Raw genomic sequence first — 57,671 nt, 5'->3', positions numbered from 1 at the left:
AGGCGGCTATGCCTACCTGCCCCCCAAGAGTGATTGGACCCTGCGAAACCACCGGAATGAAGCCCTACGATTCCATTGGATTCGAAAGGCTTATGAAGCCGTGGAAGGGCTTGATGCCCCCGATATTCTGATCCTTAACGAAAACGAGATCGCGCCAACGCCGATGCCTGGCACGGATGGCAAATGGGCCACAACGCGTTTTGTCGATCCGAGTGACTTGCGCCACGACATGCACGTAACCGTGGTGACTTTTGAGCCCGGCGCCGTCATTCCCTTCCTTGAAACCCATGTCATGGAGCATGGTCTTTATGTGCTGGAAGGAAAGGCTGTTTATCGTCTGAACAATGACTGGGTCGAAGTTGAGGCGGGCGATTACATGTGGTTGCGCGCGTTCTGCCCCCAGGCTTGCTATGCAGGCGGTCCGGGCAAATTCCGCTATCTGCTCTATAAGGACGTGAACCGCCATATGGCACTGCGACCGGGACCCGCTGCTTACCCCCAGCATCAGCGCCTCAAGACGGCGGAATAAAGGTCCCGCCGATGGCAAGGGTCAGCTGATGAGCCGCCTCGATGACAGGGCGGCTTAACCGTTCAATCTCGGCCTCGCAGACGCGGCTGGTCGGTCCTGACACTGAAATTCCGGCAACCGCCTCCCGACTGATATCGAAGACGGGCGCAGCAATGCATCGCATGCCCGTGTTCTTTTCTTCGTTGTCTATCGAGAATCCCCGCGCCCTGACATTAGCAAGATCTTCTTTCAGCGCATCCGGATTGGTAATCGAGCGATCAGTGAAGGCCTGCAATTCTACTGCGGCCAACAACCGGTTCAACCGATCTTCATCCATATATGCCAACAAAGCTTTCCCAATGCCCGACGCATGCATTGGTGAAAGTGTGCCTGGTGGGAAAAACGCGCGGATACTGGCATGGGTTTCCACCTGACTCAGAAACAAAACTGAACCTTCTTTCTCGACACCTAGATTGGCGGTCTCGCCCGTGACTTCCATCAGCTTTCGCATGACCGGTCTTGCCCGGTCCACAAGGCTGGTACGTCTTAAGAATCGTGAACCTATGACAAACGCACGGGGACCGATATGCCAGACCTGTTGGTCGTGATCGAATTCGACAAGCCCCCTACCCTCCAGCGTCACGAGGATACGATAAACGGTCGCCGGCGACTGGCCCATTTCATCGGAAAGCGCCGTCAACGCCTTACCTTGCGCCTCGCTCAGATACTCGAAAACCTCCATCGCCCTGTCCAACGATTTGATCGTGTTCTGAGCCGTCTTGTCATCCCATCCCCTTGGTCTTCCCCTGGCTTTGCGACGGGATTCGGGGCCATTGTCTTGAGATTCCATAAAAACCTTCGATCATATATGAAAGATTAATTCACCATATGAAAAATATAAGTAACTGACAACTATAAGTTAATTACCCAGACATCCGTTTTGAAAGATGTTTTCAAAAAAATATCGGAAAGAAAGGCGTGGTCTTACTGTGTGGTCAACGACGGAAGGAGACCATCCATGAGCTTTCAAAATCCCGTTTTCATCCCGGGCCCGACCAATATCCCTGAAAGCCTGCGCAAGGCCTGCGATATGCCCACGATCGACCACCGCTCGCCGCTGTTTGGGCAAATTCTGCATCCTGCGCGCGCGGGAGTAAGAAAAATTTTGAAAAGCGACGACGCCGAGGTCTTCATTTTCCCATCAACAGGGACCGGAGGCTGGGAAACAGCTTTGACCAACACACTTTCAGCCGGTGATAAGGTTCTGGCGGCACGAAACGGCATGTTCAGCCACCGCTGGATCGACATGTGCCAACGCCATGGGCTGAATGTCGAGATTGTCGAGACACCTTGGGGCGAAGGGCTTCCGGCCGATCGCTATGAAGAAATCCTGACCGCCGACACCAACCACGAAATAAAGGTTGTTCTTGCTACACATAACGAAACGGCAACTGGCGTGAAGTCGGATATTGCGGCCGTGCGCAAGGCGCTGAATGCGGCCCGGCATCCGGCCATGCTGTTCGTCGATGGCGTATCATCAATTGCCTCCATGGATTTCCGTTTTGATGAATGGGGCGTCGACGTTGCCGTCACAGGTTCGCAAAAAGGGTTCATGCTGACGGCTGGCCTGGCCATCGTCGGCTTTAGCCAGAAGGCAATGGACATGACCAGGACCGGCACCCTACCTCGCACCTTCTTTGATGTGCATGACATGGCCAAGGGTTACGACAACAACGCCTATCCTTATACGCCTGCAGTCGGTTTGATGAATGGTCTAAACCAAGCCTGTGATATGCTGCTGAGCGAAGGTCTGGAAAACGTCTTTGCCCGGCATCACCGCATTGCCGAAGGTGTTCGTGCCGCCGTAGGTGCCTGGGGGTTGAAGCTTTGCGCAGCCAATCCGTCGGTGTATTCTGACACCGTGAGCGCGATCCGCACTCCAAATGGCTTCAATGCGACGGATATCGTCACCCATGCCGCCGACAAATACGGCGTTGCCTTCGGTGTCGGCCTTGGTGAAGTCGCTGGCAAGGTATTCCGCATCGGACATCTGGGAAGCCTGACGGATGTTATGGCTCTGTCCGGGATCGCCACCGCTGAAATGTGCATGGTCGACCTGGGCCTTAACATCCAACTGGGATCGGGCGTAGCGGCTGCACAGGAATATTATCGCGGTCATCCGGCTGAATTTCAGAAGGACGCTGCGTGATGAAGGATTGTAACATGTACATCCCGACCTATGAGGACATGCTCAAAGCCCACAATCGGATCGAGCCCTTTATCCACCGCACGCCCGTTCGGACCTCGGACCACCTGAACGAGCTGACCGGGGCGCAGCTGTTCTTCAAATGTGAGAACTTTCAGGAACCGGGTGCCTTCAAAGTACGTGGTGCCAGCAATGCGGTGTTCGGGCTTGATGACGAACAGGCCAAAAAAGGCGTTGCGACACATTCCTCAGGCAACCATGCCTCCTGTTTGTCTTACGCTGCGATGAAACGGGGCATCCCGTGTAACGTGGTCATGCCGCGCACGGCACCGCAGGCAAAAAAGGACACAGTGCGGCGCTATGGTGGCAATATCACTGAATGTGAGCCTTCCACCTCGTCTCGCGAAGCGACATTTGCCAAGGTTCAGGCAGCTACGGGAGGTGATTTTGTCCATCCCTATAACGATCCACGTGTGATCGCTGGGCAGGGAACATGTTCGCGCGAGTTCATCGAACAGACCGATGGTCTGGATGCAGTTGTTGCCCCGATCGGAGGCGGTGGCATGGTGTCCGGCACCTGCCTAACCCTGTCCAACCTGGCCCCTGAAACAGCGGTCATCGCCGCAGAACCGGAACAAGCCGACGATGCCTATCGCAGCTTCAAGGCTGGGCACATCATCGCGGATGACGCACCTAAGACGATTGCCGACGGGCTGCTGGTTCCGCTGAAGGACCTAACCTGGCACTTCGTGTCGAACCACGTATCCGAGATCTACACGGCCTCAGAGCAAGAGATCATCGACGCGATGAAGCTGACATGGAAGCACTTGCGGATCGTGATGGAGCCATCATCGGCCGTTCCGCTGGCCACGATCCTGAAGAACCCGGATGCTTTCAAAGGCAAGCGGGTCGGCCTGATCATCACCGGGGGCAATGTCGATCTGGACAGACTACCTTGGCTGAATGCGTGACCGCACCCCAAAGACATCAATCCAGACATAGGAATACGGAAATGAAAGATATGACCAATCTCGACAATTTCGAAGTAGGCTATGACATTCCGGCCAAGCCCGGAATGGATGAAGCAGATATCCAGACCCCCAGTCTTATTCTGGATCTCGACGCGCTTGAGCGCAACATCAAGAAGATGGGCGATTATGCCAAGGCGCATGGCATGCGTCATCGCGTGCATGGGAAAATGCACAAATCAGTAGACGTGGCCAAGCTGCAGGAGAAGATCGGCGGTGCCGTTGGTGTCTGCTGTCAGAAAGTCTCAGAGGCTGAAGTTTTCGTGCGCGGTGGTATCAAGGATATACTGGTGTCGAACCAGGTACGCGACCCCGCCAAAATCGATCGCCTCGCCAGCTTGCCGAAGCTGGGCAGCCGCATCATCGTTTGTGTTGACGATCTGGACAACGTCGCGGATCTTTCGGGCGCTGCCGTCGATCACGAAACTCAACTGGAGGTTTTCATCGAAATTGACTGCGGTGCTGGAAGGTGTGGTGTGACAACGACTCCGGCGGTGATCGAAATCGCCAAGGCCGTAGAAGCCGCCGACAACTTGAAGTTCTCTGGCATCCAAGCCTATCAGGGCGCAATGCAGCACCTCGACAGCTATGAAGCGCGCAAAGAGAAGCTCGACACAGCCATTGCGATGGTAAAAGACGCTGTTGAAGGCCTCAAAGCTGAAGGTATCGAGTGCGATTTGGTTTCTGGCGGCGGCACCGGTTCTTACTATTTCGAGTCCAATTCGGGCGTGTACAACGAGCTGCAATGCGGATCATACGCCTTCATGGATGCTGATTACGGCCGCATCTTGGACAAGGACGGCAACCGGATCGATCGGGGCGAGTGGGAAAATGCCTTTTTCATCCTGACCAGCGTCATGAGCCATGCAAAGACAGACAAGGCAATTGTCGATGCGGGTCTCAAGGCACAGTCGGTTGACAGCGGTCTGCCCGTTGTCTTTGGTCGCGACGATGTCGAATACATCAAGTGTTCAGACGAACATGGCGTCGTCATGGACCCGAACGGGGTGCTCAAGGTCAACGACAAGCTCAAGCTGGTGCCGGGGCACTGTGATCCAACGGCAAACGTGCACGATTGGTATGTTGGCGTTCGCGACGGCAAAGTTGAAACCGTCTGGCCGGTATCCGCCCGCGGTCGCGCATATTGATCCGAAAAAATTTACGGCAGGAATATTTGCTTCGAAGGTAGCCCGATAATCGCCCGTGTGAATTTCCTCCTTTCGGGAAGGCGCACGGGTGCACAAATTCCGAGTGGAGAATGAAATGTTGATCGTACCCGAGCGCGAAATCGCTGACTTGATGACCCGTCAAGTGGCCTTTGACGCCGTCGAGAAGGTCTTTGCCGCTATGGCGTCCGGCGATGCCTACAACTTTCCCGTCGTGCGAGAAGCCATCGGTCATGAAGACGCACTGTATGGATTCAAAGGCGGATTTGATCGTGCGGGCCTGACGCTTGGCTTAAAGGCAGGCGGCTATTGGCCAAACAATCTGGAAAAACGCAGGTTGATCAACCACCAGTCCACCGTATTTCTTTTCGACCCCGACACTGGCAAACCTTCGGCAATGGTTGGTGGCAACCTTCTGACGGCGTTGCGAACGGCGGCTGCCTCTTCCGTGTCGATCAAACACCTGGCGCGCACAGACGCCAAGGTGATTGGCATGATCGGCGCTGGCCATCAGGCGGCGTTTCAGCTTCGTGCCGCATTGGAGCAGCGTGTCTTTGAAAAGGTCATCGGCTGGAATTACCACCCGGAAATGTTGCCGAATATTGAAAAGGTCGCCAATGAAGCAGGCGTTCCGTTTGAAGCCGTCGAGCTTGGCGGAATGACTGAAGCAGACGTGATCATCTCGATCACCTCGGCATTTGCACCCTCGCTGATGGCAGAGCATGTCAGCCCCGGAACTCATGTCGCCTGCATGGGCACGGACACCAAAGGAAAGCAGGAGGCCGAAGCGGCTCTGCTGGCCAAAGCGCGTGTTTTCACGGACGAAGTCGCGCAATCCATCACCATCGGCGAAGCACAACATGCCATAGCTGAAGGGCTGATCACGGAAAGCGACGTGGCGCAGCTTGGCGCGGTCATCAACGGCACGAACTCTGGCCGGACATCGGATGATCAGATCACGCTGTTCGATGGCACGGGGGTGGGCCTTCAGGATCTCGCGGTCGCGGCGTCCGTCGTTGATCTGGCCGTTCAGAAAGGGATCGCGATCGAGGTCGATTTCTGATGTCAAAATGGGGACATCCTGCCTCAGCGGTTTGTCGGCGGACCCGACCCCCGCCAACTGCTATACGGCCTAGCACAAGCTTGTTGCCATCGTCTCGAACAGCATGACAGTTCCAGGACTTGGCAAGATTGAGGCGCAGGTTTCAAAGCCGGTAATGGAAGGTAATTCCACGCTACCGACTGTTTCGATATAGAGGTTGACGCCGCCGATCCGGAAACGCGGGCGCCCCTAGTGTGTCTCCTGGTGTCGGCCTTTTTCACAGTGAATCTGGAAGACATCAAGGCGCCGTATTGCATTGCACATTGCAGGCAAACAGCCAGAGAATTCTCGGAATGCGGCACAGACATCGGCGCCAGATTCCATAATCGCGACCGGTCGGTCGGGAGTCCCCATTCAAGTTAATGGTGTTCCGGGCTTCTTTTTTAACTTTCGCGAGGCACTGGGCGCAAAGACCCAGGAAAACGACGAAGCAACGACGCTGGACAGCGTCTTTAGCTCGCCGCGAGCTAGATTGGGTGCCTGTCATCAGTCGCCTGAGGCCGAGGTTTTCAAATCATCGATGATTATGCCTCGCGTGTTCTAAGAGCTGGAACTCGCCAAAGCGATCACGCGTTCAAACGCAACTGAAATCGCTGCAACGATGGATCATTCGGGGATGCAGACCGCATGGTCTGTGGCGCGGTCGGTCTAATTCACGCCCCCTGAGCCCGGTCATTCAAATAGGGCAAACAAACCAGCTGACACCTGCCGGAGCTTTGTCGCTTGCGGTCCTCAATGACGGGTCGCTGTTTCCTGCGGCCAACCAAGTCAATGTCGGACAAACACCGGAAACTCTGGCTCTTAGTGTCATGATTGCGCGGCACGTCCGGCGTTTTGGGCGGGAACTGTATGTTAGCCTTTGCTCGGGCACACAGTTCGGTAATCGCAACTGCTGACCCGGTCGCACCATGCGTGCTGTACTGGAAATTCTGGACAGCAAACCCTGTAATTTCTGATACGAATGCGAATTGCCTACAGATGCCACCTTTGATCTGGAGCTGCGTAGGCAGCTCTTACCCGGTAATCCCTTGACCGGCCGCGCGAATGTTTTGACTTATTCCGTCACGGATGCGGCTGGGGCAGCCCGCAACTTCTTGAAAAGCGTGCCAGATGGTCTTGAGCCTAGCCCGCTTAGGATGGGTATAGGTAGCCGCGCCCATATCGTGCCCCCGGGAACGCCGCATGGATTGCTCAACATCGCAGCTTTGGCTGGACCCGATATGTCGACCTACGGCCAAAGTAAAAGCTTAACTGATCCCTATTCACTTGGTCCGGGGGTATGGGACATTGAAAAGCGGCGTGCCCGTGGCCCGCCGCTTCATTTGTTTTACCCTGACAATCAGAGCATCACGTTAGACGCATCAGACGTGATCGTCATGCTCAATCGACCCGAGACCATGTCCGGCCATGCCACCTGAAACCTCTTCCGTCGCTTCGTCTGAAAGCTCATCGGGAAGAACAAGGTTCAGAACAATAGCGATGACCGCTGCGGGTAAGATACCTGATGTCGCCAGAACCTTGAATGTACCTGGCAAGTACTGCATGGCGTTGGGCTCCAACTGCAAGCCCAGGCCAAGGCTCAGGGAGATTGCAAAAATCACCATGTTGCGGCGGTTCCAGTTCACGTCCGACAACATCGAAACCCCGGCCGCAACCACCATGCCAAACATCACGATCACGCCGCCGCCGAGAACCTCGATCGGGATTGACGAGATTATCGCGCCGATTTTGGGAATAAGCCCGCACACAATCAAGAATAGCGCGCCGATGGTTACGACCAATCGGCTCATGACACCGGTCATGGCGATCAACCCGACATTCTGACTGAACGACGTGTTAGGCAGCGCGCCAAAAAACCCAGAGATCGCGGTGCCAAAACCATCGGCATAAGTTGCACCCTGAATTTCCTTGTCGGTTGCCTCTCGCCCAGCGCCTCCTTTGGTGATGCCGGACACGTCGCCAACCGTTTCAACAGCCGAGACAAAGGACATGGCGCAGAAACCGATGATGGCAGCGGCCGAGAACTCGATACCGAAATGCAGCGGGTTCGGCAGAGCGAACGATGCGGCGCTGCCGACACTGCCCAGGTTCACTTGACCAAGTACGAAGGCCATCGCGTAACCGACCAGCAGGCCGATCAGAACAGCCGAAACGGACAACATGCCCCGCGCAAAGAACTTCAATCCAAGGGTCACCACAATCACGGTTCCAGCCATGAACCAGTTCAGGCCAGAGCCGTATTCCTCAGTGCCTATGGCGGGCACACCGCCAGCCGCATATTGAACACCGACCTTCACAAGTGCCAAGCCGATCATGGTCACCACAAGCCCTGTAACCAGTGGCGGAAGAGCAAAGCGAATGCGCCCGATGAACAGCCCAAGGAAGGCATGAAATAAACCACCGACAACAACACCGCCCATCAATACGGCAATGGCATCGACGCCTTTCCCAACCACAAGCGGGATCATGATCGGAATGAAGGCAAACGATGTCCCCTGAACGATCGGCAACCGGGCACCAATGGGACCTACACCAATGGATTGAAACAGCGTGGCGACGCCCGCAAAGAACATCGACATCTGGATCATGTAAATCATCTGAGGGAAATCGGGGCTGTTCGACCCAAAGCCGAACCCGGCCGCGCCGCAAACGATGATGGCTGGCGTGACATTGGACACGAACATCGCCAGCACATGCTGAATTCCCAGTGGAATCGCCTTAACAAGCGGCGGCGAATAATTTGGATCGCGGAGTTGCTCCGGCGTTCCTATGGATGCGTCTGACATTATGTCTTTCCTCCCTGGAAATACGGCATCCGGCCCCTCCTCCGGTGACGTTTCTCATTCAGTGATCGTGAAGGGTTCATCGAACCAATGCTCTTCGAGGTTAGGTCCGGTTCCAATCCTATCCACCACAGCAAAAAGCCCCGGATCGTGAAGTGGGGTCAGTACCCCGTGCCACGTGTTGCGGTGGTAATTCACGCCCTGCCCGGGCGCTGTTTTGAATGCGATGGGTTGTCCCGGTATGCCGTCTTTGTCAGGGGCCACAACCACAACAAAAGGCTTGTCTGACAAAGGTAGAAACGCCTGGCTACCGTCCGGGTGGCGCTCGACCATTTCCAGCTTGATCGGCAGGCTGAATGCCTCGGACTGAAACACGCTGATTCCAGCGCGCCCTTCGTGAAAATCCAGCGCGGCGCGGTCGTGATACCGCGCGCACTTGCCCTGATTGATGTATTTATCCACTTCGCCAGCCACTTCGATGACGTCACCAAACGGCGCAAAGGCTTCCGAAGTCAGAGGACTGAGTTTCAAAGCGGCCTTCATTCCGAGAACTTCTCGATCAGGCGCAATTCGGCGATCCGCTCGACCTGACGGCAGGCTTCGGCAAATTCAGTGTCACGGTCGCTGTCAATACGGCGGCGAAAGGCGTCAAGGATGCTTGCCTTTGTGTTGTCCTTGACCGCAATTATGAAGGGGAAGCCAAACTTGGTTGTGTAGGCTTCATTCAACGCAGTGAATGTTGCGCGTTCTTGATCTGTCAACATATCTAGACCGGCTCCGGCCTGTTCAGCGGTGCTTTCCTCGGTCAGTCGCCCGGCGACTGCAAGCTTGCCCGCCAGATCCGGGTGAGCGGTCAGAACACCAAGGCGTTGTTCCGAAGGGGCCGTGCGGAATACACGTGCCAGCACATTGTGGACACCGGCAGCATTATCGTGGGTTGGTCCCAGCTCCAGCTCATACGCACCTTTGGCAATCCACGGGCTGTGTTCGAACACACCACCGAACTCCGATACAAAGGTTGACTGGTCCATTTCGGACGGTGTCAGGCCCTGCATCGGCGGGTGTTCCGCTGCCCAGTGGTCGGCTATCTGTTCGCGCGTCGCGAACCAGACCCTGTCGTGATTCTTGAAGTAGTCCAGCGCACGTTTCAACGCCATGGCGCGACCCGGGCGGCCAATCAAACGGCAATGAAGCCCAATCGAGAGCATTTTCGGCGCGCCAGCCTCACCCTCTGCATAGAGCATGTCAAAGCTGTCTTTCAGATAGCTTTCGAACTGTTCGCCGTTAGTGTACCCGGCCTGGATTGCAAAACGCATGTCGTTGCAATCCATTGTATAGGGCATAATGAGCTGATCCTTGCCGCCTGCTTTTGTCCAATACGGCAAGTCGTCGGCGTAACTGTCGGCAACATAGGCAAAGTCGCCTTCCTCGGCCGCCAAATCGACTGTGTTCATCGAGCAGCGGCCTGTGTACCAGCCACGCGGTGGTTGGCCAGTGACTTCGGTGTGCAATCGGATCGCTTCGCGGATCTGGACGCGCTCTTCTTCGGCGTCCATGTCTTTGTGTTCAACCCACTTCAAGCCATGGCTGGCAATCTCCCAACCGGCATGCTTCATCGCTGCAACCTGAGCCGGTGCCCGGGCCAAGGCGGTGGCAACGCCATAAACGGTGACGGGTAGGTCTTGCAGAAGATGATGCACGCGCCAGAACCCAGCGCGGCTGCCATACTCGTAGATAGACTCCATATTCCAGTGTCTTTGTCCCGGCCACGGGGCGGCGCCGGTGATCTCGGACAGAAACGCCTCGGATGCCGCATCACCGTGCAGAACGTTGTTTTCGCCGCCTTCTTCATAATTCAGCACGATCTGAATCGCGATTTTGGCATCATTTGGCCAGTTTGCTTTAGGCACTTGCCCGCCATAACCGGTCATATTTCGTGGATAAGGCTTCACATCAATTTCCTTCTTCTTGAGTTGATCAATACCCCAGATAATCAGAGATGTTTTTCAAAAAATACGAAAAGCAGCTTCGGACAGACTGTCTTTGCCCCTTGCGAAGAAAACAGATTAGTAACTGTATAACTTGAGGAGTAGCGCAAATGACCGGTTATCTTACAACACATGTTCTGGATACGGCGCGGGGATGCCCTGCCGAAGGCTTGAAAATCGAGCTTTTTCGCATCGAAGGCATAAACCGCACGTTGCTGAAAACTCTGAGCACCAACGACGATGGCAGGACAGACGAGCAGATTCTGCCCGAAGCAGAGTTTTCAACTGGCGAATACGAACTGGTTTTCCATGCCGGAGAATACCTCGACGCCTCTGGCACCCCACCTGAGGACCCGCGTTTCCTGAACGTGATCCCGATACGCTTTGGGATGTCCGAACACTCGCATTACCACGTGCCGCTGCTTCTTTCACCCTTCGGTTACTCGACCTATCGCGGCAGCTAAGCGATCTAACCAGAGGTATTTGTCGCGGCAATCGATGATCCGATGCGTTCTATTATGAACTCCATGAAAAGCCGCGTTTTGGGATCCTGCATACGGCGGTGCGTAAACAGGCACGCCATCTGAATTGGTTCCGGAGGCGTTTTCTCTGCCACCGGTACCAGATTTCCGGCCTTAAGATGCTGAGCAATCTCAAATATCGGTTTCAGCGCGATGCCGTGACCGGCAAGCGCCCAATCCGTCAATACGTCGCCGTCGTCGGACTCGTAGCGTCCAGAGATGCGAAACCGTTTCGGTCCCGTATCGGTTCTCAAGAGCCATTGAAATTCGGTCGCCCCCGGAAACCGTAAATTGAGACATTCGTGTTCATCAGCGATAATATCGTCGCCGCTTTCAGGCATCCCACGCTTTTTGATGTATTTCGGAGATGCACAGAGAACTCTTTCAACGTCTGCAATTTTGCGAATACGCAAGTTGCTATCCTCTGGCTGACCCAGAAAAAAAGCCAGATCCAGACCTTCTGTGGTCAGATCCACCTTTCTGTCCGTCAGCCTTAGCCTGACATTGACCTCAGGGTATTCGGCAAGAAACTTTGGCACCTGCGGCGCTATCAATCGTCGACCGACACCCAATGGCGCCGCGACATACAGCGACCCTTTCAGGTTCTCTGTAATGTTGACGATCTGTGCTTCGGCACTTTCGACTGCTTCAAGAATCTCTGCCGCCCCCCGATAGAATGATTTTCCCTGCTCGGTAGGCGTCAAGCTGCGTGTCGTGCGCTGAAACAATCGCACGCCAAGATGTTCTTCCAATTGCGATATGCGCGCCGACGTTACAGCCGGAGAAACCCGCAGATCACGGCCTGCGGCAGACATGCTGCCCAACTCGTAGACCCGGACAAAGGTTCTGATGTTATCAAGGTAAGACATTTTTTTGCATTTTTTGATACTGCTTGGTCTTTACCAGCAATACCAGAATAAAACAGTCTCGCATAGAGTACCCGGAACTAAAGAATCTTAGGAGCATAGCCATGTACGATCTGGCCGTAATGTGGGAGTGGATCGCCTTTTCCGTCCGCTGGCTGCATGTGATCACCGCGATGGCGTGGATTGGGGCGTCTTTCTACTTTATCGCGCTTGACCTCATGCTAAAGCCGAACCCCGCCTTGCCGGATGGGGCCTATGGCGAAGAATGGGAAGTACATGGAGGCGGGTTTTATCACACCGTGAAATACCTTGTGGCGCCTGCACGCATGCCAGAGCATTTGACCTGGCACAAATGGCAGAGCTATACGACCTGGCTGTCGGGCGCGGCGTTGCTCATGATCATCTACTGGGTCGGCGGTGAGCTGTTCCTTCTGGATCCAACAAAAGTAGATCTAGCGCTTTGGCAGGGGATTCTGATCTCTGGCGGATCGCTGACCATTGGCTGGCTGCTCTACGATCAGATGTGCAAATCAAAGCTCAGCGATCACCCGACTGTTCTGATGCTGCTGCTGTTTGTGATCCTTGTGATCATGTCCTGGGGTTACAACCAGATCTTCACCGGTCGTGCCGCGCTTTTGCATCTTGGTGCCTTTACCGCCACGATCATGACTGCCAACGTGTTCTTTCAGATCATGCCGAACCAGCGGATCGTAGTCCAGGACCTCAAGGCCGGTCGCACGCCTGATGCCAAATACGGCAAGATCGCCAAAGTGCGGTCCACCCACAACAACTATCTGACCTTGCCGGTCGTGTTCCTGATGCTGTCGAACCACTATCCGTTGGCCTTCGGCACCGAGTATTCGTGGATCATCGCCAGCCTGATTTTCCTGACAGGCGTGACCATCCGTCATTACTTCAACACGATGCACTCCACCGGAAAAGGCCCGCACTGGACTTGGGCAGTTACGGTTCTGCTTATGATCGTGATCGCGTGGCTCTCATCGGTTAGAAGCGGTGAGACATGGGAAGAGGCCGAAGCAAGAGAGCTGACGCCGTACGAGCAGAAATATGCCTCGGCCGCCGGTTTCGAGGAAGCTTACGACACCGTCCTGGGCAACTGTTCAATGTGCCATGCCCGTGAGCCCGTTTACGGCACTATGAAATGGGCTCCAAAGAAGGTCTATCTCGAAACCCCCGGGGATGTTGCCCGTCAGGCTGACCAGATCTATCTGCAAGCCGGGGTCAGTCATGCAATGCCGCCGCCATCGGCTGTCCAGATGGATGACGAAGCACGTCAGACAATCATTGCCTGGGTGCGTGAGGTCAGAGATCAATAGAGCGCTGACAACCACGTTCATATTTTTGGGCAGGTCGTACCCGATCGTACACCCGGTTTTGTCTGTCTTTATTCACTAAGCAAAGAACCGTTTGCTGTGCCGCGCGATATGTTCGACGAACAGGCGCACCTTGGGGTCCTGAAGCTTTTTGTGTGGATACAGGCACCCAAATATCGTCGGCAATGGTGGCGTATTGGGCAGCACCTCGACCAATCGGCCGGCCTCTAGATGTTCACGCACATCAAAGCGCGGTTTGTTGACAATCCCCTTGCCTGCCAAGGCCCAGTCGGTCAGCACGTCTCCGTCATCCGCATCGTACTTGCCACGAACTTCAAGTTTTCGCGGGCCCATGTCGGTGTGCAGCGTCCAGAAATACTCGGGTGATCTGGGATAACGCAACAAAAGGCAATTATGCGGGGTGTGCAGCAAATCATCCGGCGAAATAGGCGCACCAAAATTCGATAGATATTCCGGCGAGGCACACAGTACACGATCACAATCCGCGAATTTCCGCAGTTTCATCGTGGAATCGCCGGGCTCTCCTATGAAGAACGCGATGTCCAGACCGTCGGCTAAAATGTCGACCTTGCGGTCGGACAGGCGCATGCGAATCTCTGTTTCCGGGTAGCGATCCGAAAATTCCGGGACCAACGGCGCAACGATTCTGCGCCCAACACCCAGCGGGGCGGTGATGCGGATTGCGCCTCGGGGGGCGTCCGAAAAGCTGGCAACACGCGCCTCGGCATGATCAAGCGCCAATAGAACGGCCTTGGCTTCATCGTAAAAGACGGTTCCAACTTCGGTCGGTGTCATCGACCGGGTTGTTCGGTTGAACAGTCGCACGCCCAAATGGTTCTCCAGCTCTTTCAACCGTTTGCTGGCCACAGCTGGCGTTAACCGCAGATCGCGCCCGCCGGACGTGATGCTCCCCAGCTCCATCACTCTGACAAAGACCCGCAGGCTTTCAATGTATGACATTCGATCCTCCCGATACGGAAAGACTGCGCTAAGGGTTTTTCTTTTTCAACGTTCTGTTGAAAGTATTTGCCATTTCCGACAATTCTAAGACTCAATCGTTAACTCTATGCTCCCCTAATCACCCGCCGGAAGGCAGGGGTATTGGGAGACTATCATGACGCATCGCACCAACATCCGATTTGTCCTCAATGGCAAGGATGTGTCCGTTCCAAACGTGGCGGCAGATCAGACACTTCTGGACTTTCTGCGTTTGGAGCGCCGATTGACGGGCACGAAGGAGGGCTGCGCCGAAGGTGATTGCGGGGCATGCACCGTACTTGTCGGGCGGCTTGGTTCTACCGGTTTGGCATATGCTCCGGTGAATGCGTGTATCCGGTTTCTGGCCTCTGTCGACGGGTGCCATGTCGTCACGGTTGAACACCTGTCCGGTCCTGGCGGGCGTCTGCACCCGGTTCAGCAGGCCATGATCGATCATCACGGCAGTCAGTGCGGGTTCTGCACGCCGGGCTTTGTGATGGCGCTTTACGCGCTTTGGATGCAAACACCCGAACCATCTGAGACGCATGTCGAAACTGCATTACAGGGCAACCTGTGCCGTTGCACCGGGTATGAACCGATCGTCCGTGCGGCGGTTGCCGTCAGCCGCTACGGCACACCCGCGTCGGATCATCTGAACACCGAACGCGAAACCATGACCACACGTCTTGCCACCCTAAGAGACGGGCAGCGGGTGGTGTCCGGACCCGAAAACAACCTGAGCATTATCCCCTCGAGCGTTGATGACCTTGCCGAGTGTCTGCAGACCTATCCCAAGGCCACAATTGTAGCGGGAGCCACGGATGTGGGCCTTTGGGTCACGAAATTCCTGCGCAGTATTGGGCCAGCAATCTTTACAGGTCATCTCGAAGACCTGAAAACTGTCGAACGGCAGGGTTCTCTCCTCGTGATCGGTGCCGGCGCCAGCTACACCGATTGTCAGAAACTTCTGTCTGAACACCTGCCACATCTTTCTCCTTACTGGGATCGCATCGCAGGGTGGCAGGTGCGCAACATGGGAACCGTCGGTGGCAACATCGCAAATGGCTCGCCCATCGGGGACACGCCGCCGGTACTTATCGCGCTCGGCGCGGAAATCATGCTGCGGCGAGGTCCCAACCACCGAACATTGCCGCTCGAGGAATTCTTCATCGATTATGGCCAGCAGGACCGCCAACCGGACGAGTTTGTCACAAGCATCAACGTGCCTCTGTCCGGGCAAAACGATCTCGATGCGGCATATAAGATATCCAAGCGCCGAGACGAAGACATTTCTTCCTTGGCCGCTGGCATTCATATGTCAGTAACAGACGGCACCATCAGCAATGCGCGCATCGCATTCGGCGGCATGGCCGCCACACCCAAGCGTGCCGTCGCCGCCGAAGCGGCTCTGAACGGTCAACCTTGGGCGCGTGAAAGCTTTGAAGCCGCAGCTCAGGCGTTGGCTAGGGATTTCGCTCCTCTGACGGATTGGCGTGCATCGTCTGACTACCGGATGTTGACGGCACAAAATCTGTTGCGTCGGTTCTTCCTCGAAAATGACGCCCAAACCGATACCCCTGTTCAACTAACCTGTGCTTAACAAGGAGACGACGCAATGAAAGACAACGTTTCCATCATTGGTTCGGCCCACACCAACGTCAACCATGACAGCGCGATCAAGCATGTTACCGGACGGGCCGATTACACCGATGACATCGCTCTGCCCGAAGGCGCGTTGCATGCTTATCTCGGTGTCTCCGACGTTGCTCATGCCAAGCTTTTAGGCATTGATTTCACCAAGGCTCTCTCCACACCCGGAGTTGTCGGTGTGCTGACCGCTAACGACGTTACGGGGGCCAATGACATCAGCCCGACCCACCTGAACGACGAACCGGTTTTCCCGACCGATGCCATTCAATTTCACGGCCAGCCGCTGTTTGCCGTTGTTGCTGAAACCCGCGACATTGCTCGCCGCGCCGCAGAGCTGGCAAAGATCGACTACAGAACCCTGCCCCATGCTCTGGATCCGATTGCCGCGCAAGAAGCCGGATACCCGCATGTCACAGCGCCCCTCAAGCTGGAGCGCGGTGACGTCGACCCGGCCCAGGCTGCTGCACCCAACCGGATCAAGGGCCGGATGAGCGTTGGTGGCCAGGATCACATGTACCTCGAAGGTCATATCGCCTGTGCCATTCCGGGCGAAGACGATGATGTTGTCTTGCATTGTTCCACGCAGCACCCGTCCGAGGCGCAGCATATGGTGGCGCATGTCCTTGGCGTGCCATCCAACGCAGTTGTGGTAAATGTGCGCCGCATGGGGGGCGGGTTTGGCGGCAAGGAAAGCCAGATGAACCTATTCTGCGCAGTCGCAGCCATGGCCGCCAAAAAGTGGAACCGCGCCGTGAAAATCCGCCCCGACCGGGATCAGGATATGACGGCGACTGGCAAACGCCATGATTTCGTGATCGATTATGACGTCGCCTTTGACGACGATGGCCGCATTCAGGCAGTCGAAGGCAGCTTCGCCGCGCGCTGCGGATTCTCGGCGGATTTGTCGGGCCCTGTGACCGACCGGGCGCTGTTTCACGCAGATAACGCCTATTTCTATCCGAATGTCCGCCTGAACAGCCATCCGATGAAGACCAATACCGTGTCCAATACCGCATTTCGCGGGTTTGGAGGGCCGCAAGGGGTGATTGCGGCGGAACGGATGATCGAAGAAATCGCCTATGCCACAGGGCAAGACCCGCTGGATGTGCGCAAGGCCAATTTCTACGGCACGGAAGACCGCAACGTGACCCCGTATCATCAAAAGGTCGAAGACTGCATTCTGGATCGGTTGATCGGCGAGCTGGAAGAAACATCCGAGTATCGTCAGCGCCGTCAGGACATCATAACGTTTAACAAAACGTCGCCTATCCTGAAAAAAGGCATCGCCCTGACGCCCGTCAAGTTCGGTATCTCCTTCACGGCGACCTGGTACAATCAAGCCGGCGCGCTGGTCCATGTTTACAATGACGGTTCGATCCATCTGAACCACGGCGGCACCGAAATGGGGCAAGGCCTCAACACCAAGGTCGCGCAGGTTGTGGCCGAGGCGTTCCAAGTCGATTTCAGCCGGATCAAGATCACCAAAACAACCACCGAGAAGGTTCCCAACACATCGGCCACTGCGGCCTCCAGCGGCACCGATCTGAATGGCATGGCGGCGTTGAACGCGGTTGAACAGATCAAAGAACGCCTGGTGAAATTCGCCGTCGAAACTTGGGACGTCGCCCCTGAGGACGTGACCTTTCACGCCAATCAGGTGCATATCGGCGAGGACGTTCTGCCCTTTGATGCGTTTATCAAACAGGCTTACCTGGCGCGCGTGCAATTGTCGGCGGCCGGATTCTACAAAACCCCGAAGATCCACTGGGACCGGGCCAAGGGTCAGGGGCACCCGTTCTACTATTTCGCTTATGGTGCGTCGTGTTCGGAGGTGACAATCGACACTCTGACCGGCGAATACAGGGTGGAACGTACGGATGTGTTGCACGATGTCGGACGCTCGCTCAACCCTGTGCTCGACAAGGGTCAGGTCGAAGGTGCGTTTATTCAGGGCATGGGGTGGCTGACCACCGAAGAGCTTTGGTGGGACGATGCCGGTCGCCTGCGCACTCACGCTCCGTCGACATACAAGATCCCGCTCGCATCGGACCGTCCGCGCATCTTCAATGTTAACCTCGCTGATTGGTCGGAAAACCGTGAACTGACCATCAAACGCTCCAAAGCTGTTGGCGAGCCGCCGTTCATGTTGGGCATTTCGGTGTTCGAGGCCCTGTCGATGGCCGTAGCCTCTGTCGCCGACTACCGGAAATGCCCGCGCCTTGACGCTCCGGCCACGCCCGAGCGCGTTCTTATGGCCGTTGCGCGGCTGCAAGCGGGTCCTTGAGTTATGGCTGTCCCGGGATCTCTGAGCGAATTTCTGTCCACGCAGCACCGTTTAGTTCGCGTCGCACTGACACGAGTGCGCGGGTCTTCCCCGCGCAACGAGGGGACAGAGATGTTCGTGGCGACCGGGGCGCTGTGGGGAACCATCGGCGGCGGGCAGTTGGAGTTCATGGCCATAAATGCGGCGCGGGACATGCTGCGCGATGGTATGCTGCATCAGGATCTGGATGTGCCCCTTGGTCCGGAAATCGGTCAATGTTGCGGCGGTCGGGTCGAGCTGAAACTAAACCGTATGCGGGCCTCAGACAAACGGGCGGCAAAAGAACGCGCAGCCCTACGCGAAGAAGAGCTGCCACATGTGTACGTGATGGGCGCGGGCCACGTGGGACGTGCGCTTGCCAACCAGCTTCAGCACCTTCCGGTGCGCTGCATCCTTGTCGACACTCGGGCCGATGAAATCGATCTTTGCACAGCAATTGTCGAAACCCGGGTGAGCGCAATCCCCGAAGCCGAAATCTGGAATGCGCCTGCAGGCAGCGCCTTTATCGTTCTGACTCATGATCACGGGCTGGATTTCCTGCTGACATCTGCCGCACTGGAACGCCAGGACGCCGCATATGTGGGAATGATCGGATCTGCCACCAAGCGGGTGAAGCTCAGAAACTGGGCACACAAACACTGTGACGGACAGTCTATCGAACACTTGAAATGCCCCATCGGGGCTAGCGGTAGCCGCGACAAGCGGCCCAGCGTCATCGCCGCCTTCGTGGTGGCCGAGGTGATGGCTGAATTGACCTCTGAAACTGCCGCGACCGCCCTGACCGGGGCAATCCACGCGCCCTTGGTGGGCCGCCATCACGACCGGAAAGGGAGATCGGCCTGACATCTGTCAGGCCATTCCGGTCACATCAGAGGAGGAGACCGTCATGGACGGGAGGACTTACGATTACAAGCTGTTTACCCGCAGCGATTTCAGCGCTTTCTGGGCGCTGTTTACCGACAACCTAGTAAATTTGCTGATCCTGTCAGGTGTTTGCCAGTTCGTGTTCCAGATGCCCGCCGAAATCGTCTTTGGGCGCATCGTCCCCGGTGCCGCCATTGCGATTTTGGCCGGTGTCGCGGTTTACACACTTCTCGCCAAATGGGCAGCCAACAAAAGTGAAAAAGATGTAACCGCCTTGCCTTACGGCATCTCGACGCCGGTTATGTTCGTTTATCTGTTCGGTGTGATCGGACCCATATACTGGGCCACCAATGATCCCATGCTGGCTTGGCAAGTGGGCATCGGCGCCGGGTTCATGGGTGGTATCGTAGCGGCTTTGGGCGCCATCGTTGGACCCTACCTCAAGCGGATCACGCCCCGCGCCGGGATGCTGGGCACGCTTTGCGGTATCGCCTTGGTTTTCATCGGCTCCGTGCCGCTGGCCGAAATATTCGAGAGCCCCATCATCGGCTTTACATCGCTGCTGTTTATCCTTTGGGGTCTGATTGGTCGGTTCCGCCTACCGGGCAATGTGCCTGCTGGTCTTGTCGCGATCGCTGCCGGTACGGTGATTGCCCTTATCCTTGGTGAGTCCAGGATCGACGTAAGCGGCATCGGCTTTTATCCACCAATCCCCTATTTCGGTGACCTTATCGCCGGCGTGCAGTACCTGTTCGCCAACCCCGAGCTGTTCCTAGTCCTGATCCCTGTGCAGATCTACAACTTCATCGAAACGATGAACAACGTGGAATCCGCTGAAGCGGCCGGGGATCATTATCCGGTTGGACTGTGTCAGGTGACGGACGGCGCGGGCACCATGCTGGGTGCGCTTTTTGGCTCGCCCTTCCCGACAACCGTTTACATCGGTCACCCGGCCTATAAGAGGCTTGATGCACATGCCGGGTACATCGTCGGCGTGGCTGTCGTGATCGCTGCGGCAGCCTTTCTCGGCCTGCTGTCTTTCCTTGCCGGTCTGATCCCGATTGCCGCTGCAGCACCCGTTTTGGTCTTTGTCTCGGTGAGCCTGATCACCAACACGGCCTGGGCCGTGAAGCCGATGCACATGGCGGCGGTGTCCTTTGCGATCCTGCCTCATATCTCGGCCTTCCTGATGGTCAAGTGGGGGTCACTAATAAACGCGTTGCGCAGCACCGGTGTCGAAGGATTGCCCTCACTCGGTGATGAGGGTCTGACCGCAGCGCTTCTCATGGAAGGTGCCCATTACGAGGGACACCTTGCCCTGAGCCAGGGTGCGATCATCACGGGCCTGATCTGGGGTGCCATCGTGGCTGATGTAATTGATGGCCGCTTCCGGATGGCAGGGGCGTTTGCTTTCGCAGGCGGGCTGATGTCGGCGGTTGGGATCATCCATTCCTACACGCTGCAGATGCCTCAGTTCGACGGGATCACAATCGGCTACCTGATCATCGGCGCATTCCTCTATGTCTACCCGATGTTCGCACCGAAAGAGGATCTCGAGCATCGCGTTATCGTCCCTGATGAACCTGATCTGATCGACGACGATTCACCTGCGCAACAGGCCTGATCCATAATGGGGCAGTCGCATGGCTGCCCCCTGCTCTTCCCTTTCTATTTAGACGAGACCATTCATGACACAAAGATTGCTCCGCGGTCGTCTTCTGACCTTTCATCGTGAACCGCAGAGCGGAGAAGATTCCGGCGCATATACGTATCTCGAGGATGGCGCGTTGCTGATCCAAAACGGGATCATTCAGGATACGGGACCCTTCGCTGAGGTCAGAGCAAAAACCAGGGACGTGCCGGTTACAGACCATCACCCCCACCTGATGATGGCTGGGTTCATCGACACGCACATTCACTTCCCGCAGGTGCAGGTGATCGCCTCGTGGGGGGCGCAGCTATTGGACTGGCTCAACAACTATACTTTCCCGGAAGAAACTCGCTTTGCCTCGGACGCGCACAGTGCGCTCATGGCGCGGGCGTTCTTCGATCAGCTCGTCACCCACGGCACCACTACTGCGGTCGCATATTGTTCGGTCCACAAGATATCCGCAGATGCTTTCTTTACCGAGGCGACCAGACGAAACATGCGCATGCTAGGCGGTAAAGTTCTGATGGACCGCAACGCGCCCGAAGGTCTGCAGGACACGCCGCAAACCGGATACGATGACACCAAAACCTTGATCACCGACTGGCACGGCAAGGGCCGCAACGGCTATGTCATCACACCTCGGTTTGCAATCACGTCCACTCCTGAACAAATGGCAATGGCACAAACCCTCGCGCAGGAACATCCGGATTGCCACATCCAGACTCATCTGTCGGAAAACAAGGATGAGATTGCCTTTACCAAGCAGCTTTATCCGCAAGCGCGCGACTATCTTGACGTCTACCAGTCTTATGGCCTGCTCGGTCAAAAGACACTGTTGGGACACTCCATCCACCTTGAAGCGCGCGAAGTCGACGCGCTCGCAGAAACCGGTGCGCATCCTGTTTTTTGCCCGACCTCGAACTTGTTCCTTGGTAGCGGCCTTTTTGACCATGAGGGTCTGAGCGGGCGTGGCATCTCAAACGGGATCGCGACGGATGTTGGCGCAGGCACCAGCTATTCAATGCTGCAAACTCTTAATGAAGGTTACAAGATCCTGCAATTACAAGGGTTGGCCCTGCATCCCTTGCAAGCGTTCCATTGGGCAACGCGCGGCAACGCCTGTGTTCTGGGTCTGGAAGACAAAATCGGCAATCTGGACCCCGGAACCGAAGCGGATATCGTTGTTTTGAACGCACGCAGCACACCGGCTATGGCCCTACGTATGGATCGCGTAAGCAGTCTTGCAGAAGAGTTGTTCGTCCTGCAGGTGATGGGCGACGATCGCGCAATCGAGAGCGTCTATATTTCAGGTGTATCCAGCGTCGGATGCCGGGTGGATACATCAGACCAAGGCATAGCAAATAATCCGATTGCTTCGGCACCGTGACACATGGCACTCATCAGATCTGCTGCATTCTCTTTCCGATCGACGTGGTTCTGATGCAGCGTTTTGATCACTGATGGTCTTTGGATCAGCACGTGAAGACCTGTCTGATCGATCAAATCGAAAGTCAGTGCATATTCTCCTTCAAAGGCACCCAATATCCGAAGGTTGTGATCCTATAAGTAGTCTTCTTTTGCGTCCGCTCCTGTGTTTCCTGCCATGATCTGGAAGAAATCATGTCCGAACGCGGCGCTTCGATTGATCATACCATGCTGAACCGGTGGGTCGGGCGAATTCTCAATGCCGGTGCAAAAGCATCTCGTCGCCACCAAAGACCATGCGATCACTCCTGATGAACAGACGAAACCATCGTTACGGTTGGCCAGGCCCTCATCGGTTTTGTAGACGACTGCAATACACCCGGCGCAGTAACATCCAGGCTTCGATTGAGTGCTCAGAAAGAAGCAAGAAAGTTTCGTTAACAGCGTTTGTACCACATCCCCGCGGAGGCACGATCAAGCGACCTCTTTTTCGATATTCGCGGGATCGCTAATGCGGTTGACATCTGTGGCGGGAAAAAACTCGGACCAGACATGCCAGAACAGCCCGGGGCGCAAGGTCTCTACCCGCTCCAGTTTACCCTGATCACTGTTTCCCCAGAAATCACAGTGCGTCACCGGTTTGCCACTGTCGTTATAAAACACGCCAAGGCTCTCGAACTTCTGGTCGTAATTCACCACCAGGTTTCGCCCACCCACTGTGGCATTGACCAGATTGTCATGGTCGAACAGGAATTCTTCTGTCCAACAAGTCGCATCTCTTTCAACCGTTACGCCCCAGACATAGGTCTTGGTTGGCAACCGGTTGTCGAGTGGGCGACTCATGTTATCCATGACCGGTGCAGCTTCGTGGTGCTGGCGCTCGATCCCCCATCCGAAGACTATCCCCATCACCATGTCAAAAAGGCGCAGGATCGGGTTCTTCGGAGGCATGTTTAGGTATACTTCACCGTCCGGATAGGCTTTCTGGAACGCACGGAAGCTCATGCGAAAGGTCGGCCAAGGCTTCATCGAAAGCGCGGGTTTCAGCGGGCAGACCGGGCCTTTCGCCCCCTGTTCCATATCGCTGTCCTTGACGCCATAAATATGCTGAATCGCCTCACCGGTATTGTCGTCCCGCAAGATCAGATTGTTCCCATGCTGCGCCATCACCGTTAGGTTCAGTTTTTCCCCTTCAATGGTTGGCGAGTAGCCGACACCGAGGTTTGCCATCGCGCAGTAGGTCAATATCACATCCTCTCCATCCAGACCTACTTCATCCCCCGCCAAATGCGGTCGCATCATTTGCCCGTCGGAATGGGCACGCGCATGCCCGTTCTTTTCAATGACCATGACGCTGGCCGAGGGGTTGATGTAGTCCCGTGCAACCTTGATGGAATAATACTTGGCCTTGTCCTTTTGGTTTCGCAGCCCGACATGCACCCAGATGTAGGTAAACATAAAAAAGAAAAGGGTAAGGACCAAGGCGCCCCAGAAGACCCAGCCGATGCCGCCCCCCATGGCATACCCCAAGATCATGACGCATGTCGCTGCAGCGCCCACCAGGATAAGTTTGTTCTCGTTACGCAAGACGCGGATGGTGTTTTCTCGCTTCACTTTGAGCACCATTTGGGAGATGTCACCCAGATCGCGAAAGTACACAAATCCAATGCCCAGCGACAGGGCGAGCCCAATGTAGAAGAGAAGATTGGCGAGCATTTTATCCTCCTCAGGATCTTGGCGAAATCCCGACCTCCCGCACTCGGGAACATGGTTTTGAAACCGCAACCGAATACCGCTCGGCTTCGGGACAGCCGGTCAACTGAGCGGGGCAAGCCGACCCGCCTGTCATGTCACTGCTGGACCGAGCCCAACTTGGTCAGGAATTGCTGAACGGCGTGGGCACTCTCCGGGCGCAGGTTTTCAATTCCCTCATACGGCATTCCTTTATCGATGGGCATATCGGGATATTTCTCCTTGCGGGCCATGTGACGGCCCAGGACACGCACAAATTCATTGCCACCCCAGGCACCGACCTCGGTAGAGACCGGATATTTCTCATGCGTGTCGCGATAGAGGTCGATGAAGTTTGCCAGAATGCCGTTCTTCACATCTCCGGGCAGGTTCATCTTCAACTTATCTTTCACGATCGCGCCGGGGCGGTCGATGTTATAAATGATGACGCTGTCACGACGACCCTTGGTCTCATCGTCAAAAAGGATCGATGCAGATTGATCCACCCCGTCGATCAAGCGATCTCTGGGAATAAATTGATCTGCACCGGCGAACCGGGCCAGCGTGGTATAGAGGTCTGTCACGTGGATGATATTGTTGATGATTGAATCCGCACCGACCATCCCCGGCCATCTGATAAACGCATCGACACGCACACCGCCTTCAAGCGTATCGCCTTTGCCGCCGCTGAAAATCATCGGGGTAAAGCCTGACTGGGGTGAGTACTTTGTAAAATGGCCGTTGTCACCCATCAGGACAACTATCGTGTTGTCTGCAACACCGACGTCTTCCATGACCTCAAATAGATCTCCGAAATACTCATCCAGAAGGATCATCTTGTCTACGTAAAGACCACCGTTCGGGCTGTCAGGGCCATCCCTTCCTGCGCGAGTATTGTCCAACGGGATCATCGGCCAGTATTGCAGAAAGAAGGGATCGTCCGCTGCCGCGAGGCGGCGCAGTTCCTCTACAGCTTTCTCCTGAAATGCTGCATTCATCTCATCGTATTTGGCAGCGGTCCAACGCTCTCCGGGCTCCATACGGATTTCACGGATCGGGCCACCTGCTTCACCCTCAATGACCGTTGCCATTGCAGAAGCGTCTGGCCGGAACCAATCGTCCAATGTGTAAATGGGATCAAAATCCGCGATGCCGACCGAAACCTGCTCGCGGATCGCGTCGTCATTATAGATCGTCAGTTGCCCCTGCTGATGCACTGCGTGCTGGGCGTAGTCAAAACCAGTGTTCATAGCCCAAGCCGAAGCGATGTCACCCATGTGCCACTTGCCGACATGTGACGTGTTGTACCCGGCCTGTTTCAGAATTTCTGCGAAGGTGACCTCGGTTGCAGGCAGCCCTTCTCCGACGATATCAACCTGCGTATTCCCCATGCCCGAACGCACGGCATATCTGCCGGTGGTGAACGCCGTCCGTGTCGGTGTGCAGGAAGGTTCAGTATACATGCGAACCATGCGCATGGCTTCGTCGGAGAACTGGTTAATGTTCGGTGTTTCGTAACCGCGTACTGCGTTGAGTTCGGGGATACCCATCTCTCCGAACCCGAGGTCATCAATCAGCAGGTAGACGATATTCGGCGGTTTACCGTTGTTGCTTTCTCGGAACTCTGCAAGGCGCGCATCAACTGCAGCATCGTCTTGAGACCATTGTTCACCAAGTTGAGCCAGAAGTATGTAATACTCGGCATCATGTGCAATGGGGTCTTCTTGTGCAATCGCATATGGCGCAGGACAGCAGGCGAACAGTGCTGCCACTGCAGATTTCAATCTTCTCACTTGCCTCTCCTTTTAAAAACTCCACCTCCGGCGTGGGCGCTTAGTCACATTCATTAACATCTATATTTGTTTTAGATGCAAGACTATTGGCTGAACAGCCAAACCTCTTCCTTTTGCTGAATCCCAGGCTCAGGACGCATTGAAGTTCACTGCGCTTCGTGAATCATAGCTCGGAAAACGGTGCGGTGACACTAGCGACATTTGTGGGATCAGCGATGAGTAGAGGGCCGGACCAGCCGCTTTTTTCCGAAGTCCAACGATAAGCCTCGGGGTATGGCACGCGTCTCAAGGTCGTCCGTTTCGATGTCGCTAGAAAACTCGTCACAATCGCCAATACGCTGTAGAAATCACGACAAAACCGGAACGCTCAGATTGCATGGTAAATACATGTGCAAGATCAACTTCAACCCAGAGGCATCGGCAGAGCGTTGCTGCGTTTGATTTCGCGGAGAACGACATTCGTTTGTGCGCTTTCCACTGCCGGTAGGCGAAACAGAAAATCTTCGAGGAAACCGTTATAGGCCCCGATATCCTTGCAGATCACCCGCATGTGGTAATCTGCCTGGCCGGTGGTGGCATAGCATTCCATTACTTCCGGGCGCTTCTCGATTGCAGCTATGAACCTTTCTAAGTGTTCTGGGTTGTGCCGGGTCAAATGCACATGCACCAAAGCCTGAAATGAGAGCCCGGCCTGTTCCGGCGACAATTCAGCCCTGTATTGCGAAATCAATCCGACCTCTTCGAACGCGCGAACTCGGCGCCAGCAGGCAGAAGATGACATGCCCACCCGTTCTGCTAGGTCAGCGTTTGAAATGCGGCAATCCTTCTGAAGGAGCGCGAGTAGGTGACAGTCACGTGAGTCGAGGCGCATTTGGGAATTATACCCGACTATTCAGAGAAAATTGAAAACTTTATTCGAAAAATATCAGAATTCCCGAACAAGTAGAACAAACCCCTCAGAGCTTCGCGGTACACTACCCAGGAAACGCGAGGCTTCCATGACCCACCAATCCCTGAAATTCGAAACATACGCCCTGTCGGACCGGTACAGGCTCTCGGAGGGACGGGTGTTCCTGACCGGAACACAAGCTTTGGTGCGCATCATGTTGGATCAGGCACGCAGGGACACAGCAGCGGGGAACAAAACGGCAGGGTTCATATCCGGATACCGGGGGTCACCCCTCGGTGGGTTGGATCTGGAACTGTGGCGAGCGAAAGATGAAACCGAAAAAGCCCGAATTACATTCATGCCAGCCGTAAACGAAGACCTCGGCGCCACTGCGGTTCTTGGGGCCCAGCAGGCTTCGCTGGATCCTGACTGCGAAGTCGAGGGCGTGTTTTCCATGTGGTACGGGAAAGGCCCCGGAGTTGACCGTTCCGGGGATGCGCTGCGCCATGGCAATGCCTATGGATCGTCGCCGAAGGGCGGGGTTCTGGTTGTTGCGGGTGACGATCATGGCTGTGTGTCTTCTTCAATGCCACATCAGTCTGATGTCGCCTTCATGACCTGGTTCATGCCAACGCTGAACCCGGCCAACGTGGCCGAGTTCCTGGAGTTCGGTGAATACGGTATTGCGTTGAGCCGCTTTTCGGGCACTTGGGTCGGGTTCAAGGCGATTTCCGAAACCGTTGAAAGTGGACAATCTGTAGAACTGAAACCGGACCGCGCGTTTACCTTGCCTGAAACAGACCTGCCGCCAGGTGGCCTGCACGTCCGAAGCGCCGATTTGCCGAGCCCGGCCATCGAGACCCGGATCGAACACAAGTTGCAGGCGGTCGAGGCTTTCGTCGAGGCAAACCCGATCGACCGGCGCATCTATGATATCGAAGATGCTCCTTTCGGGATAGTCACAACAGGCAAGGGTCATCTTGACCTGATGGAGGTGCTGCGCCTTCTGGGACTGGACGAAGCCGATTGCCGCCGTTTGGGCATCGACATCTACAAGGTCGGGATGGTTTGGCCCCTAGCACGGCGCGATGCGCTGTCTTTTGTCCGGGGCAAAAAAGAGGTGCTGGTCGTCGAGGAAAAACGCGGGATTATCGAGAGCCAGTTCAAGGAGTATTTCTATGACTGGCCAGGTGACAAGCCTGAAAAGATGGTTGGAAAGCACCGCGCCGCAGGCGATCCATTGATCCCCTGGACCGGAGAGCTGAGCCCGTCGGAACTGATCCCGTTCGTTGCAGAGCGCCTCGACCGGTTTTTTCCGAAAGAAGGACTGCTGGAAAAAGCGAAGGCTCTGACGGACAGTTCGCCATCAACTCTGAGCATTCCGGGTGCGGTCAGAACACCCTATTTTTGTTCGGGTTGCCCACATAACACGTCCACCAAAGTCCCCGACGGCAGCACCGCTGCGTCAGGCATCGGCTGTCACGTTATGGCAAGTTGGATGAACCGCAACACGGTCGGTTATGCGCAGATGGGTGGTGAAGGCGTGCCACACGTCGTTGCCTCGAAATTCAACGGCAACAAACATATCTTCCAGAACCTTGGCGAAGGCACGTGGTATCACTCCGGCTCGCTTGCCATTCGCCAGGCTGTGGCAGCAGGCACAAACATCACATACAAGATCCTCTATAATGACGCTGTAGCAATGACAGGAGGTCAACCGGTAGATGGCCCTATCAGCGTTTCCGGGATCGCACAGACCTGCCGCGCGGAAGGGGTGGATCGGATTGCTCTGGTCTCGGATGAAATCACAAAATTCAAACGCGATGATTTTCCTGCACAGACAAGCTTCCATCCCCGCGAAGAGATGGACGCCGTGCAACGCGAATTGCGCGACATCGAAGGCGTAACTGTTCTGATCTATGAACAGACCTGCGCCACTGAAAAACGCCGTCGCCGCAAGCGTGGAAAAGTGGAAGATCCCAAGCGGTTTGCGTATATTAACCCGGCGGTGTGCGAAGGCTGTGGCGATTGTTCGGTCGAAAGCAACTGCCTCAGCATCGAACCGCTGGAAACCCCGCTCGGTCGCAAGCGAAAGATCAACCTGAATTCCTGCAACAAAGACTTTTCCTGCCTGAACGGGTTTTGTCCCAGTTTCATAACAGTCGAAGGGGCGGTGCGACGAAAGAAATCCGGGCAAGAGCAGGATGTCCCTTCACTTCTCGCCAATGTACCCGACCCACAGCTTCCGAACCTGGACGCACCCTATGATCTTCTTGTTTGTGGGGTCGGCGGTACTGGTGTCGTAACCGTCGGCGCGGTCCTGACGATGGCGGCGCATCTGGAAGGCAAAGGAGCCAGCGTGCTGGATTTCACCGGGTTTGCCCAGAAATTTGGCACGGTTATCGGCTATGTTCGCATTGCCCGCGCGCCCGATGAAATCAATCAAGTCCGCATAGAGGCCAAGAGCGCCGACGCCGTAATTGGGTGTGACGCGGTCGTGTCTTCCGCACCTAAAGCTTCCGTTCATTACCGCAAAGGTACCAAAATCGTTCTGAACCGTGCGGAAATGCCTACAGGTGACCTTGTTCTGCATCGCGATGCCCAACTCCGGGTCGAAGAACGAGAAGCGCTCATACGCCGGACTGTTGGCGATGAAAACGTTCTCGGTTTGGATGCGAACAAACTGGCAGAGGATTTGATGGGAGACTCGGTTTATGCCAACACCTTGCTTTTGGGTGCCGCGTGGCAGCAAGGGATTATCCCGATCAGTGAGGCTTCAATCAAACAGGCGATCTTGCTGAACGGGACCGCTGTCGAGGCCAATGCGATGGCTTTTGATCTTGGCCGGGTGATCGCTGCAACCCCACGGTCTCTGGTTCAAAAGCAAGAGCGATCAATTCTAGAAACCGCGCAGCAGGTAATCGACTTTCGGTCAGGCGAATTGGCGACCTATCACGATGATGCTTATGCACAGCAGTACCGTGACCGCCTCGCCCGTTTGGCCGTTGCGCTGCCGGATCACATACGAGAGGAAGCTCTTTCGATCGCCGCAAAATCCTTGTTCCGCCTCATGGCAATCAAGGACGAATTCGAGGTCGCCCGATTGCTGACTTCACGACAATTCGAGAAACAACTGCTGTCCGAGTTCGAAAGTGGTTTTCGGATCAAATACCATCTTGCTCCACCGGTTCTGAATGGCCGGAAAGATGCACGAGGTCGGCCAACAAAACGAAGCTACGGTGAGTGGATGACCCCCGTTCTGAGAACCCTTTCACGTTTACGCAGGTTTCGCGGCGGATGGCTTGACCCGTTCCGGTTTTCAAAGGACCGCAAGCTTGAAAACGAAACTTTAGCTTGGTTTCATAATATCCTGGATCATCTCGAAGTGGCGGCGCCCACCATCAAGGCTGATACTTGCCTGAAAATCCTGTCAGCCCCGCTGGAAATCCGCGGATTCGGCCCGGTGCGTGAAGCGGCAATAGAAACCGTGCGTGCGGATGTAGGTAGGTTGCTTGAAGTGATCGAAGAAAAGTGACGTGCCGCGCTTCACGTCTCGCAAATCCTGAATCTGTTTTCGAGCACCAATCTGGAAACAGGTCTTGAACTTCCAACTGAGCAGATCGAAAACATGCATACACCGGCACGAATGGCCTCCAATCGATGGAGGCCGCTGATCGGCACAAACCTCTTGTTGTCAGTGCGTATTTGGATCGGGGTCATCTGGCTGCTCTTCACTAAATCTTCGAAAAGCTCCAGAACTGTTTCTGTTTAAGTATTTTTGCCAATTTTACAGGTACATAGATCAGATTGAGCGGTTTTGCCGTTTCTCCAGAATAAGTTACCTGTGCAATAATGTCTGTATTTGGTCCTGTTCGGACTTCCGTTCGAAAGCGGGCGCAGGAATGTACATCAAAGTACCGAACGAACAGCGCCGCGCAGTTCCTGATGCATGATCCAAATCGCGGGTTTATCGTCACTTTGGATATGAGAAAAGGCCAGAACCTGAGCAGCACCATCACTGTTTTCCGATCCGGTTTCGGGCAGCTCGAGTTCCAGGTATTCCGCGATCAACAACCCGACTTTTCTGAAGACCTTGATGGATGTCTCGCGCGACTTGTAACCGGCTGCCTGAGACAGTTGATCAATGGTCAGACCTTCCGTTCCAGAGATTGAAAGTGCTCTGAGCATAGTAGCTTGCGCCGGTGAGAACCTGACTTGGCGAAGGGCTTCTGTGTATTCTCTTTCGCTGGGAACAAGGGTGCCGGAATTTCCTTCCAAACGGCGTTGGCCGCCGCGTTTCCTGTCACGTTCTTCGAGAATTTCTTTTAACGCTTCGATAGCCATTGCCGGTGTTTCGCCAACTGCATCGGCAATCATGGCCTGTGTTTTGGCAGGTGGCTTGGGAAAGGCCCGTGCAACGCTGTTTCCGCTCAGAATGCCAGCTTTAATCAGGTACTTTCCGAACTCTTCTTCAATAACTCCGGACACGTCGGCATTCCGCGTTTTTCGAACGCTGCGGTCCTGAAACGCTCTTTGTTCCAAACCATGATCTGACGTCTTTGAGGCTTGAAGGCTTACCCGAGAGGATTTCTTGCGCATCAGAGAAACACCACCACAATTATCGCTGACACAAACACCGCTGACGCGATAAATATCTTGATCCCGTAGGATCGGCGACGCGCCTTTTCGGCCTTGAGTTTTTTGCCTAGATTTTCGTCAATGGAATTGAGGTTCACGGTTTGATCTTTCTGGCTATGTCAGGGCTATGGCGAAGTCTGCTGGCGTGTTATCGCGACACGAATTCTTCACATGTATCGTTCTGACGTTTGAAGGGTTGATTGCATTCCCATCCATCACCTCTTCGGTTCAAATGAGTTTCTGATGGGACGATGATCGCTATGCACTTATTTCGACTTGGGCGAAAACCACGCTCGCAATTCCATCCAGAATGAGTGTCAGACGTAAGATATGCGTACTCGGGAATGGCTACAGACTCGCAACGGCTCGCTACTGACCTGAATCCTCTGAGGCAGACCCAGCCATCTGTGCTGCTCTTGTCAGTCAGGCGGCCGTTTCGGGGGACTTCAATTGCAACACAACCCTGGCCCTCTTTACGAAATCCCCAGTTGCAATGTGTTTCCTGCACGCCAAATCGGGTTTCGACGAACCCGTTTTCAGGTGCAATCGCTTCTTCGCATTCCCCTTCGACGCGCCAGAACAATCGATTACAGTGCCAGCGATCCCCAGTTGAAGCGACGTAGGCGTTTTCGGGGATTTTTATTTTCTCACATAGATCCGCGACACGCTGGAAACCATGGTTGCATTCCCATCCTTGACCATAGGAACTGCCGGTAGAATATGCGTTTTCGGGTATGTTTTCTTTCTGGCACGATCCGCCCGTGTCTTCGTAACCTTCATCGCAAACCAATCCGACAGAATTCTCGGATACCTGGGATTTTACAGGCGCTTCATGAGCTGAAAGTTGTGATCCCGAAAGCAACACAAAGCTTGTCAGGATCAAGCCCGAAGCACCGCGCAAACGTTTGAATTTAGGCAGGGTAAAGCAGCGTCTGAGCCCGAACCTATCGGGCATCAGGCACGCATGTCACGAGCCACGTATTTTTCATGCATCGCCTTCTTTCATGTGTTGCGCATTGTCTAGAAAAAATCAGGTGACATTTGCGAACGTTTGCGAGTAACGAGTTCGTCCTGAACACCCCAGCGAAATCCGTTCCTGTGCGGGGGCACATGCTACAATTATACTGAAGACCATTGGATCATCGAAGTCGGCAGCACCGCGACGACGAGTAAATTTTACCAATGCACTCTTGTGGTTCTTACCCAGCATAGAGTCAAGGAAGTTTCCTTCATCGCAAAGCCAGCACCACTTGGATAGATTGCTTTTTGATAAATGCATGAGGCCAAGCGGCAATTTGGTCAGGCTTGTCGCGTTTTGTTCTGTGTGGGAAGAATCTTCGCCAATCTGCGAAGATTTTGCGCGGTGGTGGCGAGAGGGGACTCATCTTTTACCCCGCATGACCCACCTAACCGCAGGTGGCCCAGCCCAAGAATGCGTTGGAGATGCTGATTGCACATTGCAGTCTCTCTCGCCCGCTGCGGTCAAGGTCGACTGTGTGACCCGCAGACGTACATTTGATCACCAGGTTGCCAGAATCGCGATCTTGGGTGATCCTGCGAAAAATAGAAGGATCGCAATATGTTTAGGTATCTCATATTTGCGCTCGGTATTGGCGCATCTACTATCCTGTCTGCACAAGAGGCATCCGACGACGACGCGACCGCCGAAGATACCTCGGCAATTTCGTCCGACCTTCTAACCGATGCTGAGCTTCAGACATTGGTCGCTCCGGTGGCTCTTTACCCCGACACATTGCTGATTCAGATTTTCGTCGCGGCTACACAGCCACTGGAGGTTGTAAAGGCCGAGCGGTATTTGCTGGATAACGCCGACCGTGATCCCGCCGAACTTGAACCGGAAATCGAGGCCATGGGCTGGGATCCTTCTGTCAGCGTATTGGCGACAGCGTTTCCCGAAGTCGTCGGCCAGATGGCCACCCATATCGATTGGACCGAAACAATGGGCACAGCAATGTTGGCCCAGTCCGATGATGTGATGGATGCGGTTCAAGTCATGCGGGACCAGGCGATTGACAGCGGCGCTCTTGTTTCAGGACCCGAGCAAACTGTCGAAGTGTCTGACGACGACACAGTTGTAATTGCACCAACAGAACCTGAAACAGTATACGTCCCGCAGTACAACCCAGAGACGGTCTATACTGGCCCGTCGACCGGAGATGTCGTGGGGGCGGCATTGCTGACCTTTGGTGCCGTCGCGCTGATCGACGAGATTTTTGACGACGACGACGATTGGTATGACTACTGGGGGTGCCGAAACTGTAGTGGCTGGGGCGGCGGTCCGATTTACAGAAACCCGGATATCGACATAGACGTCGATGGCAATGTCAACATCGGCAATGACATAGATTTGGGTGATCGCACGGATATTGGATGGAAACCCGATCCTGACCGTCAACAGGAGGCACGAGACAAAATCGCCACTCACAAAAGACCTGAAGATGGTCGTGGCGACTTGCCGGTTAACCGCCCCGAGGGTCGCACGGATGAACTACGCGCAAAGTTGAGCCGTGAATCCGGAGCTGAAGATATTAGCCGTGACCGCGCGGCAGCTGCGGTCGCAGCTGGCGCAGGTGCCGGAGCTGTTGCTGGCGGTGCTCTTGCGAACCGAGACGGTGGGAGCAAATCCTTGCCACAGGTGAACCGGGGAAACGTCGACCGGGACAAGGCTGTCGCAAAACAACAGGCCATTGACCGCACCAAACGCCCGGATACGGCGAAAAAGCCCGTCGCGCAAAGACCGCAGGCAAAGAAAGCTGTAACAACCCAGCGCAAGCCCACGGCGTCCAAAGGTCAGGCGATGAAGAAAAAAGCGTCCGGCAACAGAACTCAAAGCGCGTCCAAACGTGGGCACGCCGCCAAAGGCAAGCGGAGACGGTAAAATGCTTAGATCTGTACTATCAGTTTTGGTGCTAGCTGCGATCACCGGCCCCGCGTTGTCGGACGGAGCCCGATTTGATACTCCGCAGACCGCACTGGACGCTTTTGTCGACGCGTTGAAAGCCAATGATCAGAGCAAGCTTATCACGATTTTCGGACCCGAAGCCAAAGATCTGGTTGGAACGGGCGATCCAGCGGAAGATCAGGAAAGAAGGCAGGAAGTGCTTGGCATGTATGCTGAGGGGTACCGCTTTCAACCAGAGGACAACGGGGTTGTACTTCTGTTAGGTGTAGACAGTTGGCCCTTCCCAATCCCAATTCTACAAGCGGAAGACGGTTGGCGCTTTGACCTGGAAGCCGGGGTCGAGGAACTCTCGGCCCGAGAAATCGGCATGAATGAATTGGAAGTGATCGAATTGCTTGAGGCCTATGTCGACCTTCAAGCAGCCTTCCGCCTTGTGGATCACAACGGTGATGGCGTCATGGAATTCGCGCAGACGATCATTTCCGATCCGGGAAAGCGAAACGGACTTTTCTGGCCGGAAGACGACAGCTTTGTCGGTGCAGCACTTGCCCGAGCTGCCGCCTCTGGGTGGAGCGACGGAGAGAGCGATCATGAAGCTGAACCTTTTCTGGGTTACTACTACACTATCCTGCACGCGCAGGGTCCGAACGCTCCCGGAGGTGCTTACTCTTACTTTGCCGGTGATCGCTTTGTCTCGGGACACGCCTTGCTTGCAGTACCTTCCTTTTACGGAGAAACAGGTATCCATTCCTTTATGGTTGGCGAAAGCGGCATAGTCTACGAGGCGGATTTTGGGCCTGAGACATTGGATATTGCTGCTGAAATTTCTACCTTCGACCCTGGCACAGATTGGTCGCCAGTCGAGTAGTTGTTGATCGCCTGAGCACATCGAGCCGAGGCGACGCGATTGGCAAGCTACAGTCGTTCAAGGGCAAACGTTCAGGTGAGGCTCGAATCCTTCTTCTTTGCTATCAGCGCCATATGGCCGGGCTGACAGAAGAGCCGAACTCAATCAGTTTTGTGTTCTGGGAGTTTATCAAGGTGGTTCGATGGCTGGTTACAAACCGGGCGTTATTGTTCTTAGATGGAAGCACCAAAGAAGGTGGTTTGAAGTTCGGAGAACCGCTGTAGAGCCCGCATGCCGCTATAATCACCGACCTGTCCCGAAGTGATGAAGATTTGGAGCGGGCGCCCCCTGGCTTTCACAGTTGACGTGCAGCATGGTGCTTATGTCACTCTTGGCGCGGCCGATCAGGCATCCATGCTTGCTTTTTTTCGCCCAGACTGGGTGCCCAGCGATGCGCCTTCAGAAAGGTGGCGTCGATCATGGCAGTCCTTTCAACGCCGTACTCGGCGGCCAATCCGCCGGTACTGTTGGTGATGCCGATTATTGTTTCTCCTATGAAAACAGGGGCCAGCCAATACCGATTATTACCGAAGGTACCGCCTTGATCCTCTTCGGGAACAACTCCGTCTTAAGAGACGAGGATGAGCAACCGAGCCTTGAAGCAGGTTGGTTCGTCAAAACGCCGGCCCATTTGACCGGAACTGCCAGCATAAAATCAAAAGCTCTGACTTAACCGGCGAGGAAGAGTTTGACCGTACTGGCAGATTACAGATAAATCCTCATATGGCTCATCACCCTATCTTATGGACGTTCCGCCGCTGCCCGTATGCAATGAGGGCCCGCCTCGCTTTGGCAAGTTCAGGTGTCAAAGTTGAGTTGCGTGAAATTCGTCTAAGGGACAAACCGCAAGCGTTCCTGCAAACATCTGTATCCGGCACGGTGCCAACGCTTCTCCTTCCGGAACAGGTTATTGACGAAAGCCTGGATATCATGATCTGGGCGCTCGAACAAAATGATCCGCAACGGCTTTTAGACATGCCACAGGAAGGATGGGACCTGATCGAGGAAAACGATGGTCCATTCAAGGCTGCTTTGGATCACACCAAGTATGCTACGCGCTATCCGGACGTTGACCATGCGTTAGAGCGCAGGAAAGCTGCGAGTTATCTGATCAGCCTAGATGAACGGTTGAACGGGCGGTCCTGGCTGTTTGGAGATTGCTCAACGCTTGCAGATTTGGCTCTTCTGCCCTTTGTCCGCCAATTCGCCCATATAGACAGGGCGTGGTTTGATGCACAGGAATGGCCGAATTTGATTGCATGGCTGGATCGTTTCCTGGCAAGCGAAGTCTTTATACACGTAATGATCAAGTATTCGCCTTGGACAGACGGCAACGCTCCGCTTTGGTTCAGAGGCTAGATTCAATAGGGCGGGTCCGGTCCATTCCTACCATATAACAATGGAACGACAGCCGCAGAGCGGTGTCAGCAAAGCGGTCATTCGTCACGCAAACGATTGAAGCACCTGAGAATAGAAACGACGACAAAACCGACCCCATTTAATCCAAACCAATGTTCGCTAGAGGCGATGCATCACTGCCTTGAACACAATAGTTTTTTTTGGGGCGTTTTTAGGTATACATTTGTTGGGCTAACGCATCTGGCTTGGATGCGGCTCTCAATTCAGCGTAATGCCTACTCAGGGAGGCGGTTGATTGGAAAGACGTCTCACCGCGATACTTGCCTCAGATGTAGTCGGCTACAGCCGCCTTATAAGAGAGAACGAGGCGGGTACTCTCGCTATAGTCAAAAGCCATCGCGAACGGCTTTTCGAACCTATCGTGGCCGCACATAATGGGCGCATCGTAAAATTGATGGGTGACGGATTGCTCATCGATTTTGCAAGTGCCGTTGAGGCTGTGCAATGTGCCGTGAACATGCAGCACTATGTCGGGATCGACAATAAGGACATACCGCAGAACTCGCAGGTGAGATACCGGATCGGTCTCAACGTCGGCGACTTCGTAATGGATCAGGACGACATTCACGGGGATGGCGTCAATGTTGCCGCGCGTATCGAAAGCTTGTCTGACCCGGATGGCATCTACATGTCGGCAAAAGTAATCGAACAAGTGAAAACCAAGCTCGATCTCAACATTGAAGACCTTGGGAAACACCAAGTCAAAATTATATCCGACCCCATACATGTGTTCAGCCTTGTCATGGATGAAAAAGCCAGGGCCGTTGTTTCACCAATCGCGCCTTTGGAAAAAGCCATCAAAAAAATCTCAGTTCATCGCAGCCGGTGCCGCTGTCGCCCTGATATTGGGGGTCGCCGCGTGGTGGTGGCAACCGTGACCCACGGCACAATCACCCGAAGCAGACAAGCCATCTGTGCTTGCGTCAGGCAAGCCCTCCATCGCGGTAATGGCGTTTGACAATCTCAACGACAACCCGAGCCAGAACGACCTGAGCGACGGTCTGAGTGAGAATATCCTGACTGCGTTTTCCCGATTTTCCGATTTTTTTGTCGTCGCACGCAATTTGACGTTCTTGTACAAAGACAAACCCGCGGATGCACAACAGGTGGCACGGGAATTGGGGGTGCGCTACATTGTAGAAGGTAGCGTTCAGGTCGCGGGTGAGCGCTTGCGTGTTACGTCCCAACTCATTGATGCGACTACGGGTCAGAACATCTGGGCGGACAGTTACAATAGGGATTTACAGGATATTTTTTCAGTACAGACGAGATCACCCGGACGATCGCATCGCTTCTTTCGACCAATATTGATCTGGCTGAATACAGCAGTCTGAAACATCACCCAACAGAAAGTCTTGGGGCCTACGAATTGCGCAAACGCGCGCAAGAACAGTGGTTTACCTTTAAAAGAGAGGGCAATGCCAAGGCGGAAAAACTTAGCGCCAAGGCCATCGAAATCGATCCCGATTTCGCGGGCGCATATGTTGAAGCCGCATGGGCTCATATCAACGGGTATCGTTGGGGGTGGACGGATACCCTGACGTGAGATGAATCGCTGGAACGCGCTTTTGCCATGGCGAGAAAAGCCATTGAGTTGGAACCTTTCAATTTCAAGGGCCATTGGGTCTTGGCCAATGCCACGACGCAAAGCGGCAACCTCGGACGGGCTGCGGCAGTTTATGACAAAGCGATCTCCCTCAACTCGAATTCGGCGTCCGTATTGGCAGATTCCATCGACCCGCTGGTCTACAGCGGCAACACCCCCGAAGCCGTCGAGCGAATGAAACGGGCGATCCGGCTGAATCCACACCACCAGGACTGGTACTTCTGGAATTTGGGGTGGGCTCAATATTTTGCCGAAGACTATGACGGAGCAAAAGCAACGATCGAAAAGATGAGCAAAATTCCTGACGGGCTGAAGCGCACCTACGCGCCGGTTCTTTTGCGGAACGGTTTTGACAATGACGCACACTCAATCATGGATGAGTTTCTGAAGAGCAATCCCGATTTCTCGATCCAGGAAGCCAAGCGGGCCCCATTCGAGAATAGCGATTACCTGTCACGGTGGCTGGATGATTTACGTACACTGGGCGTGCCGTACACTTAAGCGCGGGTCCCGATAACCAGTAGAAGACGAGAGCCACGAGTACGATGGTGGAAAACAGTGCCAGTGAGCACCCGTCGCTACAGGAAGCGACTGCGAGATCAAGAAAATCACTGGTTCGACCCATCGGGCGACCACTTGTCCCTTTTCATTCTCTGATCGGAAATCGTGCGAAATACATCTTGTCAAGTTGCGCAAACTATTGGATGGAACACTGCAAGGCGATCTTCGGAGAACCTCGCGACAGGTCGACACCGTCATACCCCACCAAGTTCAACGCTTGTCTGTTGTCAATCTCTGTTGACCGTATAATATGCACGAAACAAAATCTGAGCAGGCCATGGCAACCAACCAAAAGACCCAGCGGGCCCATGGCCTTGATGCTTTGCGAGGAATCGCAGCGTCCGGCGTTGTTTGCATGCATGCCATTTATATTCACCCATTGGGTGTCGAGTTTTTTGGATGGCACGTGGGTTACCTTGCAATGGGCGTACCACTGTTTTTCATCATCAGCGCTTTTTCCATGTCGCTTGCCTATCCCAATGGAGTAAAAGCAAATCGCGGCTGGGTGTACGCCCTTCGACGGTTCTTGCGGATAGCTCCGCTTTTTTATCTCATGTTGTTTCTCTGGTACCGGAAAGGGTCGCCGGTAGAATTTGATACACTCTTAAGAAACTTCACGTTCACTTTCGGATTTGTACCTGAAGACCAATACAGCCTTGTTCCTGCCGGGTGGTCACTTGGTGTCGAAGCCATATTTTACCTGATATTCCCATTCTTCTGGGTCTGGCGCAACATCTGGGGCGCTCTCGTCTTATTCCTGGCGTCCTGTATCGGATGGGCCATCGTAAACTTGTCGGGTTCCAGCGAGGTGCCTCACGGTTTTTATTGGCATAGCTTCTTCACCAACGCCCCATATTTCGCTTTCGGCTTGTTGGGATGGAGCATTTATCAAGAAGTCAAACCCTCATGGGAACGTCCGGTCGGGCTTGCCACTCTCGCCGCTGGTCTGAGTATTCTGACACTAATGTTTCTTTACGGGCCATACCCGGACGCTTCTACCAATCCTATTTCTTTGATCTTTATCCTGGGATGGGGCCTTGGATTTGGATGTCTTGCACTGTCTCAGGCCCTCTATCCGGTGACTTTTTTCGTAAATCGATTCACTGAATTCCTCGGCAAAATCAGCTACAGCCTCTATCTGATGCATCCTTTTCTTATCTACAAATCGGAACTGACCCGGCAGGCGGCAGCTCTTACGAGTAATCCAAATCTGGTTGTGCCAATTGTCAGTGCGATAACACTTATCGCGGCGATTCCCATCGCCACAATCCTGTACTATCTCATCGAGCGGCCCTTCATACGCCTTGCCCGGTTTCTGACTAAACCCAAATCTACACAAGACCCTCGGCCATCCTCGGCCGCACAAGTCTAGGCAGGCGGTTTCAAACCCAGCCCATTCAAGACTGCGCCCGCTGCCTGCGCCCAGCGCTTCTGTAGCGCATTATTGCTGTTGTGGCGCAGGCCCAATGATCTCAAAAACTCGAACCGCCTTGGGTCATCACCACCGAAAGACACTGCAACACGGGGCCACCAGTAATCCACCGCGCGCTGCATTTGCTCCGTCTGTCCGTTTTCAGCGAGCTTAACAGCGCCTTCCAGCGCCAGATCACCATGATGCGCCTCTGTTGGCGCGATCTGCCGGAACGCTTCGGCAAGCGGCTGGTACGAAACCGTCGAAAATTCGGCCAGTTGTTCCGCTACGGCGCGGCTCATCAGCAAGTTCATGATGACAGCGTCAGTCCAGTCTGAGATTGGATAGTTGAACACGGCAAGGCGCATGTCATGCGCACTGCGGGTCGCGCCCATGTCGTCGTTGCGATCCAACCGAGAAGTCCATGGGTGATGCGTCGCATATCGCTCGGTGTCTGCGCCGAATTCGCCCATGATCTTCAGGACCCGATCCGCATGATCGGTTTTCTCCAACACAATTTTGGCGGCCGCAATACGTTCCTTGATGCCTGGGCCCTGGTTGATGATGTCGGCGAAACCGGCGGCACCGGCCAGCTCGCTGTCCACAAACGTGGCCATCAACTTCATTAACTCAGCCCGATAGCGCGGTGGAACATTGGTCGGATTGGTCAGCACACCGCCTGCGGCCAGATAGCTGTCGAGTGTCATGGCGTCGGTCATCGATCCTCTCCCTTTATTGGTCGTAATCCACGACCACGCGGTCGGTCACCGGGTAAGCCTGACAGCTTAGCACATAGCCTTTTTCGACCTCGTAATCCTCGAGTGCGTGATTGGCGAGCATCTCGACCTCCCCTTCCAGAACTCGGCAGCGGCAAGTGGAACAAACCCCTGCCTTGCACGCATATGGCGCATCCATGGCGTTCCCCAGCGCGGCTTCAAGAATAGACTGATCCTTGGGCAAGGTCACAGTTTGGGTGGACCCGTCCAACGTGATCGATGCGCTGGTTTGATTGGCCTGGGTGCCGGCCTCTGCCGTTCCTGTCTTGCGTTTGGCCCGGCCCGGCTGGGCGCTGGCGAAGAGTTCGAACTTGATCTGGCTGTCGTCAAGACCGTGTTCGCGCAGCGCAGCAGCAATACCCAGCATCATCGGCTCGGGTCCGCAGATAAAGGCTGTATTGACGTTTTTGATATCGATCCAGTGCTTGAACAGATCGCCGCATTTTTCCTGCGTCACCAGTCCGGTGAACAGATCGATTTCCTGTGCATCGGCCTCTAGAATATGGATCACGTTCAGGCGGCCCATATAGAGGTTTTTCAGGTCCTCCAGTTCTTCACGGAACATGATCGTGTTTATTCCTTTGTTGGCGTAGATCAGCGTGAAGCGGGATTTGGGCTCACGCGCCAGTGTTGTTTTCAGGATCGACAGAACCGGCGTGATGCCTGACCCGCCAGCGAAGCCAAGATATTGCTTTTCTGCATCTACATCGATCGGCGTGTGAAAGCTGCCCATCGGTGGCATCGCTTGCACAACGTCACCAACGTTGAGTTCCGCATTGGCCCAGCTTGAAAACGCACCCCCCTCGACGCGCTTGATGCCGACCTGCAGAACACCGTCATCCTTGCCCGCGCAAATGGAGTAGGACCGGCGCAGTTCTTCTCCGTCAAAATCGCGCCGGAAGGTCAGGTACTGACCGGCGGTGAAGTCGAATTGATCCGCCGCGCCGTTTTCGGGTTTTAGGGTCACCACGACCGCATCGCGGATGGTCTTATGGATATCGGTGACTTTCAGGTCATGAAAACGTGCCATCCGGTGCTCCTCCTCAGATGCACTTGAAGTAATCAAATGGTTCCAGACAGTCGGCGCAGCGCCAATGGGCCTTGCACGGGGTCGAGCCAAATTGGCTGACCTTTTCAACCGCCTTGCTGCCGCATCGCGGACAGCGCTCAGGGCCGCCCGCCGCCTGCGGCGGCGCAATGCCAAACTCTTCAAGCTTGGCGCGGCCTTTTTCGCTGAGCCAATCAGTGGTCCAGGCGGGTGAGATGCTGGTTTCGATCCGCACATCCCCGATTCCGTGATCGTGCAGAGCGGTTTCGATATCCATGCTGATGACGGACGTCGCCGGACAGCCGGAATAGGTTGGCGTGACCGTAACGACCAGAGCCCCAGCGTCCCAACGCACATTTCGCACAATCCCGAGATCAACGACCGAGATCACAGGAATCTCGGGATCGGGAACGGCATCCAGCCATTCCCAGATCGTATCGGTCGAAAAGTGTTGCATCACCAGTTACCAGCTTGCCCCGGGATAAGCGCGCTGCAGCCATTGCATCTGCGTCAGCAAATGACCCAGATGTTCTGTATGCATACGCCCATCGCGCCCGCCCTTATGTGCAAAGCGGCTTTCCGGAATAGTCAAAGTCGCCAGGGTCAGAATTCGCTCGACCAGAGCATAATATTCATCACGCAGATCGGTTGGATTGGGTGCGATCCCAGCCGCAACTATCGTGGTATCGACTTCGTCACTGATGAACATCTCGCCTACATACGGCCACAGGTAATCCAGCGCTTCCTGCATCCGGGCATGGCTTTCCTCGGTCCCGTCGCCAAGTCCCACAACCGTGTCGCCTGAGCGTTCGAGATGGTAGGTAACCTCTTTGCTTGCTTTCGCGGCAATCGCAGCAACACGATCGTCCGAGGATGTCATCAGACGCCCAAGCATGATCGAATGCCAGGCATCGAACAGGAATTGGCGCATCAGTGTACGACCGAAATCACCGTTTGGAACTTCGACCAGAAGCACGTTGCGGAAATCCCAGGCATCGCGCAAAAATGCCAGATCATCGGCGCTTTTACCGCCCTTGACCTCACCCGCAAGGCCCAGCCACATCTGAGTCTGACCGATCAGGTCCAGCGCAGTATTGGCCAGTGCGATATCTTCCTCCAGCACAGGCGCATGCCCACACCATTCGCTGACGCGATGACCCAGGATCAGGGTGTTGTCCCCCATCCGCAGCAGAAACTGCTGGAAGGCTTCGTCATGGTTCATCACATCGCCCCCACTTCATCGGGGATGTCGAAGAAGGTCGGGTGACGGTACACTTTGCTTTCGCTGGGCTCGTACAGCGGGCCTTTGTCGCTAGGCGACGAGGCCGAGATGTTGTTGGCCTCAACCACCCAGATCGAAACGCCTTCGTTGCGGCGTGTGTAAACGTCACGCGCGTTCTTGATTGCCATTTCCGCGTCAGGAGCATGCAGTGAACCGACATGTCGGTGGCTCATCCCATGTTGGCCACGGATGAAGATTTCCCACAAGGGCCATTCGGTATTCATCGGGTATCCTCCTCAGGGTAAGCTTATTCAGCAGCCAGATTGCCGGCCTGTTTCTTGCGGGCATGGGCCAACAGCCCATCACGGACCCATTTACCGTCGTCCCAGGCCTTGTTACGCGCGGCCAGACGATCAACGTTGCAGGGACCGTTGCCCTTAATCACGTCAAAGAATTCGGACCAATCGGGATCGGTGTAGTCATAGTGGCCCCGCTCTTCGTTCCATCTCAGATCGGGATCGGGGATGGTCAGACCCAGATATTCGGCCTGCGGAACGGTTTGATCGACGAATTTCTGGCGCAGCTCATCATTGGTGTTGATCTTGATCTTCCACGCCATGGATTGCGCCGAATGCACGCTGTCTTTGTCCGAGGGCCCAAACATCATCAGCGACGGGTACCACAGACGGTTCATCGCATCCTGTGCCATCTTGCGCTGCTCGGGCGTACCTTCGGCCATTTTGCGAATAGCGTCGTAGCCTTGACGCTGATGAAAGCTCTCTTCCTTGCATATGCGGATCATCGCGCGGGAGTAAGGTCCGAAGGACGTCCTTTGCAGCGGCACCTGATTCATAATGGCGGCACCGTCGACCAGCCACCCGACGGCACCGATATCGGCCCAGTTCAGTGTTGGGTAGTTGAAGATCGAAGAGTATTTCATACGACCGTCCAGCAACATCTCGGTGATCTCGTCACGACTGACACCCAGCGTTTCAGCTGCACAGTACAGGTAAAGCCCATGTCCGGCCTCATCCTGCACCTTGGCCAGAAGGATCGCTTTACGTTCTAGTGTTGGCGCCCGCGTGATCCAGTTCCCTTCGGGCAACTGACCTACGATCTCGGAATGCGCATGTTGTCCGATCTGGCGGATCAGTGTCTTGCGATAGGCCTGAGGCATCCAGTCCTTGGGTTCAATCTTGATATCGGCGTCGATCCGCGCCTGGAATTCGGCCAACTTGTCCGGATCATCGTTTGATGCCTCGGATTCTACCATCTGAGCATACATGTCCCGTCTCCTCCGTTACACGCGTTCAAGAATAAGTGCAGCGCCCTGCCCGACGCCCACACACATGGTGCAAAGCGCATAGCGTCCGCCGGTGCGGCGCAGCTGATACGCGGCAGTCATAACCAACCGTGCCCCCGACATACCCAAGGGATGACCCAGAGCGATCGCGCCACCGTTCGGGTTTACATGGGCCGCATCATCCGGCAGACCCAACGCGCGAAGTGTTGCCAACCCTTGCGAGGCAAAGGCTTCGTTCAACTCTATCACATCCATCTGATCGACGCTGAGCCCGGCGCGCGCCAAAACCTTACGGCTCGCCGGAACCGGACCAATACCCATAATGCGCGGCTCGACACCGGCCACGGACATGCCAACCACACGGGCCATCGGGGTCAAATCGTTCTTTGCCGCCGCTGCTTCATTCGCCATGAGGATCGCGGCTGCGCCGTCATTCACGCCGGAGGCGTTACCTGCCGTCACCGTTCTCTCAGGTCCGTTCACACCTTTTAGACCCGAGAGTTTTTCTGCTGTTGTTCCCGGGCGCGGATGCTCATCCGTTTCAACGACAATCGGATCGCCTTTTCGCTGCGGAACCGAAACCGGGGTGATTTCGTCCTTGAACACACCTGCCGCATGCGCGTTAACCCAGCGGGCCTGACTGCGCGCGGCAAAGGAATCCTGATCTTCTCGGCTGACCCCATAGTCATCGGCGACATTGTCGGCGGTTTGCGGCATGGAATCCACGCCATAATCCTGCTTCATCTTCGGGTTCACAAAACGCCAACCGATCGTGGTGTCATATACTGCATTGCCGCGGGTAAACGCAGAAGTTGCTTTGGGCATCACGAACGGCGCGCGGGACATGCTCTCTACGCCTCCCGCGATGGCCAGATCGTAGTCGCCCGCCTTGATGCCACGCGCCGCCATTCCGACCGCATCCATGCCGCTGGCACATAGACGGTTCACCGTCGTTCCCGGCACTTCAATTGGCAAACCGGCCAACAGGGCCGCCATGCGCGCAACATTCCGGTTACTCTCGCCCGCCTGATTGGCATCACCATAGATCACATCGTCGATACTGGTCCAGTCGACATGCGGGTTACGCGCCTTCAAGGCCGCCAGCGGAAGTGCGGCCAGATCATCTGTGCGGATCGAAGACAGCGCACCGCCATACCGCCCAATCGGAGTGCGCGTCGCGTCACAAATGAATGCGTCCATCTTTGAGTTCTCCTGTTCCATTGGAACAATATCAACCGTCTGGTCGGTTAATAAATGTTCACCCGATTCGATGCAAGACTTATGTTACTTGAATGTCGATCTTCGAGTCCTCTATGTAACATTAATAGTAACTTTTAGAATACCAGGCTTTCATGCCCGCAAAGACTGAGCGACCCACTCTGAATTCGCACATGAAATCTGGGGAGTTCGGCCTAACGATATCTGGAAAAGGACTAATCGATCAGCTCGGCTTCCAAAGTGGTAAGAGTGGGACGAGGCAATCTTTCCAACAAACGTGAGACAGCTTCTCTGCACTCGACGCCTTTCCAGTCATCCGGCAAAAATGCCGGAGGCAGATTCGGATGGCGCAGAACGATACGCCGCCAAGCGTGCACGACCAGAACGCGCAAAACTGCAGATCGCATCGGATCACCCGCCCCTTCGGGAGGCAAAAGCCGTTCAACATCCTGAATTGCGCCCCAGAATTGATCGTAGACAGTTTTCAGCGGCTTCGGCCCGCACAGGTCCCGAAGCCAGCCTGGAACGGAAATGGTGTTGCTCTCAACACCCAAAAGATCCTCTAGATCCTCAGGCATAGGCCCGGGCGCCATGGCAGTCGCCGGGTTCAGCAAGATGTAATCCCCCGTCAGCATCACGTCCGACAATTCCTTTCGGGACCTTTCCGCGTTGCTGGCGATAAGAACATGCCAGATATCCGGCATTTTCGTTTCACTGGAATAAATGCGTGGCGTTGCCGCGGTGCTTTGGCTGCGACCAAAATTTGTCAACCGATGCACACTGGTCCGCCCGACCCGCGTGCTTTCAATCCAGCCTTCTTTGCGCAATCGATGCAGCGCAACGCGCGTGGCCTCGGCTCTGATCCCCGCCAGACTCGTAAGCGTAGTGATCAATGATCCGCTGATATGATCCGATCCGTCCTGCGCCAGATCACCGAAAATTGTGACCAGGACAGACCACACGCGTTGCGTGCCCGTTGTCGTCAGTTGGCTGACACAGGTTTCGAACCAATCTGGAACCGTATCCTTCATACGCCAAGTATAATCGGGCCGGTGGGAATTACCATCCGACCCCTTGCGCCTAGTAGGCGACCATTGTCAGAAGCTCATATTCAGCAACGATCTCATCATCCTGCTGGGTCAGAGTGACATGCCAGCGGACCTCGCCATATTCATCGTTGCGCCCGGTCTTGTTTTTGACCGTCAAACGCACCTTGATGCTGTCACCCGCCTCAACGGGCTTCATAAAACGCAATTCGTCAAGGCCGGTATTGGCCAGCACCGGCCCCTCGTTCGGCTCAACAAACAACCCGGCAGCGAACGACAGCAACAGATAGCCATGCGCAACACGACCTGGGAAGAACGGATTCCGTTCCGCCGCCGCCTGATCCATATGAGCGTAGAACGTATCGCCGGTGAACTTGGCGAAATGTTCAATATCTTCAAGGGTGATTATACGTGGTTCAGTGTGGATGGTCTCACCAATCGCAAGCTCGTGGAACCTGCGGGTAAAGGGATGCGCGGGACCTTCGATTTCAGCTGCGCCGGGCACCCATTTGTTGCAAATCGCGGCCAGCAGATCAGGTGAACCCTGAATGGCGGTCCGTTGCATATAGTGTTTCACACCACGCACGCCGCCCATCTCTTCGCCGCCACCCGCGCGTCCGGGGCCGCCGTGAACCATATGCGGTAAGGGGGAACCGTGTCCGGTGGATTCCTTCATCGAGTCGCGGTTGTTGAAATACAGACGCCCATGATAGGCCCCGGCCCCCATGGCAACCTGCCGCGCCACGTCCACGTCATGGGTAATGACCGACGCCACCAAAGACCCCTGCCCCCGGTTCGCCAGTTCGATGGCATGGTCGAGATCGCGATACCCCATCACTGTGCTGACCGGGCCAAAGGCTTCTGTGTCGTGCACGCGCTGCGCAACGTCCGGATTGGCACAGTGATACAACATCGGCGGCAGGAAAGCGCCTTTCTCGGCATCCGCTCCATCAACGACAAAGTCATCGGGGTTCCCAAAAACGCGCTCTGCCTCTTGTCCGATGATTGCGGCCTTTTCCAGAACATCGCGTTTCTGACCGTTTGAGACCAGCGCGCCCATGCGCGTGGTTTCCAGCCTTGGGTCGCCGATGACGGTTTTGGCCAGCCGCGCGGACAACGCCTCGATCACCGCCTGTACCTGAGGTTCTGGCGCGATGATCCGGCGGATTGCGGTACATTTCTGTCCCGCCTTCGCGGTCATCTCGCGCTGAACTTCCTTAACAAAGAGGTCAAATTCCTGCGTACCGGGCTCCGCATCGGGGCCAAGGATCGAACAGTTCAGACTGTCCTGTTCAGCCACGAAACGCACCGAGTTCTCGAGGATCACAGGGTTAGAGCGTAATTTCAACGCGGTGTCAGCAGATCCGGTGAAACTGACTACGTCCTGCATGGTCAGGCGGTCCAGCATATCGCCCAAGCCACCCGACACCAACTGCAATGCCCCCGTCGGCAAGATGCCGGACTCAAGCATCAATTGAACGCACAGTTCGGTCACATAGCAGGAATTCGTCGCCGGTTTTACGATTGCTGGAACACCCGCCAAAAGTGTCGGAGCCAGCTTCTCCAACATCCCCCACACAGGAAAGTTGAACGCGTTGATATGAACCGCCACCCCGTGCAAAGGGGTGCAGATGTGTTGCCCCAAGAAGGTGCCGTTACGGGACAGCTGCTCTACCTCACCATCCAGGTAGACATGCTCATCCGGCATCTCACGCCGGCCTTTCGAGGCGAAAACGAACATCGTTCCGATGCCGCCGTCGATGTCGATCATGTGGTCGGACTGAGTGGCACCTGTGTTGAAAGACAGGTCGTACAGTGCCTGCTTATGCTGACCCAAATGAGTGGACAACGCCTTAAGCATCTTAGCCCTCTCGTGAAACGTCATTTTGCGCAGGGCCGGACCGCCAACATTGCGCGCATGGTCCAACATCGCCTGCACATCCAGGGCGCTATTACCCGCTGCGGCGATCACTTCGCCTGTCACGGCGCTTGCAATGTTGCGTGCACCCGAGCCGGGCGAAACCCATTCACCGGCCGCGAAGCTGGAAATCTGTTGGATTGTCATGAGCGTCTCCTCATCTGTCTAGCGATATTCGCGCAGCCCTTACCGGCCTGACGAAAGCTTATTTTAAACCGTACGGTCGGTCAATAATTTACCAAGCTGAAATATACGAACCATACATTTCAAACCTGCGCAGGTAATCGCGCGAACCCCCGAAATCGGATACGCCCGCCACGCTCTGCACCTTCAGTGATGTGGTAGTCAGGAAATCGGGCCAAGAACCGCCCAACAGCCACCCGACCTTCCATACGTGCCAAGGTCAGACCAACACAGGTATGGGGTCCTCCGGCAAACGCGTGATGCTTGTTGGGACGGCGGTTCAGCACCACATCATCGGGACTTTCAAACTGTCGTGGATCACGATTGGCCGCGCCGATACACAGGTGAATATCTGTACCTGCCGGAATGGTCTGGCCGTGAAACGTCACCTCTTCGGTTGTCAGACGATTGCCAAACTGGTTGGGGCTTTCCAGCCGCAGAAACTCGTCCACTGCTATGTTGATCAGTTCCGGATCGGCCAGCAGCTCAGCCCGTTTGTCGCGGTGCCGGTCCAAGAGCTCCAACGTGTTCCCGATCAGGTTCGTTGTGGTTTCGTGCCCCGCGTTCAGAATGAAAATGCAGTTTTGGTACAGTTCGACCTCGGTCAGCCCGCCATCGGTGTCATCCTGCATCAGCCGGGTCAGTACATCCGTCGCTGGGTCTCCGGGGTTGGCGCGGCGATCTTCAATGATGTGCCGAAGGAAGTCCTTGAATTCAGATACCGAGCGGTTGCCCCACTCTTCCTGCTCCGGCGTCAACTGAGGCTCCAAAGCACCCAAAATTGCCAGAGACCAATCTCGCAATGGACCACGTTCTGATCGGGGAATACCAAGCAGATTACCGATAATCTCGATCGGAATTGCCCCGGCAAAATCCTCGATCAATTCTACGGAGCCTTTGGCCTGCATTTCATCCAGCAACCCATCGACAAGCTGAATCAGGCCTGGCTCCATCTGCGCCAACGCGCGCGGGTTCATCGCCCCTACCATCACGTTACGAACACGGGTGTGCAGGGGCGGGTCGTTGAACACAAGGCTGGTGGTGTGGTGTTCGAACAAGGGGCTGTCGACCCCGTACTTGGGGCCGAAGACTGCCTTTTTGTCTGATATGAACCGCGTTGTATCCCGGTAAACCAGATCCAAGTCATCAAACCGCGACAGAACCACCGATCCGTCAGGCTGCCAGCAGACGGGCGTGTCTTCGCGCAACGCGGCGTAGATTGGATAAGGATCCGTGTGGAACCATTCTGGCAGCGCTGTCAGAGAAAACATCAGTGACCCATCGCTCCCATTTGTTCGGGAAGAACCAGAACCAGCCACGGCACCAGTACGATCAGGGCTAGACGGAAGATATCTGCCACCCAGAACGGTGTGACCCCCTTGAAGATCGTTCCGGTCGATACGTCCCCGACTACGCCTTTCAGAATGAACACGTTCAGGCCAACGGGCGGGGTGATCAAACTGATCTCGGTTACGACAACGACAACAATGCCGAACCAGATCGGATCATATCCCAGTGATGTGACCAACGGGAAAAAGATCGGCACCGTCAGCAACAGCATCGACAGCGATTCAAACACGCAGCCCAGAATAATGTAGATCCCGAGGATCATTAGGATCACCACAAAAGGTTCTACGTCATATGCAGTGACCAAAGCGATCAGTGCTTCGGGCAGACCGGCAAGGTTGATGAAATTCGAAAAGATCTGCGCACCGATCAGCACAGAAAACAGCGCCGCCGCGGTGAAACTGGTTTCTTTCAGCACCTCAAAAGTTGAGCTCAACGTAAGGCCTCCGCGCGACAACGCAATCAGAAAGGCACCCATTGCGCCCATACCTGCAGCCTCGGTCGGGCTGAAGGTCAGGTTCAGAGGGTAGAAATCAAACACACCATACAAGCCGCCGATCACCAGAAAGAACAGCAGCAATACCGCCCAGACCGAGCGCATCGCCGACAAACGCTCAACCCAGCCATGGCGTTCACCTGCAGGGCCGGATTCAGGTCTCCGCCAGACCGTCCAGCGCACGGCAAAAAGATAGAACAAGATGCCCAGCACACCGGGGATGATGCCGGCGACGAAGAGTTTACCAATCGAAGTTTCGGTCAGCAGCCCATAGATAACCAAAATGACTGACGGCGGGATCAGAATACCCAGCGTGCCACCGGCGGCAATCGACGCAGTTGACAGTTCATCCGCGTACCCATAGCGACGCATTTCTGGCATCGCGACTTTGGACATGGTCGCGGCCGTTGCCAGAGAGGAACCACAAATCGCGGAAAACCCGCCACAGGCCGCAACGGTCGCCATTGCGATACCGCCTCGGAAATGACCCAGAAAGGCGTTTGAAACCGCGTACAGTTCGCGCGCGAGCCCGCCTTTGTTCACGAACAAGCCCATGAGGATAAACAGTGGCACGACCGACAGGCCATAATCCTGAGCCGTGTCGGTGATCTGACGGCCCACCATCGACATCGCGGCTTTCAACCCTCGCTCGGACAGGATGCTGCCTCCTCGCTCATATGCGAACCCAAGCGTCCCAACCAGCCCCATGGCAAACACGATAGGCAAGCGCACCAACACAAGAACAAGGACAAGGGCAAAACCGATCAGTGCGGCAGTCATTAGGCGTGCTCCGACAAGGTTTGAGGGGCAAAAATGTACAAAAGACCGGTGATGACCATCGCAACAGCCGTGATTGCGGTGAAGGCGGCGATGAACCAGCCAACGTAGAAAACCGGGATAGCCAGATATTCGGTGACATCCCCGTAGTCGCGCGCCCGTTCCGCCAAAATCCAGACCCGCTGAATAGGCCAGATGAGCATGATGCCGGACACCAGATAAACAATCGCATCGCGTGCCCTGCTCAACCGCAGGCGTGAAAAAATTCCATCTGTCAGGTCAACTGCGATTTGCCCTTTCCCTGCCGAGATCATCGGCAGGACCGAGAATACAAGGATCGCCATCAGAATCCGTGTCAACTCGGTTGCGGCCTCAATCGGAGCATTGAAGACAGAGCGCAGGATGACGTCGAAAAAGGTCATCACCATCAAGATGAACAGCGCCACACAGGCCAGCACCGTAGGAATGATACTGGCGCGACGCGCGAAGGTCACGAAAGATTGCATGAGTAGTCCCCAGCGGGTGAAGATGGCTGGCGGTTCAATCCCGCCAGCCGGGCTGCGTTACTGGGCAGCCATTTCATTTACGATCATGTCATAAGCGGCTTGTGCATCGACGCCAGTACCATTGACTTCGTCGATGACCTTGGCGCGCACATCAACAGCAATGGCATTGAACTTTTCGAGATCTTCAGCGGATGCTGCATTGATCGCATTACCGTCGGTCCCTTCGGTCGCTTCACGGCCGATTGCGTCAATCTCATCCCAGATTTTACCAATCTCGCGGCTCAGCGGCTCGCCAAAGACGTTCTCTTCCAACGCGGCCTGCAGATCGGCGGGCAGATCGGCAAAGGTGTCTTCGTTCATGATGAACGCAAACGACCCACGATACAGGCCACCGGGTACTTCATAGACATTTTGCGCCACTTCAGTCAGCTTGAAACCCTTACGGGATTCAAATGGCATGACAACGCCATCAGCGGCTTTCGAGGCCAGAGTTTCGTATACTTTTGGTGCAGGAACCTGGATGCCCGTCGCGCCCAGGGCCGTACCGACATCACCGCCAACACCACCCGGAATACGGACCTTGAGGCCTGAAACTTCATCAAGCGTGGTCACGGGGCTGCTGGAGTGAAGCTGAGCCGGGCCATGTGTGTGCAGGGCAATCACTTTGACACCGCGATGTTCGTCCGCCGACTTGAGATGCTGGTCGTATGTGCGCCAATACGCGACAGAGGCGTCTTCAGCCGAGCCTTCATATCCCGGCAGCTCAATCATCTTGGTCGTGACGAAGCGGCCCGGCTGATAGCCGTGGAAGATGATCGAGGCATCCGCCGCACCATCCATGATCAGGTCCATCTGTGCCGGCGGCGGTGCAATTCCCAGCTTCAATTCAGCGGTGACTTTACCATCGGTTGCTTCTTCGACCATTTCCACGAATTTCGGCCACATCTTGGCATTGATGCCATGGGTCGGCGGGGCCCAGCTGGAAATGGTCAGGGTATAATCCGCCGCCAATGCCACTGTGCCCGAAACGGCCAGAGCTGCTGAGGCCAATAGAGTGCTCAACTTGGTGAATTTCATGGTTCTGTCTCCTCCCTGTGAAACATGACTCGAGAATGCGTTAATGGTCACTTTTGTAACTATCAACATGTTAATTGTTTTTAAGACGGTCCGCGACACACCACGAACCGGGGCTTTCCTCCGCTACGGTTAGCATATTTGCGCAGGTCTCGCTGATTCCGATTTCCTTGCAATAATTCATCGGCCCTCCTCGCCAGCGCGGGAAGCCGTAACCATGGATCTGAACCATATCGACTGCTTCGGCGTTTTCAGCGATCCCCTCTTCGATGATCAATGCCCCCTCGTTGGCCAGAACAGCCAGAATACGAGAAGAAATTTCCTCTTTCGAAAAATCCCTGCGGGTGATGTCCTGCGCGCCAGAATAGGTCTCGATCAACGCCTCGACTTCTGAATCCCGGATCGGTTCGCGATTTCCTTCTTCGTAGCGATACCACCCCTTGCCGGTACGCTGGCCGAAACGCTCCATCTCACATAGCTGATCAGCGATGGTCACATAGCGTTCGTTTGGATCACGGGTCGCGGCATTGCGTTTGCGGTTGGCCCAGGCAATTTGAAGACCGGTCAGATCCTGTAGTTCATACGGCCCCATTGGCATTCCAAACGCCCGCATCGCCTGATCCACCTGATAGGGCAGCGCCCCATCTGCCAGTAAATAGTCGGCCTCGCGCCGATAGGCGGCCAACATGCGGTTACCAATGAACCCATCACAAATGCCCGACAGAACCGAAACCTTGCGGAGCTTATTACCAAGTGAGAACCCGGTTGCGACAACATCGGGGGACGTCTGCGGCGTATGCACGATTTCCAGCAATTTCATGACATGGGCCGGGCTAAAGAAATGCAAACCGATGCACCGAGACTGGTTTTCAATGCCATCGAAAATCTCGATGGGATTCAGATATGACGTGTTGGTCGCCAGAATTGCATCACGCTCGATATGCCTGGCCAGCTCTGCAAATACCTGCTGCTTGACGGACAAGTCTTCGAAGACCGCTTCGATTGCCAAGTCCGCGTCGGCGGCTTCTGCATAGCTGTCCACGGCACGGAACGCGGCAAGACGATCCCGAAGCTGCGCTTCGGACATCTTGCCTCGTTTGACTGCGCCTTGCAGCAGACCCTCAACCCGATATTGCGCCGCCTTCGCTGCGTCAGGGTCGCGTTCTATCAATGTGACCGATAGCCCGCCAATCAAGGCGGCTGTGGCAATTCCGGCCCCCATCAGCCCCCCCCCGACAACTGCGATCCGGTTGATATCACCTGGGGCCACGCTTTTGATTAAGTTGGGCTTTGAGACGTTGCGTTCGGCAAAAAAAGCATGGCGCAGGGCACGGCTTTCGGCGCTTTGGCGTAACGCGAGATGGCGGGCACGTTCTTTCGGTTGCGCCGTAGAGAACGGTTCAACAGACCAACTAAGCGCAGTCAGGTTTTCCAGCGGTGATTGCTGACCCTTTGCGCGTTTCTCCAAGACCTGACGGCTTGTCGCCAACAGGTCAGGTGCAAATGCCGCCACGGAACGCTGGCTGACAGATTGCGGGCGGTTGGGCAATTTGGCAACAAAATCCAGAACCGCAGCTTTCGGATCTTCAGCGACAAGATCAACGCCGCCGAGCTCGGCCAGCGCCTCGGCTTTCATGATTTTTCCGGAACAGGTCATGTCGATTGCAGCCTGCATTCCCACGAGGCGCGGCAAACGTTGTGTGCCTCCTGCCCCGGGGATCAAACCTACATTGACTTCTGGCAGACCAAAACCCGTACCGGGTGCCGCGATCCGCCAGGCACATGCCATGGCGATCTCGAACCCGCCACCCAGTACATTGCCGTGCATACAAGCAATAAAGGGCACCTCACTGTCTTCGATTTTCTGAACAACGTCAGGCAGATGTGGCTCGACCGGAGGCGCATCGAACTCGGACATGTCGCCGCCTGCGATAAAAGTTCTGCCCGCGCAACTCAGCACGGCAACACGGGCGTCTTTGACAGTATCAACAGCGTCGGACAGTCCCTGCCGAACCCCGGTCGAGGTCGCGTTCACTGGCGGATTTTCAACCGTGACCCAGGCCACGTCACCCATATATTCAACGCTCACCAGCGACGACTGCGACATCGGCAATCCCTTTGATCGGCTCAGATTCGGTTCGGGTTTATATATTGACCAACCGTTCGGTTAATGCAATGATTAAGTTGAAACGAGATCAGATGAGACAGTCATGAGCGATACGATTCTTGCGCAAAACCACGGGAACTGGGTCGAAATCACCCTGAACCGCCCCGACAAGCTGAATTCGTTCAACGAAGAAATGCATCTGGCGTTACAGGGCGCGTTAAAGAACGCAAGCGACAACAGAGCCCGCGCGGTTTTGCTGACCGGCGCCGGCCGTGGCTTTTGCGCCGGTCAGGACCTCGGAGATCGCGATCCGTCAAAAATGGATGGCCCGCCAGACCTGGGTAAAACGGTACGCACGTATTATGCCCCCCTTGTCCGACTGATCCGGTCATTGAATTTCCCGGTGATCTGCGCCGTAAACGGGGTGGCTGCCGGTGCTGGCGCAAATCTTGCGCTGGCCTGCGACATGGTTCTGGCCGGGGAAAGCGCAAAGTTCATTCAGAGCTTCTCCAAAGTCGGACTGATTCCGGACACTGGTGGCAGTTGGCATTTGCCGCGCCTGTTAGGTGAAGCGCGCGCCAAAGGACTGGCACTGACAGCCCAGCCCCTTCCGGCCAAACAAGCCGAAGACTGGGGGTTGATCTGGAAAGCCCTGCCCGACGATCAATTGATGTCAGAGGCGCGTGCCCTTGCCGCTCAGTTCGCCAACGGCCCCACCCTTGGGCTGGGCTTAACGAAACAGTGCATTCAAATTGCTGCCACCACATCTTTGTCCGATCAGCTTGATATCGAAGCTGATGCAATGAAAACCTGCGGCGAAAGCGCTGACTACGCCGAAGGCGTGTCCAGCTTCCTTGAAAAGCGCGCGCCAAATTTTCAGGGACGTTGACGATGACCCCCAAAGAACGCGCCGAAAAATCCGCTGCCGCGATGTGGGTGAACGACGAAGCCAGTAAATGGTTCGGGATGAAGATCGTCGAGGTAGGCGAAGGGCATTCTGTTCTGACGCTGACAATCACCGGCAACCACTGTAACGGTCACGGGATATGCCACGGAGGCGTCACTCATGCGCTGGCGGACAGCGCATTTGCCTTTGCCTGCAACAGCCGCAACGTGGCAACCGTTGGCCAGCACACGATGATAAGTTACCTGGCCCCCGGGCGGAAAGGGGACAGCCTGACCGCCACCGCAACCGAAGTCTCAGTGACGGGCCGCAGCGGAATTTACGACGTTCGCGTTACCAATCAGGACAACACTCTGATCGCCGAGTTTCGCGGCATGTCCCGCGCGGTAGGCGGCCAGAATTTTCAAGAATAGCTGCGCGACTGGAGGAGTTACGCGATGGAAGACCTTTCCCCAAACAAAGCGGACCTGGATCCGATCGAAATCGCCTCGACCGACGAAATCCGTGCGACGCAGCTTGAGCGCCTGAAATGGTCCGTACGCCATGCCTACGAAAATGTCCCTATGTACAAACAGCGGTTTGACGAGGCTGGCGTGCATCCTGACGATCTTCGGCAGCTCTCCGATCTGGCAAAGTTTCCGTTTACGTATAAGAATGATCTGCGCGACAATTACCCGTTCGGTCTGTTCGCGGTCCCGCGCAGTGAAATAATTCGCCTGCATGCTTCGTCCGGTACGACGGGCAAACCGACGGTGGTGGGTTACACAAAGAACGATATCGACAACTGGGCGGATCTTGGCGCGCGTTCCTTGCGCGCTTCGGGGCTGCGCAAGGGTGACATGGTGCACAATGCCTATGGATATGGGTTGTTCACTGGTGGGTTGGGCGCCCATTACGGGATTGAACGCCTGGGCGCGACTGTCGTTCCGATGTCAGGAGGGCAAACGGAAAAGCAGGTCAGCCTGATTAACGATTTCCAGCCCGACGGGATTATGGTTACACCGTCATACATGCTCAACATCCTTGAACAGTTCCATAAATCGGGTCTCGACCCACGTGAAAGCTCGTTGAAGGTTGGTGTATTTGGTGCGGAACCCTGGACAGACGCCATGCGTGCCGAGGTCGAAGCCGCATTCGACATGCATGCTGTTGATATCTACGGCCTGTCCGAGATCATGGGCCCCGGGGTGGCCAATGAATGCGTTGAAACCAAGGATGGGCCAGTCATCTGGGAAGACCATTTCCTGCCGGAAATCATTGACCCCAGCACCGGAGACGTTCTGCCTGACGGTGAAATCGGCGAGTTGGTGTTCACAACCCTGACCAAGGAAGGGTTGCCGATGATCCGCTACCGCACACGCGATCTGACCCGCTTGCTGCCGGGTACGGCACGGTCAATGCGTCGAATGGCTAAGATTACCGGCCGTAGCGACGACATGATGATCCTGCGAGGG

General features: G+C 55.3%; 49 protein-coding genes and 3 pseudogenes (2 of these 52 cut by a window edge). 24 read left to right on the top strand and 28 right to left on the bottom strand.

Annotation, left to right across the window (positions count from 1 at the left end):
- Positions 1-529 carry the 3' portion of a bifunctional allantoicase/(S)-ureidoglycine aminohydrolase gene (locus Q0816_RS15620; RefSeq protein WP_298852194.1) on the top strand. It extends 338 nt beyond the left edge of the window, so only the last 529 of its 867 coding nucleotides appear in the window; the start codon falls outside the window, past its left edge; the stop codon is at positions 527-529.
- Here Q0816_RS15620 and bhcR read toward each other — a convergent pair.
- Entirely contained in the window at positions 513-1,358 is an 846-nt protein-coding gene (bhcR, locus tag Q0816_RS15615; RefSeq protein ID WP_298852193.1) for an HTH-type transcriptional regulator BhcR, read from the bottom strand. The genes Q0816_RS15620 and bhcR overlap by 17 nt on opposite strands.
- A 168-nt stretch (positions 1,359-1,526) precedes the next feature.
- Here bhcR and bhcA point away from each other — a divergent pair, with 168 nt between their 5' ends.
- From bhcA to Q0816_RS15585, 5 genes are all read left to right on the top strand, one after another.
- Positions 1,527-2,717, top strand: coding sequence for an L-aspartate--glyoxylate aminotransferase BhcA (gene bhcA, locus Q0816_RS15610; RefSeq protein ID WP_298852192.1), 1,191 nt, complete (start codon positions 1,527-1,529; stop codon positions 2,715-2,717).
- Positions 2,717-3,685: a beta-hydroxyaspartate dehydratase BhcB gene (gene bhcB / locus Q0816_RS15605; RefSeq protein ID WP_298852191.1), complete on the top strand. Its 969-nt coding sequence runs from the start codon at positions 2,717-2,719 to the stop codon at positions 3,683-3,685. Before bhcA ends, bhcB begins: the two co-directional genes overlap by 1 nt.
- Before the next feature lie 41 nt (positions 3,686-3,726).
- Positions 3,727-4,890: a 3-hydroxy-D-aspartate aldolase BhcC gene (gene bhcC / locus Q0816_RS15600; RefSeq protein ID WP_298852190.1), complete on the top strand. Its 1,164-nt coding sequence runs from the start codon at positions 3,727-3,729 to the stop codon at positions 4,888-4,890.
- Between the two features lie 115 nt (positions 4,891-5,005).
- Positions 5,006-5,971 carry an iminosuccinate reductase BhcD gene (bhcD, locus tag Q0816_RS15595; protein ID WP_298852189.1) on the top strand — a complete coding sequence of 322 codons (966 nt, stop codon included), beginning with the start codon at positions 5,006-5,008 and terminating at the stop codon, positions 5,969-5,971.
- 1,007 nt (positions 5,972-6,978) lie between these two features.
- Positions 6,979-7,428, top strand: coding sequence for a hypothetical protein (locus tag Q0816_RS15585; protein WP_298852188.1), 450 nt, complete (start codon positions 6,979-6,981; stop codon positions 7,426-7,428).
- Here Q0816_RS15585 and Q0816_RS15580 read toward each other — a convergent pair.
- The 3 genes from Q0816_RS15580 to puuE are packed head-to-tail and all read right to left on the bottom strand — an operon-like array spanning position 7,372 to position 10,745.
- The gene (locus tag Q0816_RS15580; RefSeq protein ID WP_298852187.1) at positions 7,372-8,796 is read right to left on the bottom strand and encodes a nucleobase:cation symporter-2 family protein; all 1,425 of its coding nucleotides are present in this window, start codon (positions 8,794-8,796) and stop codon (positions 7,372-7,374) included. The genes Q0816_RS15585 and Q0816_RS15580 overlap by 57 nt on opposite strands.
- Positions 8,797-8,850: 54 nt before the next feature.
- Positions 8,851-9,336: an ureidoglycolate lyase gene (locus Q0816_RS15575; protein ID WP_298852185.1), complete on the bottom strand. Its 486-nt coding sequence runs from the start codon at positions 9,334-9,336 to the stop codon at positions 8,851-8,853.
- Positions 9,333-10,745 (bottom strand): allantoinase PuuE, encoded by a 1,413-nt coding sequence (gene puuE, locus Q0816_RS15570; RefSeq protein WP_298852184.1) that lies wholly within the window; start codon positions 10,743-10,745, stop codon positions 9,333-9,335. The genes Q0816_RS15575 and puuE overlap by 4 nt, the downstream gene beginning before the upstream one ends.
- 146 nt (positions 10,746-10,891) lie before the next feature.
- Between puuE and uraH the strand changes: the two genes are divergently transcribed.
- Positions 10,892-11,245 carry a hydroxyisourate hydrolase gene (gene uraH, locus Q0816_RS15565; protein ID WP_298852183.1) on the top strand — a complete coding sequence of 118 codons (354 nt, stop codon included), beginning with the start codon at positions 10,892-10,894 and terminating at the stop codon, positions 11,243-11,245.
- Between the two features lie 5 nt (positions 11,246-11,250).
- Here the strand turns inward: uraH and Q0816_RS15560 are convergent, their stop codons facing one another.
- The gene (locus Q0816_RS15560; protein ID WP_298852181.1) at positions 11,251-12,171 is read right to left on the bottom strand and encodes a LysR family transcriptional regulator; all 921 of its coding nucleotides are present in this window, start codon (positions 12,169-12,171) and stop codon (positions 11,251-11,253) included.
- 101 nt (positions 12,172-12,272) lie between these two features.
- Here Q0816_RS15560 and Q0816_RS15555 point away from each other — a divergent pair, with 101 nt between their 5' ends.
- Positions 12,273-13,505, top strand: coding sequence for a urate hydroxylase PuuD (locus Q0816_RS15555; protein ID WP_298852179.1), 1,233 nt, complete (start codon positions 12,273-12,275; stop codon positions 13,503-13,505).
- Positions 13,506-13,580: 75 nt separating this feature from the next.
- Here the strand turns inward: Q0816_RS15555 and Q0816_RS15550 are convergent, their stop codons facing one another.
- On the bottom strand, positions 13,581-14,483 hold the full coding sequence (locus Q0816_RS15550; protein ID WP_298852178.1) for a LysR family transcriptional regulator: 903 nt from the start codon (positions 14,481-14,483) through the stop codon (positions 13,581-13,583).
- Positions 14,484-14,637: 154 nt separating this feature from the next.
- Between Q0816_RS15550 and xdhA the strand changes: the two genes are divergently transcribed.
- The 6 genes and pseudogenes from xdhA to Q0816_RS15520 all read left to right on the top strand — a co-directional run.
- Complete coding sequence (xdhA, locus tag Q0816_RS15545) at positions 14,638-16,101, top strand: xanthine dehydrogenase small subunit (RefSeq protein WP_298852177.1); 1,464 nt, start codon at positions 14,638-14,640, stop codon at positions 16,099-16,101.
- Positions 16,102-16,116: 15 nt separating this feature from the next.
- Complete coding sequence (gene xdhB, locus Q0816_RS15540; protein WP_298852175.1) at positions 16,117-18,435, top strand: xanthine dehydrogenase molybdopterin binding subunit; 2,319 nt, start codon at positions 16,117-16,119, stop codon at positions 18,433-18,435.
- A 3-nt stretch (positions 18,436-18,438) separates the two neighbouring features.
- Positions 18,439-19,317 carry a xanthine dehydrogenase accessory protein XdhC gene (gene xdhC / locus Q0816_RS15535; protein WP_298852174.1) on the top strand — a complete coding sequence of 293 codons (879 nt, stop codon included), beginning with the start codon at positions 18,439-18,441 and terminating at the stop codon, positions 19,315-19,317.
- Between the two features lie 43 nt (positions 19,318-19,360).
- The gene (locus Q0816_RS15530; protein ID WP_298852172.1) at positions 19,361-20,962 is read left to right on the top strand and encodes a xanthine/uracil/vitamin C permease; all 1,602 of its coding nucleotides are present in this window, start codon (positions 19,361-19,363) and stop codon (positions 20,960-20,962) included.
- Between the two features lie 64 nt (positions 20,963-21,026).
- Complete coding sequence (guaD, locus tag Q0816_RS15525; RefSeq protein ID WP_298852171.1) at positions 21,027-22,376, top strand: guanine deaminase; 1,350 nt, start codon at positions 21,027-21,029, stop codon at positions 22,374-22,376.
- A 131-nt stretch (positions 22,377-22,507) separates the two neighbouring features.
- A pseudogene (locus tag Q0816_RS15520) lies at positions 22,508-22,660 on the top strand (IS6 family transposase); the annotation flags it as partial.
- Between the two features lie 228 nt (positions 22,661-22,888).
- On the opposite strand, the gene Q0816_RS15515 reads toward Q0816_RS15520, so the two are convergent.
- The 3 genes from Q0816_RS15515 to Q0816_RS15505 form a co-directional block, all read right to left on the bottom strand.
- The gene (locus Q0816_RS15515) at positions 22,889-24,130 is read right to left on the bottom strand and encodes a DUF3179 domain-containing (seleno)protein (RefSeq protein WP_298852169.1); all 1,242 of its coding nucleotides are present in this window, start codon (positions 24,128-24,130) and stop codon (positions 22,889-22,891) included.
- Positions 24,131-24,264: 134 nt separating this feature from the next.
- A complete protein-coding gene (locus Q0816_RS15510) occupies positions 24,265-25,938 on the bottom strand; it encodes a sulfatase-like hydrolase/transferase (protein WP_298852168.1) in 1,674 nt (557 codons plus the stop codon).
- Between the two features lie 403 nt (positions 25,939-26,341).
- Positions 26,342-26,809, bottom strand: coding sequence for an Lrp/AsnC family transcriptional regulator (locus Q0816_RS15505; protein WP_298852167.1), 468 nt, complete (start codon positions 26,807-26,809; stop codon positions 26,342-26,344).
- A 127-nt stretch (positions 26,810-26,936) separates the two neighbouring features.
- Here Q0816_RS15505 and Q0816_RS15500 point away from each other — a divergent pair, with 127 nt between their 5' ends.
- Positions 26,937-30,362: an indolepyruvate ferredoxin oxidoreductase family protein gene (locus tag Q0816_RS15500; protein ID WP_298852166.1), complete on the top strand. Its 3,426-nt coding sequence runs from the start codon at positions 26,937-26,939 to the stop codon at positions 30,360-30,362.
- Positions 30,363-30,736: 374 nt separating this feature from the next.
- Here the strand turns inward: Q0816_RS15500 and Q0816_RS15495 are convergent, their stop codons facing one another.
- The 3 genes and pseudogenes from Q0816_RS15495 to Q0816_RS15485 all read right to left on the bottom strand — a co-directional run.
- Positions 30,737-31,315, bottom strand: a complete 579-nt coding sequence (locus Q0816_RS15495; protein WP_298852165.1) for a hypothetical protein — start codon at positions 31,313-31,315, stop codon at positions 30,737-30,739.
- A gap of 298 nt (positions 31,316-31,613) precedes the next feature.
- Positions 31,614-32,348, bottom strand: coding sequence for a hypothetical protein (locus tag Q0816_RS15490; RefSeq protein ID WP_298852164.1), 735 nt, complete (start codon positions 32,346-32,348; stop codon positions 31,614-31,616).
- Between the two features lie 416 nt (positions 32,349-32,764).
- Positions 32,765-32,911, bottom strand: a pseudogene (locus Q0816_RS15485) (IS5/IS1182 family transposase); the annotation flags it as partial.
- A gap of 133 nt (positions 32,912-33,044) precedes the next feature.
- Between Q0816_RS15485 and Q0816_RS15480 the strand changes: the two are divergent.
- Both Q0816_RS15480 and Q0816_RS15475 read left to right on the top strand, forming a co-directional pair.
- Positions 33,045-34,364: a DUF3300 domain-containing protein gene (locus Q0816_RS15480; protein WP_298852162.1), complete on the top strand. Its 1,320-nt coding sequence runs from the start codon at positions 33,045-33,047 to the stop codon at positions 34,362-34,364.
- 1 nt (position 34,365) lies between these two features.
- Positions 34,366-35,256, top strand: coding sequence for a DUF2950 family protein (locus tag Q0816_RS15475; protein WP_298852160.1), 891 nt, complete (start codon positions 34,366-34,368; stop codon positions 35,254-35,256).
- 238 nt (positions 35,257-35,494) lie between these two features.
- Here the strand turns inward: Q0816_RS15475 and Q0816_RS15470 are convergent.
- Positions 35,495-35,752, bottom strand: a pseudogene (locus Q0816_RS15470) (IS5/IS1182 family transposase); the annotation flags it as partial.
- Between the two features lie 266 nt (positions 35,753-36,018).
- On the opposite strand from Q0816_RS15470, the gene Q0816_RS15465 reads away from it, so the two are divergent.
- Positions 36,019-36,654 carry a glutathione S-transferase gene (locus tag Q0816_RS15465; RefSeq protein WP_298852221.1) on the top strand — a complete coding sequence of 212 codons (636 nt, stop codon included), beginning with the start codon at positions 36,019-36,021 and terminating at the stop codon, positions 36,652-36,654.
- Positions 36,655-36,949: 295 nt separating this feature from the next.
- Complete coding sequence (locus tag Q0816_RS15460; protein ID WP_298852157.1) at positions 36,950-37,672, top strand: adenylate/guanylate cyclase domain-containing protein; 723 nt, start codon at positions 36,950-36,952, stop codon at positions 37,670-37,672.
- A gap of 270 nt (positions 37,673-37,942) precedes the next feature.
- On the opposite strand, the gene Q0816_RS15455 is transcribed toward Q0816_RS15460, so the two are convergent.
- Positions 37,943-38,335, bottom strand: a complete 393-nt coding sequence (locus tag Q0816_RS15455) for a hypothetical protein (RefSeq protein WP_298852156.1) — start codon at positions 38,333-38,335, stop codon at positions 37,943-37,945.
- Here Q0816_RS15455 and Q0816_RS15450 point away from each other — a divergent pair.
- Positions 38,288-38,821, top strand: coding sequence for a tetratricopeptide repeat protein (locus Q0816_RS15450; protein WP_367180506.1), 534 nt, complete (start codon positions 38,288-38,290; stop codon positions 38,819-38,821). The genes Q0816_RS15455 and Q0816_RS15450 overlap by 48 nt on opposite strands.
- A gap of 337 nt (positions 38,822-39,158) precedes the next feature.
- Positions 39,159-40,253, top strand: coding sequence for an acyltransferase (locus Q0816_RS15445; RefSeq protein WP_298852151.1), 1,095 nt, complete (start codon positions 39,159-39,161; stop codon positions 40,251-40,253).
- Here the strand turns inward: Q0816_RS15445 and Q0816_RS15440 are convergent.
- The 14 genes from Q0816_RS15440 to Q0816_RS15375 all read right to left on the bottom strand — a co-directional run bounded on the left by Q0816_RS15440 (position 40,250) and on the right by Q0816_RS15375 (position 55,313).
- Positions 40,250-41,011: a Phenylacetic acid catabolic protein gene (locus Q0816_RS15440; protein ID WP_298852148.1), complete on the bottom strand. Its 762-nt coding sequence runs from the start codon at positions 41,009-41,011 to the stop codon at positions 40,250-40,252. The genes Q0816_RS15445 and Q0816_RS15440 overlap by 4 nt on opposite strands.
- Before the next feature lie 13 nt (positions 41,012-41,024).
- Positions 41,025-42,098 (bottom strand): 2Fe-2S iron-sulfur cluster-binding protein, encoded by a 1,074-nt coding sequence (locus Q0816_RS15435; RefSeq protein WP_298852145.1) that lies wholly within the window; start codon positions 42,096-42,098, stop codon positions 41,025-41,027.
- Positions 42,099-42,111: 13 nt separating this feature from the next.
- On the bottom strand, positions 42,112-42,573 hold the full coding sequence (paaD, locus tag Q0816_RS15430) for a 1,2-phenylacetyl-CoA epoxidase subunit PaaD (protein WP_298852143.1): 462 nt from the start codon (positions 42,571-42,573) through the stop codon (positions 42,112-42,114).
- A gap of 6 nt (positions 42,574-42,579) precedes the next feature.
- Positions 42,580-43,338 carry a 1,2-phenylacetyl-CoA epoxidase subunit PaaC gene (paaC, locus tag Q0816_RS15425; protein WP_298852141.1) on the bottom strand — a complete coding sequence of 253 codons (759 nt, stop codon included), beginning with the start codon at positions 43,336-43,338 and terminating at the stop codon, positions 42,580-42,582.
- Complete coding sequence (gene paaB, locus Q0816_RS15420; RefSeq protein ID WP_050604311.1) at positions 43,338-43,622, bottom strand: 1,2-phenylacetyl-CoA epoxidase subunit PaaB; 285 nt, start codon at positions 43,620-43,622, stop codon at positions 43,338-43,340. Before paaB ends, paaC begins: the two co-directional genes overlap by 1 nt.
- Positions 43,623-43,645: 23 nt before the next feature.
- Positions 43,646-44,623: a 1,2-phenylacetyl-CoA epoxidase subunit PaaA gene (gene paaA, locus Q0816_RS15415; protein ID WP_298852129.1), complete on the bottom strand. Its 978-nt coding sequence runs from the start codon at positions 44,621-44,623 to the stop codon at positions 43,646-43,648.
- A gap of 15 nt (positions 44,624-44,638) precedes the next feature.
- On the bottom strand, positions 44,639-45,841 hold the full coding sequence (gene pcaF, locus Q0816_RS15410) for a 3-oxoadipyl-CoA thiolase (protein ID WP_298852127.1): 1,203 nt from the start codon (positions 45,839-45,841) through the stop codon (positions 44,639-44,641).
- 233 nt (positions 45,842-46,074) lie between these two features.
- Positions 46,075-46,890: a PaaX family transcriptional regulator C-terminal domain-containing protein gene (locus Q0816_RS15405; RefSeq protein ID WP_298852125.1), complete on the bottom strand. Its 816-nt coding sequence runs from the start codon at positions 46,888-46,890 to the stop codon at positions 46,075-46,077.
- Between the two features lie 49 nt (positions 46,891-46,939).
- Positions 46,940-48,970, bottom strand: coding sequence for a phenylacetic acid degradation bifunctional protein PaaZ (gene paaZ / locus Q0816_RS15400; RefSeq protein ID WP_298852123.1), 2,031 nt, complete (start codon positions 48,968-48,970; stop codon positions 46,940-46,942).
- A gap of 119 nt (positions 48,971-49,089) precedes the next feature.
- The gene (locus Q0816_RS15395; protein WP_298852121.1) at positions 49,090-50,277 is read right to left on the bottom strand and encodes a cytochrome P450; all 1,188 of its coding nucleotides are present in this window, start codon (positions 50,275-50,277) and stop codon (positions 49,090-49,092) included.
- On the bottom strand, positions 50,277-51,629 hold the full coding sequence (locus tag Q0816_RS15390; RefSeq protein WP_298852119.1) for a TRAP transporter large permease: 1,353 nt from the start codon (positions 51,627-51,629) through the stop codon (positions 50,277-50,279). The genes Q0816_RS15395 and Q0816_RS15390 overlap by 1 nt, the downstream gene beginning before the upstream one ends.
- Positions 51,629-52,132: a TRAP transporter small permease gene (locus tag Q0816_RS15385; RefSeq protein ID WP_298852116.1), complete on the bottom strand. Its 504-nt coding sequence runs from the start codon at positions 52,130-52,132 to the stop codon at positions 51,629-51,631. The genes Q0816_RS15390 and Q0816_RS15385 overlap by 1 nt, the downstream gene beginning before the upstream one ends.
- Before the next feature lie 57 nt (positions 52,133-52,189).
- Positions 52,190-53,209, bottom strand: a complete 1,020-nt coding sequence (locus Q0816_RS15380) for a TRAP transporter substrate-binding protein (protein WP_298852114.1) — start codon at positions 53,207-53,209, stop codon at positions 52,190-52,192.
- A 70-nt stretch (positions 53,210-53,279) separates the two neighbouring features.
- Positions 53,280-55,313 carry an FAD-dependent oxidoreductase gene (locus Q0816_RS15375; protein ID WP_298852112.1) on the bottom strand — a complete coding sequence of 678 codons (2,034 nt, stop codon included), beginning with the start codon at positions 55,311-55,313 and terminating at the stop codon, positions 53,280-53,282.
- 103 nt (positions 55,314-55,416) lie between these two features.
- On the opposite strand from Q0816_RS15375, the gene paaG reads away from it, so the two are divergent.
- The 3 genes in view from paaG to paaK are tightly spaced (at most 24 nt apart) and all read left to right on the top strand, a layout consistent with a single transcriptional unit that may run on beyond the window.
- Positions 55,417-56,202, top strand: coding sequence for a 2-(1,2-epoxy-1,2-dihydrophenyl)acetyl-CoA isomerase PaaG (gene paaG, locus Q0816_RS15370; protein WP_298852109.1), 786 nt, complete (start codon positions 55,417-55,419; stop codon positions 56,200-56,202).
- A 2-nt stretch (positions 56,203-56,204) separates the two neighbouring features.
- Entirely contained in the window at positions 56,205-56,630 is a 426-nt protein-coding gene (paaI, locus tag Q0816_RS15365; protein ID WP_298852107.1) for a hydroxyphenylacetyl-CoA thioesterase PaaI, read from the top strand.
- A 24-nt stretch (positions 56,631-56,654) separates the two neighbouring features.
- A protein-coding gene (gene paaK / locus Q0816_RS15360; protein WP_298852106.1) for a phenylacetate--CoA ligase PaaK crosses the window boundary here: on the top strand, positions 56,655-57,671 show its 5' portion. 294 nt of this gene lie beyond the right edge of the window; 1,017 of the gene's 1,311 nt are visible here — the first part of the coding sequence; the start codon lies at positions 56,655-56,657; its stop codon lies off the right edge, out of view.

Source organism: uncultured Ruegeria sp. (genome assembly GCF_947497005.1).
Lineage (GTDB): Bacteria > Pseudomonadota > Alphaproteobacteria > Rhodobacterales > Rhodobacteraceae > Ruegeria.
This window is presented reverse-complemented; position numbering and strand designations above follow the sequence as displayed.

Coding starts and splice junctions, on each gene's coding strand:
- bhcR (WP_298852193.1), bottom strand. CDS start 1,358: ATGGAATCTCAAGACAATGGCCCCGAATCCCGTCGCAAAGCCAGGGGA.
- bhcA (WP_298852192.1), top strand. CDS start 1,527: ATGAGCTTTCAAAATCCCGTTTTCATCCCGGGCCCGACCAATATCCCT.
- bhcB (WP_298852191.1), top strand. CDS start 2,717: ATGAAGGATTGTAACATGTACATCCCGACCTATGAGGACATGCTCAAA.
- bhcC (WP_298852190.1), top strand. CDS start 3,727: ATGAAAGATATGACCAATCTCGACAATTTCGAAGTAGGCTATGACATT.
- bhcD (WP_298852189.1), top strand. CDS start 5,006: ATGTTGATCGTACCCGAGCGCGAAATCGCTGACTTGATGACCCGTCAA.
- Q0816_RS15580 (WP_298852187.1), bottom strand. CDS start 8,796: ATGTCAGACGCATCCATAGGAACGCCGGAGCAACTCCGCGATCCAAAT.
- Q0816_RS15575 (WP_298852185.1), bottom strand. CDS start 9,336: ATGAAGGCCGCTTTGAAACTCAGTCCTCTGACTTCGGAAGCCTTTGCG.
- uraH (WP_298852183.1), top strand. CDS start 10,892: ATGACCGGTTATCTTACAACACATGTTCTGGATACGGCGCGGGGATGC.
- Q0816_RS15560 (WP_298852181.1), bottom strand. CDS start 12,171: ATGTCTTACCTTGATAACATCAGAACCTTTGTCCGGGTCTACGAGTTG.
- Q0816_RS15555 (WP_298852179.1), top strand. CDS start 12,273: ATGTACGATCTGGCCGTAATGTGGGAGTGGATCGCCTTTTCCGTCCGC.
- Q0816_RS15550 (WP_298852178.1), bottom strand. CDS start 14,483: ATGTCATACATTGAAAGCCTGCGGGTCTTTGTCAGAGTGATGGAGCTG.
- xdhA (WP_298852177.1), top strand. CDS start 14,638: ATGACGCATCGCACCAACATCCGATTTGTCCTCAATGGCAAGGATGTG.
- xdhB (WP_298852175.1), top strand. CDS start 16,117: ATGAAAGACAACGTTTCCATCATTGGTTCGGCCCACACCAACGTCAAC.
- xdhC (WP_298852174.1), top strand. CDS start 18,439: ATGGCTGTCCCGGGATCTCTGAGCGAATTTCTGTCCACGCAGCACCGT.
- Q0816_RS15530 (WP_298852172.1), top strand. CDS start 19,361: ATGGACGGGAGGACTTACGATTACAAGCTGTTTACCCGCAGCGATTTC.
- guaD (WP_298852171.1), top strand. CDS start 21,027: ATGACACAAAGATTGCTCCGCGGTCGTCTTCTGACCTTTCATCGTGAA.
- Q0816_RS15515 (WP_298852169.1), bottom strand. CDS start 24,130: ATGCTCGCCAATCTTCTCTTCTACATTGGGCTCGCCCTGTCGCTGGGC.
- Q0816_RS15505 (WP_298852167.1), bottom strand. CDS start 26,809: ATGCGCCTCGACTCACGTGACTGTCACCTACTCGCGCTCCTTCAGAAG.
- Q0816_RS15500 (WP_298852166.1), top strand. CDS start 26,937: ATGACCCACCAATCCCTGAAATTCGAAACATACGCCCTGTCGGACCGG.
- Q0816_RS15480 (WP_298852162.1), top strand. CDS start 33,045: ATGTTTAGGTATCTCATATTTGCGCTCGGTATTGGCGCATCTACTATC.
- Q0816_RS15475 (WP_298852160.1), top strand. CDS start 34,366: ATGCTTAGATCTGTACTATCAGTTTTGGTGCTAGCTGCGATCACCGGC.
- Q0816_RS15465 (WP_298852221.1), top strand. CDS start 36,019: ATGGCTCATCACCCTATCTTATGGACGTTCCGCCGCTGCCCGTATGCA.
- Q0816_RS15450 (WP_367180506.1), top strand. CDS start 38,288: ATGGCGAGAAAAGCCATTGAGTTGGAACCTTTCAATTTCAAGGGCCAT.
- Q0816_RS15455 (WP_298852156.1), bottom strand. CDS start 38,335: ATGGCCCTTGAAATTGAAAGGTTCCAACTCAATGGCTTTTCTCGCCAT.
- Q0816_RS15445 (WP_298852151.1), top strand. CDS start 39,159: ATGGCAACCAACCAAAAGACCCAGCGGGCCCATGGCCTTGATGCTTTG.
- Q0816_RS15440 (WP_298852148.1), bottom strand. CDS start 41,011: ATGACCGACGCCATGACACTCGACAGCTATCTGGCCGCAGGCGGTGTG.
- Q0816_RS15435 (WP_298852145.1), bottom strand. CDS start 42,098: ATGGCACGTTTTCATGACCTGAAAGTCACCGATATCCATAAGACCATC.
- paaD (WP_298852143.1), bottom strand. CDS start 42,573: ATGCAACACTTTTCGACCGATACGATCTGGGAATGGCTGGATGCCGTT.
- paaC (WP_298852141.1), bottom strand. CDS start 43,338: ATGAACCATGACGAAGCCTTCCAGCAGTTTCTGCTGCGGATGGGGGAC.
- paaB (WP_050604311.1), bottom strand. CDS start 43,622: ATGAATACCGAATGGCCCTTGTGGGAAATCTTCATCCGTGGCCAACAT.
- paaA (WP_298852129.1), bottom strand. CDS start 44,623: ATGTATGCTCAGATGGTAGAATCCGAGGCATCAAACGATGATCCGGAC.
- pcaF (WP_298852127.1), bottom strand. CDS start 45,841: ATGGACGCATTCATTTGTGACGCGACGCGCACTCCGATTGGGCGGTAT.
- Q0816_RS15405 (WP_298852125.1), bottom strand. CDS start 46,890: ATGAAGGATACGGTTCCAGATTGGTTCGAAACCTGTGTCAGCCAACTG.
- paaZ (WP_298852123.1), bottom strand. CDS start 48,970: ATGACAATCCAACAGATTTCCAGCTTCGCGGCCGGTGAATGGGTTTCG.
- Q0816_RS15395 (WP_298852121.1), bottom strand. CDS start 50,277: ATGTTTTCTCTGACAGCGCTGCCAGAATGGTTCCACACGGATCCTTAT.
- Q0816_RS15390 (WP_298852119.1), bottom strand. CDS start 51,629: ATGACTGCCGCACTGATCGGTTTTGCCCTTGTCCTTGTTCTTGTGTTG.
- Q0816_RS15385 (WP_298852116.1), bottom strand. CDS start 52,132: ATGCAATCTTTCGTGACCTTCGCGCGTCGCGCCAGTATCATTCCTACG.
- Q0816_RS15380 (WP_298852114.1), bottom strand. CDS start 53,209: ATGAAATTCACCAAGTTGAGCACTCTATTGGCCTCAGCAGCTCTGGCC.
- Q0816_RS15375 (WP_298852112.1), bottom strand. CDS start 55,313: ATGTCGCAGTCGTCGCTGGTGAGCGTTGAATATATGGGTGACGTGGCC.
- paaG (WP_298852109.1), top strand. CDS start 55,417: ATGAGCGATACGATTCTTGCGCAAAACCACGGGAACTGGGTCGAAATC.
- paaI (WP_298852107.1), top strand. CDS start 56,205: ATGACCCCCAAAGAACGCGCCGAAAAATCCGCTGCCGCGATGTGGGTG.